At 69.9% G+C, this 55,203-nt stretch carries 60 protein-coding genes (2 of these 60 only partly in view); 40 read left to right on the forward strand and 20 right to left on the reverse strand.

From position 1 onward, the window contains the following. On the forward strand, positions 1-658 hold the 3' portion of the coding sequence (locus BJ984_RS06990) for an MFS transporter (RefSeq protein WP_179547415.1). The gene continues 632 nt to the left of window position 1, outside the view; 658 of the gene's 1,290 nt are visible here — the last part of the coding sequence; the start codon falls outside the window, past its left edge; it ends in the stop codon at positions 656-658. A 109-nt stretch (positions 659-767) separates the two neighbouring features. Here the strand turns inward: BJ984_RS06990 and BJ984_RS06995 are convergent, their stop codons facing one another. Continuing rightward, positions 768-1,268, reverse strand: a complete 501-nt coding sequence (locus tag BJ984_RS06995; RefSeq protein WP_179547416.1) for a MarR family winged helix-turn-helix transcriptional regulator — start codon at positions 1,266-1,268, stop codon at positions 768-770. A gap of 89 nt (positions 1,269-1,357) precedes the next feature. On the opposite strand from BJ984_RS06995, the gene BJ984_RS07000 reads away from it, so the two are divergent. Further along, on the forward strand, positions 1,358-2,290 hold the full coding sequence (locus BJ984_RS07000; RefSeq protein WP_179547417.1) for an NADP-dependent oxidoreductase: 933 nt from the start codon (positions 1,358-1,360) through the stop codon (positions 2,288-2,290). Between the two features lie 122 nt (positions 2,291-2,412). On the opposite strand, the gene dinB is transcribed toward BJ984_RS07000, so the two are convergent. Further along, on the reverse strand, positions 2,413-3,606 hold the full coding sequence (gene dinB / locus BJ984_RS07005) for a DNA polymerase IV (protein WP_179547418.1): 1,194 nt from the start codon (positions 3,604-3,606) through the stop codon (positions 2,413-2,415). Positions 3,607-3,715: 109 nt separating this feature from the next. Beyond that, positions 3,716-4,021 carry a hypothetical protein gene (locus BJ984_RS07010; RefSeq protein ID WP_179547419.1) on the reverse strand — a complete coding sequence of 102 codons (306 nt, stop codon included), beginning with the start codon at positions 4,019-4,021 and terminating at the stop codon, positions 3,716-3,718. A gap of 162 nt (positions 4,022-4,183) precedes the next feature. Here BJ984_RS07010 and rlmC point away from each other — a divergent pair, with 162 nt between their 5' ends. Further along, positions 4,184-5,389, forward strand: coding sequence for a 23S rRNA (uracil(747)-C(5))-methyltransferase RlmC (gene rlmC, locus BJ984_RS07015; protein ID WP_179547420.1), 1,206 nt, complete (start codon positions 4,184-4,186; stop codon positions 5,387-5,389). Here the strand turns inward: rlmC and BJ984_RS07020 are convergent. Next, entirely contained in the window at positions 5,364-6,323 is a 960-nt protein-coding gene (locus BJ984_RS07020; RefSeq protein WP_179547421.1) for an alpha/beta hydrolase, read from the reverse strand. The two genes, rlmC and BJ984_RS07020, sit on opposite strands and share 26 nt — an antisense overlap. A gap of 3 nt (positions 6,324-6,326) precedes the next feature. Then, complete coding sequence (locus tag BJ984_RS07025) at positions 6,327-6,701, reverse strand: VOC family protein (protein ID WP_179547422.1); 375 nt, start codon at positions 6,699-6,701, stop codon at positions 6,327-6,329. Between the two features lie 168 nt (positions 6,702-6,869). On the opposite strand from BJ984_RS07025, the gene BJ984_RS07030 reads away from it, so the two are divergent. The 4 genes from BJ984_RS07030 (at position 6,870) to BJ984_RS07045 (ending at position 10,136) form a co-directional block, all read left to right on the forward strand. Next, the gene (locus BJ984_RS07030) at positions 6,870-8,522 is read left to right on the forward strand and encodes a molybdopterin-dependent oxidoreductase (protein WP_179547423.1); all 1,653 of its coding nucleotides are present in this window, start codon (positions 6,870-6,872) and stop codon (positions 8,520-8,522) included. 158 nt (positions 8,523-8,680) lie between these two features. Beyond that, on the forward strand, positions 8,681-9,151 hold the full coding sequence (gene msrB / locus BJ984_RS07035; protein ID WP_179547424.1) for a peptide-methionine (R)-S-oxide reductase MsrB: 471 nt from the start codon (positions 8,681-8,683) through the stop codon (positions 9,149-9,151). Beyond that, positions 9,148-9,702, forward strand: coding sequence for a peptide-methionine (S)-S-oxide reductase MsrA (gene msrA, locus BJ984_RS07040; RefSeq protein WP_179547425.1), 555 nt, complete (start codon positions 9,148-9,150; stop codon positions 9,700-9,702). Before msrB ends, msrA begins: the two co-directional genes overlap by 4 nt. Positions 9,703-9,878: 176 nt before the next feature. Beyond that, positions 9,879-10,136, forward strand: coding sequence for a hypothetical protein (locus BJ984_RS07045; protein ID WP_179547426.1), 258 nt, complete (start codon positions 9,879-9,881; stop codon positions 10,134-10,136). Positions 10,137-10,181: 45 nt separating this feature from the next. Here BJ984_RS07045 and BJ984_RS07050 read toward each other — a convergent pair whose 3' ends face one another. Beyond that, on the reverse strand, positions 10,182-10,685 hold the full coding sequence (locus tag BJ984_RS07050) for a dihydrofolate reductase (protein ID WP_179547427.1): 504 nt from the start codon (positions 10,683-10,685) through the stop codon (positions 10,182-10,184). Then, on the reverse strand, positions 10,682-11,491 hold the full coding sequence (locus BJ984_RS07055) for a thymidylate synthase (protein WP_179547428.1): 810 nt from the start codon (positions 11,489-11,491) through the stop codon (positions 10,682-10,684). Before BJ984_RS07055 ends, BJ984_RS07050 begins: the two co-directional genes overlap by 4 nt. Positions 11,492-11,564: 73 nt before the next feature. On the opposite strand from BJ984_RS07055, the gene BJ984_RS07060 reads away from it, so the two are divergent. Both BJ984_RS07060 and BJ984_RS07065 read left to right on the forward strand, forming a co-directional pair. After that, the gene (locus tag BJ984_RS07060; RefSeq protein WP_179547429.1) at positions 11,565-11,777 is read left to right on the forward strand and encodes a hypothetical protein; all 213 of its coding nucleotides are present in this window, start codon (positions 11,565-11,567) and stop codon (positions 11,775-11,777) included. Positions 11,778-11,849: 72 nt separating this feature from the next. Continuing rightward, the gene (locus tag BJ984_RS07065) at positions 11,850-12,620 is read left to right on the forward strand and encodes a YqjF family protein (protein WP_179547430.1); all 771 of its coding nucleotides are present in this window, start codon (positions 11,850-11,852) and stop codon (positions 12,618-12,620) included. Here BJ984_RS07065 and BJ984_RS18400 read toward each other — a convergent pair. Further along, complete coding sequence (locus BJ984_RS18400; protein ID WP_218869997.1) at positions 12,543-12,950, reverse strand: hypothetical protein; 408 nt, start codon at positions 12,948-12,950, stop codon at positions 12,543-12,545. The two genes, BJ984_RS07065 and BJ984_RS18400, sit on opposite strands and share 78 nt — an antisense overlap. Positions 12,951-13,032: 82 nt before the next feature. Between BJ984_RS18400 and BJ984_RS07070 the strand changes: the two genes are divergently transcribed. Beyond that, positions 13,033-13,914, forward strand: a complete 882-nt coding sequence (locus BJ984_RS07070; protein ID WP_179547431.1) for a hypothetical protein — start codon at positions 13,033-13,035, stop codon at positions 13,912-13,914. A gap of 64 nt (positions 13,915-13,978) precedes the next feature. Here the strand turns inward: BJ984_RS07070 and BJ984_RS07075 are convergent, their stop codons facing one another. Next, entirely contained in the window at positions 13,979-14,485 is a 507-nt protein-coding gene (locus BJ984_RS07075; protein WP_271206438.1) for an aminoacyl-tRNA deacylase, read from the reverse strand. A 67-nt stretch (positions 14,486-14,552) separates the two neighbouring features. Next, positions 14,553-15,239 (reverse strand): alpha/beta hydrolase, encoded by a 687-nt coding sequence (locus BJ984_RS07080; protein ID WP_179547433.1) that lies wholly within the window; start codon positions 15,237-15,239, stop codon positions 14,553-14,555. 341 nt (positions 15,240-15,580) lie between these two features. On the opposite strand from BJ984_RS07080, the gene BJ984_RS18405 reads away from it, so the two are divergent. Then, a complete protein-coding gene (locus BJ984_RS18405; protein WP_218869999.1) occupies positions 15,581-15,775 on the forward strand; it encodes an MmcQ/YjbR family DNA-binding protein in 195 nt (64 codons plus the stop codon). 40 nt (positions 15,776-15,815) lie between these two features. On the opposite strand, the gene BJ984_RS07090 is transcribed toward BJ984_RS18405, so the two are convergent. Continuing rightward, complete coding sequence (locus BJ984_RS07090) at positions 15,816-16,595, reverse strand: DNA-formamidopyrimidine glycosylase family protein (RefSeq protein ID WP_179547434.1); 780 nt, start codon at positions 16,593-16,595, stop codon at positions 15,816-15,818. Beyond that, on the reverse strand, positions 16,588-21,612 hold the full coding sequence (locus BJ984_RS07095) for an Lhr family ATP-dependent helicase (RefSeq protein ID WP_179547435.1): 5,025 nt from the start codon (positions 21,610-21,612) through the stop codon (positions 16,588-16,590). The genes BJ984_RS07090 and BJ984_RS07095 overlap by 8 nt, the downstream gene beginning before the upstream one ends. A 67-nt stretch (positions 21,613-21,679) precedes the next feature. On the opposite strand from BJ984_RS07095, the gene BJ984_RS07100 reads away from it, so the two are divergent. Together BJ984_RS07100 and BJ984_RS07105 are read left to right on the forward strand one after the other, a co-directional pair. Beyond that, complete coding sequence (locus BJ984_RS07100) at positions 21,680-22,219, forward strand: NUDIX hydrolase family protein (RefSeq protein WP_173183315.1); 540 nt, start codon at positions 21,680-21,682, stop codon at positions 22,217-22,219. Positions 22,220-22,245: 26 nt separating this feature from the next. Further along, positions 22,246-22,824, forward strand: a complete 579-nt coding sequence (locus BJ984_RS07105; protein WP_179547436.1) for a YdeI/OmpD-associated family protein — start codon at positions 22,246-22,248, stop codon at positions 22,822-22,824. 162 nt (positions 22,825-22,986) lie between these two features. Here BJ984_RS07105 and BJ984_RS07110 read toward each other — a convergent pair whose 3' ends face one another. From BJ984_RS07110 to BJ984_RS07120, 3 genes are all read right to left on the reverse strand, one after another. Beyond that, on the reverse strand, positions 22,987-24,618 hold the full coding sequence (locus BJ984_RS07110) for a DEAD/DEAH box helicase (protein WP_246306443.1): 1,632 nt from the start codon (positions 24,616-24,618) through the stop codon (positions 22,987-22,989). Between the two features lie 195 nt (positions 24,619-24,813). Continuing rightward, on the reverse strand, positions 24,814-25,476 hold the full coding sequence (locus BJ984_RS07115) for a DUF1684 domain-containing protein (protein ID WP_179549370.1): 663 nt from the start codon (positions 25,474-25,476) through the stop codon (positions 24,814-24,816). Between the two features lie 41 nt (positions 25,477-25,517). Then, positions 25,518-26,054 carry a hypothetical protein gene (locus BJ984_RS07120; protein WP_179547437.1) on the reverse strand — a complete coding sequence of 179 codons (537 nt, stop codon included), beginning with the start codon at positions 26,052-26,054 and terminating at the stop codon, positions 25,518-25,520. Between the two features lie 106 nt (positions 26,055-26,160). Here BJ984_RS07120 and BJ984_RS07125 point away from each other — a divergent pair, with 106 nt between their 5' ends. Both BJ984_RS07125 and BJ984_RS07130 read left to right on the forward strand, forming a co-directional pair. After that, positions 26,161-26,463 carry a DUF427 domain-containing protein gene (locus BJ984_RS07125; protein WP_173183320.1) on the forward strand — a complete coding sequence of 101 codons (303 nt, stop codon included), beginning with the start codon at positions 26,161-26,163 and terminating at the stop codon, positions 26,461-26,463. Positions 26,464-26,576: 113 nt separating this feature from the next. Beyond that, positions 26,577-27,578 (forward strand): Vgb family protein, encoded by a 1,002-nt coding sequence (locus BJ984_RS07130; protein WP_179547438.1) that lies wholly within the window; start codon positions 26,577-26,579, stop codon positions 27,576-27,578. 7 nt (positions 27,579-27,585) lie between these two features. Here BJ984_RS07130 and BJ984_RS07135 read toward each other — a convergent pair whose 3' ends face one another. From BJ984_RS07135 to BJ984_RS07150, 4 genes are all read right to left on the reverse strand, one after another. Next, positions 27,586-28,074, reverse strand: coding sequence for a SprT-like domain-containing protein (locus tag BJ984_RS07135; protein WP_179547439.1), 489 nt, complete (start codon positions 28,072-28,074; stop codon positions 27,586-27,588). 7 nt (positions 28,075-28,081) lie between these two features. Next, positions 28,082-28,570 (reverse strand): hypothetical protein, encoded by a 489-nt coding sequence (locus BJ984_RS07140; protein ID WP_246306444.1) that lies wholly within the window; start codon positions 28,568-28,570, stop codon positions 28,082-28,084. 181 nt (positions 28,571-28,751) lie between these two features. Beyond that, a complete protein-coding gene (locus BJ984_RS07145; RefSeq protein WP_179547440.1) occupies positions 28,752-29,942 on the reverse strand; it encodes a PQQ-dependent sugar dehydrogenase in 1,191 nt (396 codons plus the stop codon). Between the two features lie 12 nt (positions 29,943-29,954). After that, on the reverse strand, positions 29,955-30,830 hold the full coding sequence (locus tag BJ984_RS07150; RefSeq protein ID WP_271206439.1) for a spermidine synthase: 876 nt from the start codon (positions 30,828-30,830) through the stop codon (positions 29,955-29,957). 262 nt (positions 30,831-31,092) lie between these two features. Here BJ984_RS07150 and rpoB point away from each other — a divergent pair, with 262 nt between their 5' ends. Both rpoB and BJ984_RS07160 read left to right on the forward strand, forming a co-directional pair. Next, complete coding sequence (gene rpoB, locus BJ984_RS07155) at positions 31,093-34,581, forward strand: DNA-directed RNA polymerase subunit beta (protein ID WP_179547441.1); 3,489 nt, start codon at positions 31,093-31,095, stop codon at positions 34,579-34,581. Positions 34,582-34,623: 42 nt separating this feature from the next. Then, entirely contained in the window at positions 34,624-38,502 is a 3,879-nt protein-coding gene (locus BJ984_RS07160) for a DNA-directed RNA polymerase subunit beta' (protein ID WP_179547442.1), read from the forward strand. A gap of 105 nt (positions 38,503-38,607) precedes the next feature. Here the strand turns inward: BJ984_RS07160 and BJ984_RS07165 are convergent, their stop codons facing one another. Further along, the gene (locus BJ984_RS07165) at positions 38,608-39,687 is read right to left on the reverse strand and encodes an NAD(P)-binding domain-containing protein (RefSeq protein ID WP_179549372.1); all 1,080 of its coding nucleotides are present in this window, start codon (positions 39,685-39,687) and stop codon (positions 38,608-38,610) included. 70 nt (positions 39,688-39,757) lie between these two features. Here BJ984_RS07165 and BJ984_RS07170 point away from each other — a divergent pair, with 70 nt between their 5' ends. From BJ984_RS07170 to rpsH, 23 genes are all read left to right on the forward strand, one after another. Continuing rightward, a complete protein-coding gene (locus BJ984_RS07170; RefSeq protein ID WP_179547443.1) occupies positions 39,758-40,936 on the forward strand; it encodes a hypothetical protein in 1,179 nt (392 codons plus the stop codon). Between the two features lie 311 nt (positions 40,937-41,247). Then, positions 41,248-41,622, forward strand: a complete 375-nt coding sequence (rpsL, locus tag BJ984_RS07175) for a 30S ribosomal protein S12 (protein WP_011186743.1) — start codon at positions 41,248-41,250, stop codon at positions 41,620-41,622. Beyond that, positions 41,622-42,092 carry a 30S ribosomal protein S7 gene (gene rpsG / locus BJ984_RS07180; RefSeq protein ID WP_173183329.1) on the forward strand — a complete coding sequence of 157 codons (471 nt, stop codon included), beginning with the start codon at positions 41,622-41,624 and terminating at the stop codon, positions 42,090-42,092. The genes rpsL and rpsG overlap by 1 nt, the downstream gene beginning before the upstream one ends. A 42-nt stretch (positions 42,093-42,134) precedes the next feature. Further along, entirely contained in the window at positions 42,135-44,249 is a 2,115-nt protein-coding gene (gene fusA / locus BJ984_RS07185; RefSeq protein ID WP_179547444.1) for an elongation factor G, read from the forward strand. Positions 44,250-44,362: 113 nt separating this feature from the next. After that, the gene (gene tuf, locus BJ984_RS07190; RefSeq protein WP_173183331.1) at positions 44,363-45,553 is read left to right on the forward strand and encodes an elongation factor Tu; all 1,191 of its coding nucleotides are present in this window, start codon (positions 44,363-44,365) and stop codon (positions 45,551-45,553) included. Between the two features lie 82 nt (positions 45,554-45,635). After that, positions 45,636-45,848, forward strand: a complete 213-nt coding sequence (locus BJ984_RS07195) for an Rv0909 family putative TA system antitoxin (protein ID WP_173183333.1) — start codon at positions 45,636-45,638, stop codon at positions 45,846-45,848. A gap of 15 nt (positions 45,849-45,863) precedes the next feature. Further along, the gene (locus tag BJ984_RS07200; protein ID WP_179547445.1) at positions 45,864-46,832 is read left to right on the forward strand and encodes a DNA topoisomerase IB; all 969 of its coding nucleotides are present in this window, start codon (positions 45,864-45,866) and stop codon (positions 46,830-46,832) included. A 195-nt stretch (positions 46,833-47,027) separates the two neighbouring features. Next, positions 47,028-47,795 carry a fructosamine kinase family protein gene (locus BJ984_RS07205; protein ID WP_179547446.1) on the forward strand — a complete coding sequence of 256 codons (768 nt, stop codon included), beginning with the start codon at positions 47,028-47,030 and terminating at the stop codon, positions 47,793-47,795. 285 nt (positions 47,796-48,080) lie between these two features. After that, on the forward strand, positions 48,081-48,389 hold the full coding sequence (gene rpsJ / locus BJ984_RS07210; RefSeq protein ID WP_022895514.1) for a 30S ribosomal protein S10: 309 nt from the start codon (positions 48,081-48,083) through the stop codon (positions 48,387-48,389). Positions 48,390-48,413: 24 nt separating this feature from the next. Next, a complete protein-coding gene (rplC, locus tag BJ984_RS07215; RefSeq protein ID WP_173183336.1) occupies positions 48,414-49,070 on the forward strand; it encodes a 50S ribosomal protein L3 in 657 nt (218 codons plus the stop codon). A 3-nt stretch (positions 49,071-49,073) separates the two neighbouring features. Then, positions 49,074-49,769 carry a 50S ribosomal protein L4 gene (rplD, locus tag BJ984_RS07220; RefSeq protein ID WP_179547447.1) on the forward strand — a complete coding sequence of 232 codons (696 nt, stop codon included), beginning with the start codon at positions 49,074-49,076 and terminating at the stop codon, positions 49,767-49,769. Next, on the forward strand, positions 49,766-50,071 hold the full coding sequence (gene rplW, locus BJ984_RS07225; protein ID WP_173183338.1) for a 50S ribosomal protein L23: 306 nt from the start codon (positions 49,766-49,768) through the stop codon (positions 50,069-50,071). Before rplD ends, rplW begins: the two co-directional genes overlap by 4 nt. Positions 50,072-50,096: 25 nt before the next feature. Next, positions 50,097-50,936, forward strand: a complete 840-nt coding sequence (gene rplB / locus BJ984_RS07230) for a 50S ribosomal protein L2 (RefSeq protein ID WP_066041181.1) — start codon at positions 50,097-50,099, stop codon at positions 50,934-50,936. A gap of 12 nt (positions 50,937-50,948) precedes the next feature. Beyond that, positions 50,949-51,230: a 30S ribosomal protein S19 gene (gene rpsS / locus BJ984_RS07235; RefSeq protein WP_066041179.1), complete on the forward strand. Its 282-nt coding sequence runs from the start codon at positions 50,949-50,951 to the stop codon at positions 51,228-51,230. Between the two features lie 27 nt (positions 51,231-51,257). Beyond that, complete coding sequence (gene rplV, locus BJ984_RS07240; protein ID WP_179547448.1) at positions 51,258-51,653, forward strand: 50S ribosomal protein L22; 396 nt, start codon at positions 51,258-51,260, stop codon at positions 51,651-51,653. Continuing rightward, positions 51,653-52,417: a 30S ribosomal protein S3 gene (gene rpsC, locus BJ984_RS07245; protein ID WP_173183340.1), complete on the forward strand. Its 765-nt coding sequence runs from the start codon at positions 51,653-51,655 to the stop codon at positions 52,415-52,417. The genes rplV and rpsC overlap by 1 nt, the downstream gene beginning before the upstream one ends. A gap of 2 nt (positions 52,418-52,419) precedes the next feature. Next, positions 52,420-52,839, forward strand: coding sequence for a 50S ribosomal protein L16 (gene rplP, locus BJ984_RS07250; protein ID WP_092547969.1), 420 nt, complete (start codon positions 52,420-52,422; stop codon positions 52,837-52,839). Then, positions 52,839-53,156, forward strand: a complete 318-nt coding sequence (gene rpmC, locus BJ984_RS07255; RefSeq protein WP_173183341.1) for a 50S ribosomal protein L29 — start codon at positions 52,839-52,841, stop codon at positions 53,154-53,156. Before rplP ends, rpmC begins: the two co-directional genes overlap by 1 nt. Beyond that, the gene (gene rpsQ / locus BJ984_RS07260; protein WP_173183342.1) at positions 53,156-53,479 is read left to right on the forward strand and encodes a 30S ribosomal protein S17; all 324 of its coding nucleotides are present in this window, start codon (positions 53,156-53,158) and stop codon (positions 53,477-53,479) included. Before rpmC ends, rpsQ begins: the two co-directional genes overlap by 1 nt. Before the next feature lie 34 nt (positions 53,480-53,513). Continuing rightward, positions 53,514-53,882: a 50S ribosomal protein L14 gene (gene rplN / locus BJ984_RS07265; protein WP_137837171.1), complete on the forward strand. Its 369-nt coding sequence runs from the start codon at positions 53,514-53,516 to the stop codon at positions 53,880-53,882. A gap of 3 nt (positions 53,883-53,885) precedes the next feature. Then, complete coding sequence (gene rplX / locus BJ984_RS07270) at positions 53,886-54,245, forward strand: 50S ribosomal protein L24 (RefSeq protein ID WP_179547449.1); 360 nt, start codon at positions 53,886-53,888, stop codon at positions 54,243-54,245. Next, positions 54,245-54,838, forward strand: coding sequence for a 50S ribosomal protein L5 (rplE, locus tag BJ984_RS07275; RefSeq protein ID WP_179547450.1), 594 nt, complete (start codon positions 54,245-54,247; stop codon positions 54,836-54,838). Before rplX ends, rplE begins: the two co-directional genes overlap by 1 nt. 74 nt (positions 54,839-54,912) lie before the next feature. Then, positions 54,913-55,203 carry the 5' portion of a 30S ribosomal protein S8 gene (gene rpsH, locus BJ984_RS07280; RefSeq protein WP_173183345.1) on the forward strand. The gene runs 108 nt beyond the window's last position, so the window shows 291 of its 399 coding nt (coding positions 1-291); its start codon is at positions 54,913-54,915; its stop codon lies beyond the right edge, outside the window.

The raw sequence follows: 55,203 nt of genomic DNA on the forward strand, positions 1-55,203 counted from the left end.
ACGACGGCCCGGTGCAGAATTCGTCGGCGAGCTGCGCGACGGCATCCGGCACGTCGTGCACGACCGCTACCTGCTCGCGAACGTCGGCTTCTCGGCGCTCTACAACCCGTTCGCGCAGTGGATCGTGGTGCTCTTCACGCTGCACTGCATCCGCGTGCTCGGGCTGGACGCGGGCCAGATCGGGCTCGTCTTCTCGCTGGGCGCGGCGGGGGCGCTCGCCGCGGCGGCGATGACGCCGACCCTGACGCGGCGGTTCCGGGCCGGGCGGGTGCTGCTGTGCTGCGCGGCCGTCGAGTGCGGTGTGCTCATGGTGATCCCGCTGGTCGACGCGAGCTGGGGCACTCCGGCGATCATCGCGGTTCTCGCCGGAGTCTGGGCGCTGAACGGGGCGGGCACCGGTGTCTCGAGCGTGCTGCTGGTGACCATCCGGCAGCTGCGCACCCCGTCGTGGCTGCTCGGGCGCGTTAACGCCTCGATGCGCACCGTGACCTACGGCTCCATCTCGATCGGGGCGCTGGCGGGCGGGCTCGCCGGGGAGTGGCTCGGCACACGCGCCGGGATCGCGTTGGGGGCGGGGCTATGTCTGGTGACGGTGGCGTGGGTGGCGCTGTCGCCGCTCGCCCGCATCCGAAGCGTCGACGAGCTGGCGGTGGTGTAGCCGTCGCCGCCAGAGCCAGAGCCAGAGCCAGAGCCGGAGCCAGAGCCGGAGCCGGAGCCGGAGCCAGAGCCGGAGCCGGAGCCAGAGCCGGAGCCGGCGCAGGCGACCGCTACTGACCCTTCCGCCGCCGCGGCGCCGCCGAGCGGGGCGGATTCGCCCGCAGCTGACCGGCGGCCCGGCCCAGGATGCGCGCCAGCTCCTCGACGTCCGCATCCGTCAGCGCTGAGAACAGCAGCTCCCGCAGCGCCGCGACGTGCCCCGGGAACACCGTGTCGAGCGCGTCCCGTCCGGCCTCGGTGACGGTCACGACGGTGCTCCGCTCGTCCTCGGGTGAGGGCCCGCGCGTGACGAGTCCGCGCTGCTCGAGCAGCTGCGCCTGGTAGGTCAGGCCGCTCCGGCTGTAGACGACGCCATCGGCCAGGTCGGTCATCCTGAGTCGCCCGTCGGGGGCGTCGCCGAGGCGGGCGAGCAGCTGGAACTGCACGTAGCTGAGGTCGCCGGCGTCACGCAGCTGCTTCTCGACGGAGTGGCGCAGCAGGCTGCTCACCTCGGTGAAGGCGAAGTACGCCTCGAGTTCGGTCGCGGTCAGCCCGCGTGATCGTTCGCCCATGGAGGACATTCTATGTGCTTCGACTTCGAAGCAGTGATACCGTCGGGCTATTGCTTCGAACTCGAAGCAGCCGAGGAGGGGATCAGATCATGAAGGCAGTGCGTTTCCACCAGGTCGGTGGCCCCGAGGAGCTCCGCACCGAGGAGATCGAGAAGCCCGAGCCGACGACCGGGCAGGTGCGGCTGCGCGTCGCGGCCTCGGCGTTCAACGCGGCCGATGCCGGCATGCGCGGCGGGTTCCTGCCGATCCCGGTCGTGCTGCCGCACGTGCCGGGCTACGACGTCTCGGGGGTCGTCGACGCGCTCGGCGACGGCGTCGAGGGTGTCGCCGTGGGTGACGCGGTGATCGCGTTCCTCCCCATGGAGCGAGACGGGGGAGCCGCCGACTACGTCATCGCCCCGGCGGAGGCGGTCGTGGCGGCGCCGATGAGCATCCCACTCACCGACGCCGCCGCCCTGCCCTCGGTCGCGCTGACCGCGTGGCAGGCCCTGTTCGACGACGGCCGGCTCGAGGCGGGTCAGCGACTGCTCATCGTGGGCGCCGGAGGAGTGGTGGGCACGTACGCCGTGCAGCTCGCGAAGCGCGCCGGGGTGCACGTCATCGCGACGGCGAGCCCCCGCAGCATCGACGCCGTGCGCGTGGCGGGAGCCGACGAGATCGTCGACCACACCTCCGTCGACCTCCTCGCTGCCGTCGACGGCCAGGTCGACGTGCTGCTGAACCTCGCCCCCATCGATCCCGAGCGCTTCGCCGGGCTCGTGGCGCTCGTGCGCGACGGTGGCGCTGTCGTCAGCACCACGGCGTTCATGGCGACCCCGGGTGACGCCGAGCGCGACGTGCGGGCGGCCACCGTCTTCGTGCTGCCGAACCGGCAGCGGCTCGCCGAGCTCGTCGCCCTCGTCGACTCGGGCGAGCTCACGGTCGAGGTCACGCGACGCATCCCGCTGGCCGAGCTGGCCGCGCTCCACACCGAGGCCGCGGCGGGCCGGGTCGCGGGCAAGGTGATCGTGCTCCCCGAGTGACGGGCGGGCATCCGCCGCTCGGTTCGGGGCGGGCGAGCGGATGCGCGCTGCGCCCCCGCGCGGCCACCGCCCCCTCGCGCGCCGACCCCGCGCAGGCGTCGCGCGGGCCTGGCGCCGTGGCGTCACTCGTGCTCGGGCAGCAGCGGCGCATCCAGCCCCGGATCGCGGTCGAGCTGCACCGCCCTCGACACCGACGCCGCACCGAACCGGTCGCGCACCGCGTCGAGCACGGTGTCCAGGCGCGCCTGGTCGTTCCAGTCGATGGGCAGCTCGGGCGGCAGGCTGTCGGCCCGGCCGAGCTGCGACAGGGAGATGCCGATCAGGGTGATGCCCCGCGCACCGATCTCGGGTCGGGCGGCTGCGAGCAGCTCGCGTGCGACCTCGAGCAGCACCGACGTGCGGTCGGTCGGGCGCACGGTGCGCGATCGGGTGGCCTTCGCGTAGTCGCCGAAGCGGAGGCGGAGCACCACCGTGCGGCAGACCCGGTCGCCGTCACGCAGGCGCCGGGCCAGGCGGTCGACGATCTGGGTGAGGAAGAGGTCGAGCTCTTCGTCGCTACGCGGCTTCGTGCCGAGGGCCCGCTGCGAGCCGATCGACGACCGACGCCGGGTGGTGTCGACGGGCCGCGGGTCGCGCAGCCGCGCCAACGCATGCAGATGGGCACCGGCTGCCCGACCCAGCAGGCGCTCGGCGGTGGCCTCCTCGAGCTCGGCCAGCTGCCCGACCGTGGTGATCCCAAGCCGGTGCAGCTTCTCGGCGGTGACCGCGCCGACGCCCCACAGCCGTTCGACGGGCAGTGGCATGAGGAACTCCCGCTCCCGAGCGGGCTCCACCACGAGCAGCCCGTCGGGCTTGCACACCGCGCTCGCCACCTTCGCGAGGAACTTCGTGCGCGCCACCCCCACCGAGATCGCCAGCCCGGCCTCGACGCGCACCCGCTCGCGCAGCCGCACGGCCACCTGCTCGGGCGAGCCGGCCAGTCGCCGCAGCCCGCCCACTTCGAGGAACGCCTCGTCGATCGACAGGCCCTCCACGAGCGGCGTCGTGTCGCGGAAGATCGCGAACACCGCCTTGCTCGCCGCCGAGTACGCCTCCATGCGCGGATGCACGAACACCGCGTCGGGGCACAGCTCACGCGCCTGGCGGCCGCCCATCGCGGTGCGAACCCCGCGCGCCTTGGCCTCGTAGCTCGCCGCGAGCACGACCCCGCCGCCCACGATCACCGGACGCCCCCGCAGCTCGGGCGCATCCCGCTGCTCGACCGAGGCGTAGAACGCGTCGAGGTCGGCATGCAGCACACTCGCCTCGCCCCGCATCCCGCCTCCCGTCGAGCTCGCTCCCTGCGGAGATCGTCGCACGCACCGGCGACATCGCGTCGGCCGGGTCAGGCGTCAGAGGTCAGGGGCAGAGGCCAGGCGTCAGGGGTCAGGCCAGGGCGCGCTCCAGGAGCGCCGGGAAGGTGGGGGCGTCGAGGCGGGTGACGCGGCCGTCGTGGCGGTAGGCGCGCCAGGCGGAGCCGGCGGCGTCCGCGCCGGGCGCCGAGAGCTCGTGGATGGTGAAGAGCGGCGTGGTCGCGTAACGGGTGACGCGGAAGAGCGTCCAGACCCGCGGGTGCAGCACCGCGAGCGTGAAGCGCTCGCCGTCGAAGGAGAAGTCGAGCGAGCCGCTGAAGGGGGCGGCGGTCGGGAGGGCGGAGGTGTCGACGGTCGGGTTGTCCTGCAACATGTCCATGCCCGAGACGCTACGGACGCGACCCGAACCCGACCCGAACGCGAGCTTAACGCGGGGCGAGAACCCGGTGCAGCCCAGAAGACGAGACGCCCTCGGCCCCGCCCACCGCAACCCCGCCCACCGCAACCGCGCCCACCCCAACCGCGCCTAGACTGGCAGGCCATGCAGTGCTCCTACTTCGACGCCGGCATCTGCCGCTCGTGCACACTGCTCGACCAGCCCTATGCCGAGCAGCTCGCGGGCAAGGAGCGACGGAGCCGCGAACTGCTGGCCGCCTTCCCCGCCGCCGAATGGCTGCCGTCCGCCGCGAGCGCCCAGGAGGGCTTCCGCAACAAGGCGAAGATGGTGGTCGGCGGCACGGTCGATGCGCCGACGCTCGGCATCCTCGACGAGCGCCGACGCGGAGTCGACCTCTCGCGCTGCCCGCTCTGCACCGACGGCATCCTCGCCGCGATGCCCGCACTCACGGCGTTCGTCAGCGCAGCGCGGCTGGAGCCGTACGACGTGCCCGCGCGTCGGGGCGAGCTGAAGTACGTGCTCGTCACCGAGTCACCCGACGGCGAGCTGATGGTGCGCTTCGTGGTGCGCGACGAGCAGGTGCTGCCGCGCATCCGTCGCGAACTGCCCGCCCTGCAGCGCGCCCTGCCGAACGCTGCGGTCGTGTCGGTGAACCTGCAGCCCGAGCACAAGGCGATCGTCGAGGGGGAACGCGAGATCGTGCTGACCGACCGCGAGACGCTGCCGATGCGGCTCGGCGCGGTGACGCTGAGCCTCAGACCGCAGAGCTTCTTCCAGACCAACACGGCCATCGCGATCGAGCTCTACGCCCAGGCCCGCGCCTGGATCGACGAGGTCGACCCCGCCTCGCTCTGGGACCTCTACTGCGGCGTCGGCGGCTTCGCCCTGCACGCGGCGGTGCCGCTGAGGCGCTCGCTGCTGGCGATGGCGACGGATGCGCGCCCCGCCCCGCCCGTTTCGAGCACCTCGGCCACCGACCGCCCGCGCGACGTCACGGGTATCGAGGTCAGCCCGGAGGCGGTCGCCGCCGCCCGCGAGACCGCCGCCGCCCTCGGGCTGGACCGGGTGCGCTTCGAGGCGGCGGACGCCACCGCGTTCGCGCTGGCCGCGACCGAGCCGCCCGAGCTCGTGCTCGTGAACCCGCCCCGGCGCGGCATCGGCGCCGACCTCGCCGCCTGGCTCGAGCGCTCGGGGGTGCGGCACGTCGTCTACTCCAGCTGCAACCCCGTCACCCTCGCATCGGATCTCGCGGTCATGCCGTCCTTCACCGTGCGCCGTGCGCGCCTGTTCGACATGTTCCCGAACACCGCGCACGTCGAGGTGATCACCCTTCTGGAGCGGGTGGCCTGACCGGTCCGCGACGCGCCAGCACGCTCGCCGCGTGACCGAGGGCGCGGCGGGACTCGGGCGTGAACGTCGCCCCGACGAAGTCGTGGACGCCGCCGCGGTAGAGGCGCAGCTCGACCGCCGAGGGGGCCGGACGGGCATCCTGAGCCGGTGGCGGCTGCCGCCTGGCCAGCTGCTCGGCCTTTCGCGCGAACCGCTTCGCGTCGGCCGCGAACACGTCGTGCGTGCCCTGGTACACGAAGGTCGGGGGCAGCTGCTCGAGGGAATCGTTCAGCGGGCTGACCAGGCGGCCCGCGATGTCGCCGCCGCGCGCCCACAGCCGGGCGCAGTGCACCAGGCCGGCGGCGGCGAGCGTGGGGTCGAGCCGCTCGAGCCGTGCCACTGCCGGGTTCGACATCGTCGCGTCGAGCCAGGGCGAGAACAGCAGCAGACCGTCGGGCAGCTCGGCGCCGCGATCGCGCCGCACCAGCGTATGGGCCAGGGCGAGACCCGCGCCGGCGGAGTCGCCGGCGACGAAGACCCCGCGGCCCGCCGCCCGCCGCCGCACCTCGACCATCACCGAGTCGAGGAAGGGCAGGGCCTCGCTCAGCGAGTGCTCGGGGGCCCGCGGATAGAGGGGCACGGTGACGGTGACGCCGCTCAGCGCGATCAGGCGGTCGATGATCCACCAGTGCGCCTTCAGCAGCGGGAAGACGTAGGCGCCGCCGTGCAGGTAGACGAGCTCGGGGGCTCCCGGTCGGCCGCGGCGGGGCGTCAGTGTCACCACCGGCACCCCCAGCACGGTCTCCTCGCTCACCTCGCAGCGGCGGCGGAGCGCGCGCGTGAGAGGAGCCGGCGGCCGGCGGGTCGCGATGGCGGCGTCGATCCGCTCGGCCGAACGGAAGCGGTTCGGCGTGAGACGCAGCAGGGAGCGCGTGAGCAGCATCGACAGCGACATGGGCTACTTCGCCTGTTCGACGCCCAGCACGTTGCCGTCGGGATCGGTGATCCAGGCCACCCAGGCAGAGCCCTGGTCGGCGATGCCGTTCACCGTCGTGATCTCGTCGGTGTCGTACTCCTCGGGCGCGATGCCGCGCTCCTGCAGCCAGGCCACCTCGGCCTCGAGGTCGTCGACCCGCCAGGAGGCCTGGGTCTGGCTGTCCTTCGTGCCGGTCGTGCTCAGCGAGGCCTTGAGGCGGGTGGCGCCGGTCTGGAAGGAGATGGTCGAGTCGTCCTCGTCGACGATCGCGAGCTGGAGCTTCTCGCCGTAGAACTCGCGGGCGTGCTCGAGGTCCTTCACGAGCAGCACGACGTCGATGGGGTGGGTTCCGAGCATGAGGGCCTCCTGGGGATGTGTCGTCTGCTCCAGCCTGTCCCGGTCGGGGCGTCGCGCCAAGCGTTCGGAGGTCGTCGAGCGTGGTCGCCTGCGTGGCTGCGTCGCCGCGCCAAGCGTTCGGTGGTGCGGCTCCGAACACCAGGGGAACACCGAGCTCAGGAGGCCGCCATGGGTGCCGTGCACAGCAACGACACGAAGAAGACCCGCACACGCGTTCCGCGCAAGCGGTTCTGGCTGTATGCGGCGGTCGCCGGCATCGTCAGCGCCGCCGCGCTGCTCGCGGTCGCCGAGGTGATCGCCCTCGTGGTCGCCCGCGACGGCAGCCCCGTGCTCGCTGTCGGGGCGTTCGTGATCGACATCGTGCCCCGCTGGGCCAAGGAGTTCGCGATCGAGACCTTCGGCGCCAACGACAAGATCTTCCTGCTCGGATCGATCGGTCTCGCGGTGGTCGTCGCCGCGGCGCTCGCCGGTGTGCTGCAGCTGGCGAAGCGCCCGCTCGGTCTGGTGCTGTTCGGGCTGGCCGGCGTGCTGGCGATCGCCGCGATCGTCACCCGCACCGGGGCCACCCCCTTCGCGTCGGTGCCGACGATCATCGGAGCCGCCGCCGGCATCGTGCTGCTGCACCTGCTGGTGCGGCGCCTGGCCCGCTGGCGCGACGACGTGCGGGCTGAGGCCGCCGCGACGACGGCTCCGGATGCTCGCGACCACGCTCGTCCGGCCGCCGACGCCGCCCCGGCCCCGCGTGCCGTGGGTGTCGACCGCCGCCGCTTCCTGGTCGGCACCCTCGTGGTCGCCGCCGCCTCGGCCGTGGTCGGAACCGGAGCCCGCCTCGTCTCGGCGGCCACCTCGTCGCTCGCCGGCATCCGGGACTCGCTCTCGCTGCCGACCGCCAAGTCGACGGTGGACGTGCCCGCGGGTGCCGAGCTGGACATCGACGGCATCACCCCGCTGTACACCTCGAACGCCGACTTCTACCGTGTCGACACCGCCCTCACCGTGCCGCAGGTCGACCCCGCGACCTGGAGCCTGAAGATCACGGGCATGGTCGACGAGGAGGTCACGCTGAGCTTCCAGGACCTCGTGAACATGGGGCTCGACGAGTACTCGATCACCATGACCTGCGTCTCGAACGAGGTCGGTGGCGGTCTCGTGGGCACGGCGAAGTGGCTCGGTGTGCCGATCCGCGACGTGCTCGCCATGGCCGGGCCGCAGTCGGGCGCCGACATGGTGCTCTCCAAGAGCGTCGACGGCTACACGGCCAGCACCCCGCTCGAGGCCGTCACCGACGACAACCGCGAGGCGATCTTCGCCGTCGCCATGAACGGCGAGCCGCTGCCGTTCGAGCACGGCTTCCCGGTGCGCATGGTCGTGCCCGGCCTGTACGGCTACGTCTCGGCCACGAAGTGGGTCACCGAGATCAAGGTCACGACCTTCGAGGCCGACGAGGCCTACTGGACGCCGCGCGGCTACGACGCCGAGGCGCCCATCAAGATGTCCTCGCGCATCGACACGCCCCGCGTCGACAAGCAGATCGGTGCCGGCCCAGCGAAGATCGCGGGCGTGGCCTGGGCCCAGACCGTCGGGATCGAGCGCGTCGAGGTCTCGATCGACAACGGCGACTGGCAGGCGGCGACCCTCTCGACGCCGATCAACGCCGACACCTGGGTGCAGTGGTTCGTCGACTGGACGGCCACCACCGGCACCCACTACGTCGCCGTGCGCGCGGTCGACAAGGCCGGCAACACGCAGCTCGAGGAGCGCGCTCCGATCGCGCCGAACGGGTCGGCCGGCTGGCAGCGCACGCTCGTCACGGTCGTGTGAGGTGGGTCGGGCATCCGCTCGCCGACGTGGTTCGCTCTCGTCGTTCGATCACTTCCTGAGAGTCGCCTGATTCCGGATGCTCGGCGGAACGATCGGGGAAGAACACTTGTTCTTCTCTATGACGCCGCAGCCAGCGACGCATGATCCGAGGAGTCCCCGTGACACAGGAGTACAAGGTAACCCCCGAGGCGCTCGCGCGCCTGACCCGGCAGCAGCGCCGGGTCACCCAGGACGACCAGACCGAGCCGGCCTTCCGGAACGAGTACTGGAACGACCACCGCCCCGGCATCTACGTGGACGTCGTCACCGGCGAGCCGCTCTTCGCCTCGACCGACAAGTACGACAGCGGATCGGGCTGGCCGAGCTTCACCGCCCCGATCGACCCCGCCAACGTGGTGACGAAGACCGACCGCAGCTGGGGGATGGCCCGCACCGAGGCGCGTTCGGCGCACGGTGACAGCCACCTCGGGCACGTCTTTCCCGACGGCCCGCGCGAGGCCGGCGGCCTGCGCTACTGCATCAACTCGGCGGCCCTCCGCTTCGTGGCTCTGGACGAGCTCGAGGCGTCGGGGTACGGCGAGTTCGCCGCTCTGTTCAGCACCACCGATTCCGAGGAGATCTCCCGATGACCGACGCTTCTTCCACTACTGCTCCCACCGCCCGGGCCGTCCTCGCCGGCGGCTGTTTCTGGGGCATGGAGGATCTGATCCGCCGCCGCCCCGGAGTGCTCGACACCCGCGTGGGCTACACCGGCGGCGACGTGCCGAACGCCACCTACCGTCGGCACGGCACCCACGCCGAGGCGATCGAGATCACCTACGACCCGACCGTCACCGACTACCGCACGATGCTGGAGTTCTTCTTCCAGATCCACGACCCGTCGACGAAGAACCGCCAGGGCAACGACGTCGGCACCAGCTACCGCTCGGGCATCTACTACCTCGACGAGGAGCAGCGCCGCGTCGCGGAGGACACCATCGCCGACGTGGACGCCTCGGGCATCTGGCCCGGCCCGGTGACCACGGAGCTGGCCGCGGCCGGACCGTTCTGGGAGGCCGAGCCCGAGCACCAGGACTACCTCGAGCGCTACCCGAACGGCTACACCTGCCACTACGTGCGGCCCGGCTGGGTGCTGCCGCGGCGTTCGGCCTCCGCGGCCGGCGCCACCGCCAGGGCCTAGCACGCCGCGCGGCGGGGAGCGTCCGTTCGTCTCGGTCGCTCCCCGCTTCATCGTTCGCTGCTTTTTCGTTCGCCGCTTCATCGTTCGCCGTGCAGGTCGGCCGCCGCTTGGCGTGTCGTGCCTCCTCGCTGCATAGTGGACATTCGAACACATCTTCGAATGTCCCGGAGCGCCTGATGAGTACGATCGACCTGACCGAGTTCGCCACCCTGTGGTTCACCGACGCCGTGCCCGCCCGCATGCTGTGGCAAGGTCGCCGCTGGCGGGTGAGCGACCGGCCCACCGAGCCCGAGGGGCTGTACTGGGGCACGCACGCCCCCGACTTCGCGGCCTGGCGCTTCCAGGCCACCGACGACGCCGGCCTCAGCCGCGTCTTCGACGTCGTCCGCCCGAACGGGGCGCCGCACTGGACCGTCGCGCACGTCTACGACTGACCCAGCCCCGCCGCTCGGGCGGGGCGAGCGGGCGTGGCGGATCGGTCAGCGCCGGTGGTAGGTGACGAAGCGATAGCGGATGCCCGTGCGCGACGTGCGCCAGGCCTCCGTCTCGGCACTCCGCTGCCAGACGGCCCCGTCGATCGCCGGCGCCCGTGTGTCGCCGTCGACCTCGAGGTCGATCTCGGTCACCTCGAGCCGATCCGCCAGCGGCACCGCCTGCTGATAGACCTCACCGCCGCCGATCACCCAGACGTCCTCGGCCCCGCCGCCACCGTTCCCGGTATCGACAGCGGCCTGCACCGATTCGGCGCGCACAGCGCCGTCGGCGGCCCAGTCGTCCTGACGCGTCACGACGACGTTCCGCCGCCCGGGGAGGGGGCGGAAGCGCTCGGGCAGCGAGTCCCAGGTCTTCCGCCCCATCACCACGGTGCTCCCGGCGGTCAGCTCACGGAAGTGCGCCATGTCCTCCGGCACGTGCCACGGGATGCCCCCGCCGTCGCCGATCACCCCGCCCCGGGCCTCGGCCCAGATCAGCGAGACCGTCACACGGCCACCGCCGCGCGGATCGCCGGGTGGTGCTCGTACCCCACCACCTCGAAGTCCTCGTACTCGTAGTCGAAAACGCTCGCCCGCTCGGCCGTGATCCGCAGCGTCGGCGGAGCGAAGGGCTCGCGCGTGAGCTGCTCGCGCACCTGGTCGACGTGGTTGTCGTAGATGTGGCAGTCGCCGCCGGTCCAGACGAAGTCGCCGAGCCCGAGCCCGGTCTGCGCCGCGATCATCTGGGTCAGCAGCGCGTAGCTGGCGATGTTGAAGGGCACCCCGAGGAAGAGGTCGGCACTGCGCTGATAGAGCTGGCACGACAGCTTGCCGTCGGCCACGTAGAACTGGAACAGCGCGTGGCAGGGCGCCAGCGCCATACCGGGGATCTCGGCCACGTTCCACGCCGACACGATCATGCGCCGCGAATCGGGATCGGTGCGGATCGTGTCGATCACCTGCTGGATCTGATCGATCTGCGCACCGTCGGGCGTCGGCCAGGAGCGCCACTGCACCCCGTACACCGGCCCGAGTTCGCCGTCGCCGTCGGCCCACTCGTCCCAGATGCTCACGCCGTGCTCCTGCAGCCAGCGCACGTTGCTCTCGCCGCGCAGGAACCAGAGCAGCTCGTAGGCGATCGACTTGAAGTGCACGCGCTTCGTGGTGATCAGCGGGAAGCCCTCCGCCAGATCGAAGCGCAGCTGCCGGCCGAACACGCTGCGCGTGCCGGTGCCCGTGCGATCGGACTTCGGGGTGCCGTGCTCGAGCGTCTCGCGCAGCAGATCTTCGTACGGAGTGGCGATGGCGGAGGTCACCCTCCGACTTTATCCGCTGGAACCGAGGCGCGGTCCAAGAAGTACGCTGAGCATCGAGGGAAGGACGCACGACGTGAAGCGGATCAACATCCTGTACGCAGGCAAGCAGTACTCCATCTCCGGACGCGACGTCGAGGAGGTCAAGGAGGAGATCCGCTCCGCCGTCGAGACGGCCATCCCGTCCTGGCTCGAGGTGAACGTCGGCGAGGGCCGCTACAAGCGCGCCGACATCCTCCTCTCCCCGGGCATCGACATCACGGTCATCGGCATCGACGCCGACGACTGACCCCGTGCCCACCACGACGATCGCTGTGCAGCGTCGACTGCCGCCCCTGACGACCGCGACGGGGCTTCCGCTGTGAGCGGCGTCGCACCGCAGCCCCTGAGCCGGGCCGCACCTCCGCTGGCCGGGCTCCTGCACGAGCAGGACTGGCAGTCGCTGACGTTCCTGCACTGGCGGGTCGACCCCGCGATCGTGGCGCCGCACCTCCCGCCGGGAACCCGCCCCGACGTCTTCGACGGCTCGGCCTGGGTCGGCCTCATCCCCTTCCGTCTCGCCAACGCCACGGCACCCTGGTTCCACGCTCTCGGCCCGATCCCGTACGCCGGCACCTTCCCCGAGATCAACGTGCGCCTCTACTCCGTCGGCGACGACGGCCGCCGCGGTGTCGTGTTCTCCTCCCTCGAATCGTCCCGCCTGGCCTCGGTCACGGCCGCGCACGCGCTCTTCGGCCTGCCCTACCGCTGGGCCCGCATGTCGATCACCACGGCAGAGGATCGCACCATCAGCTACCGCTCCGAACGCCTCGGCGCGAACGGCTTCGGAGGCCGCCCCGGCCCGCACTCCCGCATCGACGCCCGCCCCGGAACCGCCGACCGCTCCGCCGACCCCCTCGCCGTCTTCCTCACGGCCCGCTGGGGACTCCACATCGCCCGCGGCGGCCGCACCCTCTTCATCCCGAACGAGCACCCGCCCTGGCCGCTCGTGGACGCCGAGCTGACCTTCCTCGACGACGAGCTTCTCGCCACCGCCGGGTTCCCCGAGCTCGCCTCACGCCCGCCCGACTCGGTGCTCTTCTCGCCCGGCATCCACACCGCCTTCGGCCGCGCCCTCCCGTCCCCTTCGTGAGCCCACCCGCCCCACCGCTCTGAAGCTTCGCGCCCCAACGCCGACGCCGCCGACGTCAGCATCCAGACCGGCGTCCACGCCCAGACCGGCGCTCACGCCCAGACCCGCGCCCATCCCCAGACCGGCGCTCATGCCCAGACCGGCGCTCATGCCCAGACCGGCGCTCATGCCCAGACCGGCGCTCATGCCCAGACCGGCGCTCATGCCCAGACCGGCGCTCATGCCCAGACCGGCGCTCACGCCCAGACCGGCGCTCACGCCCAGACCGGCGCTCACGCCCAGACCGGCGCTCACGCCCAGACCGGCGCTCACGCCCAGACCGGCGCCCATGCCCAGACCGGCGTCAACGCCATCGGGAGCGGGCCCGCGGTCGGCGGCGGGCCGCGCATCCGGAGCCCGGGATAATGGTCGGGTGACCCTTGAGACCCCCGCCCTCGGCCTGCTGCTCGACGTCGACGGGCCGATCGCCGACCCCGTCACGCGCACCATCGCCATCCCGTCGATCGCCGCCGACCTGGTGGCGCTCGCGAACGCCGGTATTCCGATCGCGTTCAACACCGGGCGCTCGGACGGCTTCCTCAAGGGCGAGGTCGTCGGGCCCCTGGTCGACGGCGGTCTGAACCGCGACGCGCGCGTGTTCGGCGTCTGCGAGAAGGGCGCGGTCTGGTTCGCGATCACGCCCGACGGCGCGGGGGAGTTGTTCATGGCGGAGAGCCTCGTTCCGACGAAGGAGTTCTCGACCGCGGTCGAGCGGATGGTCGACGAGCGCTTCGCGGAGTGGATGTTCTTCGACCACACCAAGCGCGCATCCCTCGCCGTCGAGCAGCGCACCGACGTCGAGTCCACCGACTATCTCGCGGTGCAGGACGACTTCTGCCGTGCCGCCGTCGATCTGTGCAAAGAATTCGACTACGGCGTGATGTGGAGGACCGACTCGTTCCCCGCCTCAGACGGCAGCGTCACGAAGCGCATCGACCCCACGATCATCTCGGTGGACATCGAGTCGATCGTCGTCGGCAAGGACTACGGCGCCGAACGCGCCATCGCCCTGATCGAGGCGACCGGCCCGGTTCCCCGCCGCTGGCACACGGTCGGCGACTCCCGCACCGACTACGCGATGGCCGACTGGCTGCACGCCCACGACTTCGACGTCGAGCACGTCGACGTGCGCCCGGCCGACGGCCTGCTCGAGAAGCCCTACCCCGTCCTCACCGCGGCCGACCCCGCGCAGACGAACGACGCGGCCGGCGCCGCATTCCTCCGCACCTGGGCCACTGACCTCCTCGGCGCCTGACGTCCTGGGAGCCTGACTTCCTGCGAGCCTGACGTCCTGGGCGCCTGACCCCCGCCCTCGCCCTTCAACCGCGCCGGATCCGCGCGACCCGCCCCCGAACCGCCGCCACGAGATCGAGCGGCGCCAGCTCGATGTCGAACCCCCGCCGCCCACCCGACACGAAGATCCTCGGGAACTCCAGCGCCGCGTCGTCGAGCACCGTGTCGAGCGGCGTCTTCTGCCCGATCGGCGAGATCCCGCCGACGACGTATCCGCTCTTCCGCTCCGCGACGGCCCTGTCGGCCATCGACGCCTTCTTCGCCCCGAGCGTCCCGGCCAGCGCCTTCAGATCGAGCTGATCGCGCACCGACACGATCCCGATCCCGAACCCGGTGTCGGTCGCGACCATCAGGGTCTTGAACACCCGCGCCGCCACCACGCCGAGCTCGCGCGCGGCCTCGGCCCCGAAGTCCGTGGCCGCGGCATCGTGCTCGTACACGTGCGGCACGAAGCGGATGCCCGCCCGCACCAGCCCCTGCGTCGCCGCCGTCGTGGGACCGGCCCCCGCGGCGCCGCCCTTCTTCCTCACCACCGTGCACGAACCCCCGTGCGACCGCATCGGTGCCCGAAGGCACCGGGCCGCCACCGCACGCCGGCGCTCACGCCATGCCCTCGAGCCCGAGCGTCACCCGCAGGAACGCCGACACGTCGTCCAGCTCCTCCCGCGAGATGGAGTGCGCGATGCCCGGGTACAGCCGCTCCACCACGCGGAACCGCGACGGCACGAACGCAGCCGTCCGGGCGATCGCATCCGGCGCGATGATCGGGTCGCCGACGTCACGCCCCCAGAACAGCGGCGGTCGCACGGTCGCCAGCTCGTCATCGGACTCGAGGGTGCCCGGCGCGCTGGCCCCCGAGAGGTTCACGGCCGCGGCGAAGCGGTGCACGCGCATCCTGAGCAGCTGGATCGACATCATGCCGCCCTGCGAGAACCCCATCGCGGCGATGGCGCGCGGCGCTCCGTACTCGGCGTCGACGCGGTCGAGCCAGCCGAGCACCGCGGTGGCGGCCTCGGTCGCGGCCTCGGAGCTGACGCCCGGGGCGTCGAGCGGGAACCAGCTCCACCCGCCCATGCGCCACGGCTCCCCGGAGATGGGTGCCCTGAGGAAGGCGTACACGGCGTCGGCCGGCAGCATCGGCAGCAGCTGGGCGAGGTCGTTCTCGTGCGAACCGCGGCCGTGCATGACGATCACCAGGGGCGCGTCGACCAGCCGCTCGGACAGTTCCTCTCGCGGCACCGACCACACCACCGCGCTGTCGTCGATCCGAAGCTCCGTGTCGCTCATGCTCCGAATCTACCGCCCCGGCAGCAGGTCGAGCTCTCGTGCGACGGGAGGCGGGCAGGGGGTTGCGGGCAGCTCTATCGCGCTGCGCGTGGCCGGCGTAGCATGCCGGGCATGGAGCATCCGCGGCTGTTCGACCCCGACGATGCGATGGTCGCGCGGCTCCGCGAGCTCTGCCTGCGCTACCCCGAGTCGGCCGAGGTCGAGGCGTGGGGGAGACCGACGTTCCGGGCGGGCAAGAAGCTTTTCGCGATCGCGGGCGCGTCGATGCACCGGCCGCAGAGCGTCGTGTTCAAACCGGCGAGGGATGAGCATCCGCCCTCTCTGAGCTCGACGACGTCTTCGTGCCGCCCTACTTCGGCCCCGCGGGCTGGCTCGCCATCGACCTCGGCCCCCGCACGGACTGGGCCTTCGTGGCCGAGCTCCTCGACACCTCCTACCGCCAGGTCGCCCTGAAGCGTCACCTCGCGGCCCTCGCCCTGTCAGGCCTCACGCCGAACCCGGCGACTGCCGTCTCCGCCGACGGTCGCCGGGACTGACACCCTCGGCGGGGCTTCGGGCCCGCTCCGAACCCGCGCCCTACGTCTGGCAGTGCGGGCACCAGTACGTCTCCCGCAGTGCGAGCTCCGACGCCCCCAGCTGCCCGTGCCGGATGCGCGTGCCGCACCGCCGGCACGGCTTGTTGTCGCGCCCGTACACCCACACCTGCTTGCCCGGCCGCAGATCGCCGGTGGTCGTGCGCTCGACGCGGTCGCGGTTCACCGTGATGAGCTTCTTCGCGAGCGCCACCACCGCCGGCAGATCGGGCACCTCTGCCACCGGCCGCTGCGGCCGCACTCCGCGCAGGAAGCACAGCTCGTTCGCGTAGACGTTGCCGAGCCCCGCGAGGTTGCGCTGGTCGAGCAGCGCCACGTCGATCTCGCGCGCCCCGTCGGCGGCCAGTCGTCGCACGGCCTCATCGGCATCCCAGTCGGGCCCGAGAAGGTCGGGCCCGAGGTACCCGACGACCTCGTCCTCCCTGTCGCGCGGCACGATCTCGACCGTGCCGAGGTCGAACCCCACCGTCACCCAGTCCGCGTTCTCGAGGATGATGCGCGCCTGGTGCGTCGGCCGCCGCCACGCGGTGCCGTGCCGGTAGATGTGCCACGACCCCTCCATCTTCAGGTGGGTGTGGATGCTCGCCGCCCCCACCCGCGTCAGGAGATGTTTGCCGCGGGCGACCACGCCCTCGACCAGCTGCCCCGTGAAGTCGACCGCGGCGTGCTGCGGCACCCGGATGTCGCAGCGGGTGAGCACCCTGCCCGCCAGCGCCTCGTCGAGGTGCACCGCGGTGCGGTAGACGGTGTCTCCCTCAGGCACGGAGCCTCAGTCCCCGCGGCGTTCCGGTGAAACCCGCAGCCTCGAGCGCGCCGCCCACCGTCGTGCCGAGCACGAAGTCGCCGTTCACCCGCTCGACCGCCAGCTTGTCGACGCGTCCGGTCGTGACCGCGTGGGCGAGCGAGCGGGTGGCGACCGCCAGCACCTCCTCGGAGTCGCTGAACGCCAGCGCCGTCTTGCCACCGCGCTCGAGGTAGAGCGTGAGGGCGCCGTCGACGAGCACGACCAGGGCGCCCGCCTTGCGCCCGGGCTTGTGCCCCTCGACCGTCGGCCAGGGCAGTGCTGCCCCGAACGGATTGGCCGGATCGGTCGCCGCCAGGGTCATCGCCTCGGGCGGCCGGTCGCGGCCGCTGTCGCGCCCCACCGCGTCGGGGGCGAAGCCGCGCAGGCGGTCGATCGTGCCGCCGGTCGCGAACTGGGCGGCGCCGAGGGTCTCGACGAAGTACCCGCGCCGGCACCGCCCCGACTCCTCGAACTGGCTGAGCACGCGGTAGACCAGGGCGAAGCCGCCCGGCACCCGCTCGTTCATCACGGAGCCGCGCGTGACCAGGCCATAGCGGTCGAGCAGCATCTCGGCGGTGCCGTGAGCGCGCAGCGTGGCGTCGCCGACGGGCTCGGGCAGCAGCGACCATCGACCACCCGCCGTCGGTGGGCCGACGCGGGTCTGCATGGAGGCCCGCGCGAGACCGCGCCCGCGGTACATGCGCGACCGTGCCGCGGGCCGCTTGGTGGCGTGCGCCGCCTTGCCCGAGCCGGTGAGGGTGCGCAGCGGCGCGACGGTGTCGTTCGTGACGAGGCCGGCCCACACCAGATCCCAGATGGCGTCGACGACGGCCTGGTCGGTGGGCGGCACGACGAGCGCTGACGCGGACGAACCCGCGGCCCCGGCCGAGCCGACCTCCCCCGCGGAGCCACCCACCCCGGCCGAGCCCGCCGCCGACCCGTCGTCGGGGACAGCGCCCCTCAGGATCGCCGCCCCCACCTCGTCGGCCAGCGACCGGAAGAAGTACGCGCCACCCCGCGCCAGCGCAGCCAGCACCGCCGCGTGCACGGGCGTCTCGTCGAACGGCTCGGGTGGCGTGGCCGAGAGCGGCAGCGTGTCGAGCGTGTGGAACGCGACCCACCCGTCACTGCCCGGCAGCGACCCCCGCCCCGACCAGACGACCTCGCCCGACGCCGTGAGCTCGTCGAGCATCGCCGGGCTGTAGTCCCGCACCCGGGCGGGCAGCACGAGGTTCTCCCAGGCCGAGGCCGGCACGGGCACCCCGGCGAGCTGCTCGATCACGGTCAGCACGCCGTCGACGCCGCGGAGCGAACCGCCGACGTGCTGCCACGACGGCAGGAAGCGAGCGAGCGTCTGCGTGCCGACCGGCTCGACCTCATGGCGGAGCGCCGCGAGCGAACGGCTCCGCAGCCGTCGCAGCACCTCGGCGTCGCACCACTCGGTGCCCCCGGCCTGCCCGAGCGCCGGCAGCGCCGAGGGCAGCGGCTCGCCGTCGAGCACCGCGATGGCCGTCCCGTCTCCGGACGGATCCTCGGACGACGCTTCAGAGGAAGCCGACGCAGAGACCGGCCCCGACCCGGTAGGCCTGAACTCCCCTTCGACCACACGTCGGTCGGCCGAAAGCCGCCGCAGCGCATCCGTCACCACCGCCACGCCCAGCCCGAACCGCGCCGCGACCTCGTGCGCGAGGAACGGCCCGTGCGTGCGCGCGTAGCGGCTGACGAGGTCGATCACCGGATGCTCGACCGGCGCGATGAAGGCATCGGGGACGCCGAAGGGAATCGGCACCCCGAGCGCGTCACGGAGCCGCCCTGCGTCTTCGATGCTCGCCCACTGCGGACGCCCGGCGAACGTCACCGGCAGCGCCCGCTTCGCCGCCACCAGTTCGGACAGGGCGGCGGCGACGTCGAACTCCTGCGACCGGGCCTGCACCTCGGCGGTGGTGAGCGGCCCGAGCATCCGCAGCAGATCGGCCACGCCCTCGATGTCGCGAGCGCGACGATCGGGGGCCAGACGCTGCAGCTCGCGCTCGGTGTCGTCGATGACCGAGGGGTCGAGCAGCTCGCGCAGCTCGGCGCGCCCGAGCAGCTCGGAGAGCAGGCTCGGGTCGAGCGCCAGCGCGGCCGCCCGGCGCTCGGCCAGCGGGCTGTCGCCCTCGTAGACGAAAGAGGCGACGTAGCCGAACAGCAGCGAGCGGGCGAACGGCGACGGCTCTCCCGACTCGACCTCGACCACGCGGATGCGCCGCGCATCCAGATCGCGCGCCAGGGCGAGCAGCGAGGGCAGGTCGTAGACGTCTTGAAGGCACTCACGCACCGTCTCGAGGATGATCGGGAACGACGGGTACTTGCGCGCCACCTCGAGCAGCTGCGCCGAGCGCTGCCGCTGCTGCCAGAGCGGCGACCGCTTGCCCGGGTTCTGGCGGGGGAGCAGCAGCGCCCGGGCCGCGTTCTCGCGGAACCGCGACGCGAAGAGCGCCGAGCCGCCGACCTCTTCGGTGACGAGCTGCTCGAGCTCGGCCGGGTCGAACAGGAACAGCTCGGCCGAGGGCGGCTCGCTCTCGGTGTCGGGCAGCCGCACGACGATGCCGTCGTCGCTCGCCACCGCGTTCGCGTCGATGCCGAAGCGCTCCCGGATGCGCGCGTTGATCGCGAGCGCCCACGGCGAGTGCACCTGCATGCCGTATGGGGAATGCAGCACCACACGCCAGTCGCCGAGCTCGTCCCGGAACCGCTCGACCACCATCGTGCGGTCGCTCGGCACGTGCCCGGTGGCCTCGCGCTGCTCGGTGATGAAGGCCACGAGGTTGGCCGCGGCCCACTCGTCGAGGCCGGCCCGCTCGGACAGCGTGCGCGCGCCCTCCTCGTCGGCCGCCACGACGGAGCGGGTGAACTCGCCGATCGCCCGGCCGAGCTCGGCGGGGCGCCCGATTCCCTCGCCGCGCCAGAACGGCAGCCGCCCGGGCTGCCCGAACGCGGGCGTCACGAGCACGCGGTCGTGGGTGATCTCGTGGATGCGCCAGCTCGTCGCCCCGAGCGCGAACACGTCGCCGACCCGGGACTCGTAGACCATCTCCTCGTCGAGCTCGCCCACCCTTCGGCCCGGTGCGGAGCGGGCCGACCCGGTCGCCGGATCGGCATCCGTCGGCTCGCCGCCCACCATGAAGACGCCGAAGAGCCCCCGGTCGGGGATGGTGCCGCCGCTCGTGACCGCGAGGCGCTGGGCGCCGGGGCGGCCGGTGAGGGTGCCGGCGTCGCGGTCCCACACCAGGCGCGGCCTCAGCTCGGCGAACTCGTCGGAGGGATAGAGGCCCGAGAGCAGGTCGAGCGTGGCCTCGTACGCCGAGCGGGGCAGGTTCGTGAAGGAGGCGCTGCGGCGCATCACGTCGAACCACTCCTCCACGTCGATCGCCTCGAGCGCGCAGGCCGCGACCGTCTGCTGGGCGAGGATGTCGAGCGGGTTCGCGGGCACCGAGAGCGTCTCGATCAGGCCCTCGCTCATGCGCAGCGAGACGACCGCCGAGTGGATCAGGTCGGCCCGGTGCTTCGGGTACAGCAGACCCTTCGACACCTCGCCGACCTGGTGCCCTGCGCGGCCGACGCGCTGCAGCCCGCTCGCGACCGACGGCGGAGCCTCGACCTGCACCACGAGGTCGACGGCGCCCATGTCGATGCCGAGCTCGAGGCTCGACGTGGCGACGACGCAGCGCAGCCGACCCGACTTCAGGTCGTCCTCGATGATGGCCCGCTGCTCCTTCGAGACCGAGCCGTGGTGGGCGCGGGCGAGCACGAGCTCGGCACCCTCGGTCTGGCCGGCCTGCCCCATCAGCTGCGCCGGCGAAGCGGATGCGCGTGCCGCCCCGCCCGGCCCGGCCGCCGCAGCTCCAGCCGAACCCGACCGGCCCGTCTCGGCCCTGTCGGTGTCCGACCCCTCCATCGGCGGCATCGACCCCTCGACCGGCGGCAGCGACACGGTGGCCCCCGCCTCACGCAGCAGCCGCTCCACGCCCTCCTCGAGCATCGCCTCGACCCCGCGTTCGAGCTCCTGCGCCGTGGCGAGCCGCTCGCTGTAGATCTCGTTCAGTCGCGCGGTCAGCCGCTCGGCCAGGCGCCGGGAGTTCGCGAACACGATCGACGAGCGATGCTCGAGGATGCGGTCGACGATGTCCTCCTCGACGTGCGGCCAGATCGACCCCTGCTCGGGCGCGCTCGCGGCGGCGGCCGAGCCTTCGAGCGCCGACCGGTTCTCGGCGGGCGGGATCTGCGACATGTCCTCGACCGGCACCACGACCCGCAGGTCGAACTTCTTCGTCGACGGCGGCGCCACGATCGTCACCGGCCGCCCACCGGCGAGGAACCGTGCCACCTCCTCCCGCGGACGCACCGTCGCCGAGAGGCCGATGCGCTGCGCCGGTTGCGGCAGGAGCGTGTCGAGCCGGTCGAGGCTCACCGCGAGGTGCGCGCCCCGCTTGGTGGCCGCCACCGCGTGCACCTCGTCGATGATCACCGTCGTGACCTCGGCGAGCGACTCACGGGCGCTCGAGGTGAGCATGAGGAAGAGCGACTCGGGCGTCGTGATGAGGATGTCGGGCGGGTTCTTGGCGAGCCCCCGCCGATCGGCCGCCGGGGTGTCGCCCGAGCGCACGCCCACCGTGATGATCGGAGGCTTCGCGCCCAGACGCTTCGCCGTCTGCGTGATGCCCACGAGCGGGGAGCGCAGGTTGCGCTCGACGTCGACCGCCAGGGCCTTCAGTGGCGAGACGTAGAGTACGGACGTCTTGCGCGGCTTGTCGTCGCTCAGCGTGGTCGCCAGCCGGTCGATCGCCCAGAGGAACGACGCCAGCGTCTTGCCCGAGCCGGTCGGCGCCACGACGAGCGCGTGCGCCCCGCTGGAGACCGCGGTCCACGCGCCCTCCTGCGCCGCGGTCGGCCCGGAGAAGGCGCCACGGAACCACTCGCGGGTCGCGGGGGAGAACTGGTCGAGCACGTCGCTCATCCCCTCATCCTGTCCCACACCACCGACATCGGCGCGGACGCGGGTGGGCATCGGGTAAGAATGGGGTATGAGCGTTCGCACCCCCGACCCGAACTCCGGCTGGCTGAGCGACGGCGAGCTCGCCGAGATCAGGCGCCGTCTGCCGCTGCTCTACGTCGAGGCCGTGCCCGTGCGGGTCGACGGTCTGGGCCAGGTCGTCGAGGTCGGCGTGCTGCTCCGGGTCGGGCCGAGCGGCACCATCGCGCGCACCCTGGTCTCGGGTCGCGTGATGTACGGCGAGACCCTGCGCGACGCGCTCTTCCGCCACCTCGAGAAGGACCTCGGGCCGATGGCGTTCCCGCAGCTGCCGGCGAGCCCGGTGCCGTTCCAGGTCGCCGAGTACTTCCCGCTGCCCGGTGTCTCGCCCTTCTACGACGAGCGTCAGCACGCGGTCTCGCTCGCCTACGTCGTGCCGGTCACGGGCACCTGTGAGCCCCGTCAGGACGCCCTCGAGCTCACCTGGATGACCCCGCAGGAGGCCGCGTCGAACGCGGTCGCCGACGACATGGAGGGCGGCCGCGGCGGCCTCCTCCGCTCGGCCCTCGCCTCGGTCGGCCGCCTGCTCTAGCGTTCGGTCTCGCGAAGGAGCCCGCCGTGCCCGCCGACTATCCGCACCACCGGTTCGACGACGCCGCGGCCTTCGACGCCTTCCTCGCCGAGCACGGCGCGAGCGAGCCCGGCGTGCGCCTCCGCATCGCCAAGAAGGGCAGTGAGCACGTCACGGTCAGCCACTCCGACGCGATCGACGTGGCGCTCTGCCACGGCTGGATCGACGGCATCCGCAACGCCCTCGACGCCGACTTCTTCCTGCAGACCTTCACACCGCGCCGCCCGCGCAGCCTCTGGTCGAAGGTCAACCGCCTGCGCGTCGAGGCCCTGATCGACGCCGGGCGGATGCGCCCGGCCGGGCTCGCCGAGATCGATCTGGCGAAGCGCGACGGCCGGTGGGAGGCCGCCTACGACTCGCAGCGCACCATCGAGGTGCAGCCCGACCTCGCCGCCGCCCTCGACGCGAACCCCGGGGCGAAAGCCTTCTTCGCCACCCTGTCGAGCCAGAACCGCTACGCGATCCTGTTCCGCCTGCACAACCTCAAGCGCGCCGAGACGCGGGCCCGCCGCATCGAGGAGTTCGTGGCGATGCTCGCGCGGCACGAGACGGTGTACCCGCAGTAGCCGTAAGGGGCGCGCCGGCCGCGCATCCGCTCGCCTGGGGGGCGAGAACGACCGCTCGTCGGGTCGTGCCGTCGAGTATCTGCTCGCCTGACTACGACAGCGCAGACGGCGAACGGCCCGCCTCACGAGGAGACGGGCCGTTCGATGGTTCAGGATGCTCGATCAGCGCGAGCGGCGACGACCGCCGGCCGAGTTGGCCGAGAACGAGGCTGCCGACTGACGGGGCCGGTCGGCTCCGCCGCCCTGCCCGCCGCGACGGCCGCCCTCGCCGGAGCCGGACGCCGAGCCGTGGCTCGAGGAGCCCGCGCCGGAGCCGCCGGAGGAGGTGCTGTAGAACGAACGGCTGCCGCCGCCGACGCCGCCACCGGCGGAACCGCCGCGACGACCGCGACCGGCGCCGCCGTTGCCGCCGGCACCGCCCGAGCGCGAACCCGCGCCGACACCTTCACCGGAGCCGGAGCCGCCCGCAGCACCGGCGCCACCGCGCCCGTTGCGCTTGCGCTGCGCATTGGCACCGGTCGAGGTGCCGCCGTTGCGACCGCGCGAGACGCCGTCGTTGCCGGTGCGGCGCTGACCCGAGTCGGGCAGCGGGGTCAGCACGGGCTTGACGTACGCGGCGACCACGCCGACGAGGGCGTTGACCGACGCGGAGTCGGCCGTGACGACCTCGGGGGTGACCTGGATGGCCGCCTTGCGGAGGAGGTCCTTCACGTCCTTGCGCTGCGCGGGCAGCATGATCGTGACGACGTCGCCCGCCGAGCCGGCGCGGGCGGTGCGACCCGAGCGGTGCAGGTACGCCTTGTGCTCCTCCGGCGGGTCGACGTGGATGACGAGCTCGATGTCGTCGACGTGCACACCACGGGCGGCGACGTCGGTGGCGACGAGCACCTTGACGGTGCCGGCGCTGAACGCCGCGAGGTTGCGGTCACGGGCGACCTGCGAGAGGTTGCCGTGCAGGTCGACGGCCGGGATGCCCGACGCGGTGAGCTGCTTCGCCAGCTTCTTGGCGTGGTGCTTCGTGCGCATGAAGAGGATGCGGCGGCCGGTGCCCGAGGCGAGTTTCTCGACGAGAACCCGCTTGGACTCGACCGACTCGGTCTCGAACACGTGGTGGGTCATGGCGGCGACGGGCGAGTTGGCCTCGTCGACCGAGTGCAGCACCTCGTTGTGGAGGAAGCGGCGCACCAGCTTGTCCACGCCGTTGTCGAGCGTGGCCGAGAACAGCAGGCGCTGCCCGTTCGAGGGGGTCTTGTCCAGGATGCGCGTGACGACGGGCAGGAAGCCCAGGTCGGCCATGTGGTCGGCCTCGTCGAGCACGGTGATCTCGACGGCGTCGAGCGAGACGAAGCCCTGCTTCATCAGGTCTTCGAGGCGGCCGGGGCAGGCCACGACGATGTCGACGCCGGCCTTGAGGGCAGCGACCTGGCGGGACTGCGAGACGCCGCCGAAGATGGTGGTGGTGGTCATGCCGTAGGCCTTGGCCATGGGGGCCAGCACGGCGTCGATCTGGGTGGCGAGCTCGCGGGTCGGGGCCAGCACGAGGCCGACGGGGCGGCCGGGGCGGCGCTTGCCGCCGGCGAGGGTGCCGCCGAGGCGGGCGACCATCGGGATGGAGAAGGCCAGGGTCTTGCCCGAGCCGGTCTTGCCGCGGCCGAGCACGTCGCGGCCGTTCAGGGTGTCGGGGAGCGTGTCGACCTGGATCGGGAACGGCTCGGTGATGCCGCCCGCGGTGAGCGTGGCCACCAGGGGAGCGGGGACGCCGAGCGCGGCGAAGGAGGTGGGGGTCTGGGACAAAGGTGACTGCCTTTCAGGCATTCGTCCGGACACGCCGCAATCCCGCAGCCCATCCGGAGTGATGGCGAACGCACCGACGGTGCATCCGTTCGCCGCAAGAAGTATCTGCAAATGGGGCGGCACACGAGGCCACGCCCAGAGAAGAGGGAGCGTTCTTTCGACGCACGGGGCTCGCTATCGAGCCCTCGAGTGACTTCAGTCTAGCGCATCGGCCGCCGAGCCCGGCTCGAGCGGCGCGTCGCCGTAGCTCTCACCCACCGGGATCGGCACCGCCACGCGGTTGCCGGGCTGCGCCAGGGGGCAGGCCCAGGCCGGGTCGTAGGCGCACGAGGGGTTGTAGGCGAAGTTGAAGTCGAGCACGAGCCGGGCGCCGTCGGCCTGGTCGGCGCCGGGTGCGAGGGCGGGGTTCAGCGAGGAGCCCTTGATCGTGTCGATCAGGTAGCGGCCGCCGCCATAGGTGCCGCCGGGTCTGCCGGCCAGGGCGTCCTTCACGGGCACGAAGAGGCCGCCGCCGTAGGAGGCGAGGCGCCAGACGTCGAGCTCGCCGACACCGTCGATGCGCGCGACGCCGAGCAGCTCGAACGGCACCACGCCGTCGGTGCCCGTGGCGAACTCGAACGAGCGCGGGCGCGGGTCGTCGGCATCGGGCTCGTCGATCGTCACCTCGAAGCGCCAGGCCGGGTCGTAGGGGGCCACGGGCAGGCCGCTGAAGCCCTCCCGGTCCTCGGGCAGCAGCGGGGTCGCCGGATGCGCGGCGAAGAGCCCGTCGCGTTCGTCGCGCCAGAATGCGTGGGCGTCGGACGCCTGCCCGGCGGCGGTGAGGCGGCGCACCTCCTCGTAGATGCCGAACACGCGCATCCGCCAGTCTGCTGTTTCGAGTGCGGTGACCGCGCGGGCGTTCACGCGCCGGCCGCCTCGGCGCCGACCTCGGGCGCTTCTTCGTCGGCCTGAGGCAGGTCGTACGCCCACGTCGGAGCCAGCTGCTGCAGCTTGCGCCCGCGCCACTGCCAGAACGCCCACAGGCTGTACCAGGCGAAGGGCGTGAGCACGCCCGCGCCGATCCTCAGCTGGTCGCGGTAGAGCGTCTTGCCCGTGCCGGCGGGGTCGGGGGCGATGGCCATCTGGTGATCCCACAGCTTGATGGTGCTGACCGCTCCCGTCACGCCCTGGCCCGAGTCGTGCACGATGCGCACGTCGCCGTGCTGCCGGGTCTCGAAATTGAGGCGGATGATCTGCTTGCCCATCGGGATGACCCCGCCGCCGCGCATCTCGACCGGGTGCTGCCCCGGCTCCCACACCGTCGGGAACCCGTCGGCCGCCAGCGACTCGATCTCGACCAGCGGGCTCGACACCTCCCGGAACACCGCGGGGGAGCGGATGGCCCGCCAGGCGGCATCGGGATCGCAGTCGAGGACGAGCTTCAGGAGTACGCGCATGATCACAGTGTGGTCGGCGCCTCCGACATCGCCTAGCAGGCGCCTCACAGACAGGCTCGAAGGCGCGGGCTCGAAGGCGTAGCGTGAGATCGACATTGGAGGTCACATGAAAGCTGTCCTGAACGGCACCGTCATCGCCGAAGCCCCGAAAGACGACCTGATCGCGATCGAGGGCAACTGGTACTTCCCGCCCGCGAGCGTCAACTCCGAGTACCTCGAGAAGAGCCCGACGCCCTACACCTGCCCCTGGAAGGGCGAGTGCCAGTACTTCAGCGTGAAGGACGGCGACGAGCTCCTGAAGGACCGCGCCTGGAGCTACCCGCACCCCTACGAGGGCGCCTTCGACCGCGTCGGCAAGGACTTCTCCGACTACGTCGCCTTCTGGAAGGAAGTCCAGGTCACCGACTGACCCGGCCTTCTCGCCGCCTCGTTGAGCACAAACTGCTCAGGATGCCCGGCAGCACTCCTCGCTTAGCGTGATCGGTCGACGCCCACCCGGCGCCGACCGATCCGAGGAGCCCCATGTCCGCACCCGTCCGCCGGCGCACCGTTGCGCTCGCCGCCGTCCTCGTCGCCCTGGCGGTCCCCGTTGCTACCGCTGCCGGGCCGGCGGGGGCGTGGGAGCTGCCGCCGCGGGACTACGCGACGTGGCACGAGTACGGGGCGGCGACGGCGGGCGGCAGCCCCGGGCCCGTGGTCGTGGCGCCGGGAGACATCGTCTGGTACGCCGACACGCTCGAGAACGAGATCGTGAAGGTGCCGGCCGCCGTGCCCGCCGCGGTCGAGCACTTCCGGCTGGGGGCGCTCGCGCCGGGCATCTCCGATCTGGCCGCGGCGAGCGACGGCACGATCTGGTTCGGCGACTTCCTCAACGCGGCGATCGGGCGGCTCGACCCGGCGACGGGCGACGTGACGGAGTATCCGCTCGGCGGCGCCTTCGACACCGCGACCTCGTTGACGAACGGCCCCGACGGCGCCCTCTGGTTCGGTGACCCGTCGAACGGCGGGATCGGACGCATCGCGCTCGACGGCAGCATCACCCGCGTGCCCGACCCGGCCGGCGCCGGCGTGTACGGCATCGCCGCCGCCTACGACGGGCGGCTCTGGTACACCCGCGACGGCCTCGGCTCGCTCGGCGCCTACGACCCGGTGACGCGTGATCTCGACATCGTGCCGGTCGGCGTGAGCGGCTTCACCGGCCTGACCGCGGCGGCCTCGGGAGGCGTCTGGGTGGGCGGCATCGACACCGTGGTGAAGGTCGCGACCGACGGCACCGTGGCCAAGCGCATCACCATCCCGGCGCCGCCGTTCGGCCCCGTGGTTCCGCGCCACCTCGTCTCGGCCGACGACGTCGACCTCGCCTTCACCGACGGCGACCGCGGCCTCGGCCGCGTCGACCTCTGGGGCACCGTCTCGTTCTCCCGCCCGCCCTTCGCGGGATCCGAGCCCGACCGCCTCGGCGTCACCTCCTACGGCTCGCTCTGGTACAGCGACCGAGGCCGCCAGACCCTCGGCAACGTCTGAACGCCGGCTAGGCCGAGCGGGGGGTGGCGCGGCGAGCCGCCGTGACGTCGCGGCGCGTCCACGCGATGAGGTGCGCCGGCGAGAAGCCCCGCGCGCACTGACTGCACGAGAGCCGCGCCGCCGGCTTCCGGTGCCGGTAGTAGGAGTGCCCCGCCGGGCAGACCCCGACCCACGGCGCCAGCTCGTCGGCCCGCGTGCCGTCGTGCAGCCGCGACCCCTCGTACCCGAGAGATCGGGCGATCGACACCCACGCCGGGCCGTGACCCGCGGCCGCCCCGGCCAGCGCGTGCGCCACCTCGTGCAGCAGGATCTGGTGGATCTCGTCGTCGTCGTACCGGGCCGCCAGATACCGCGACACCGTGATGCGGTGCGCCGTGTAGTTGCACTGCCCCGCCCGGGTCTTCGCGTTGTCGAAGCCGAAGCTCCAGACCGCGGGGTCGAGGTGCATCCTGATCAGGGCGTTCGCCCAGGTCGTGACGCGCGAGAGTTCGGCCATGCGGGGACTATGCCGCGAGCAGCGACTCGGTCACGGCGACCGCCACGAGGGCGCTCTCCAGCTGATCGATCGAGGCGCCCTGGCGCTCCATCAGGAACACGGCCGCCTTGAAGTCCACCAGGGCCGCGTCGTAGTCCTGCGTCTCGAAGTGCACCTTGCCGCGGCTGAGCGTGGCGATCGCCTCGAGGGCGCCCCACTCGTGCGTCTGCGCCTCCTCGACGCAGAGCCCGAGCTCCTGCAGCGCCGCCGGGTACTTGCCCTGGTACTGCTGCACCTGCGCCCGACGGATGCGCGCACCGAGGGCCATCTCCCGGTCGCCCGAGAAGCGCGCCTGCCGCACCGCCTCGTTCGCGATCACGAAGGCGTCGTCGAGCTTGCCGAGCAGGCGCAGCAGCACGACCTTCTCGTTCAGCGCGCTGAGGCTGCGCAGCAGGCCGAGCTCGTTCAGGCGCTCCGTCGCGGCCTGCACGTCGACCTTCTCGCGCAAGGTGGTCATGTCGTAACCCGTGATGATGCTCAGTTCGTGCTCCTGGTGCTCGAGATCCCTCGACAAGCGTACCCAGGACGAGGGACATCCCCGGGCGCGACACCGGCGAACACCGGCAAGACCGAGCGCCGACACCGAGCGCCGACACCGAGCGCCGACACCGAGCCCGAGCGAACACCCGCGAACTAGTTCACCCCGCCGGAACCAGTTCCACCCGATACAGCACGTCGTCCCCCGCCCGAGGCTCGCCTCGCCCGTCGGTGTTGTTCGTCAGCAGGTACAGCGACGCCCCCGGCCCCCGCACCACATCCCGGATCCGCCCGAACTGCCCCGTGTAGTGCTCCTGAGCCGACCCGTCGAAGCGGATGCTCCACAGCCGCTCCCCGCCGAGCCCCGCCATGAACACGGTGTCTCCGACCACGGCGATCCCCGAGGGGCTGGCGTCGTCGGTCGCCCACTGCTGCACCGGATCCACGAGGCCCGCCGACCCGGTGACCCCCTCCGAAAGCGGCCACCCGTAGTTGGCGCCCGGCGTGATCCGGTTGATCTCGTCCCAGGTGTTCTGTCCGAACTCCGCCGCCCACATCGTCCCGTCGGACGCCCACGCGATCCCCTGCGGGTTGCGGTGCCCCAGCGACCACACCGGCGACCCCGGGAACGGGTTGTCGCCCGGCACCTGTCCCTCCGCCGTCACCCGCAGGATCTTCCCGCCCAGCGAGTCCAGCGTCTGCGCGTTCGCCCCGTCGCTGGCGTCTCCCGCGGTCACGTAGAGCATCCCGTCCGGCCCGAACTTGATCCGCCCGCCGTTGTGGTTCGACGCTTTGGGCAGCCCGGTGAGCACCTCGGTGACGGCGCCCGCCGACCGCGCGCCCGGTGCGCCCGACAGCGGCATCCGCACCACCCGGTTGTCGTCGGCCCCGGTGAACATCGCGTACAGCCAGGTTCCGGATGCCCCCTCCGTCGTCGTGATGCCGAGCAGCCCTCCCTCGCCGAGCGCCGACACCCCGGGCACCGTCGTCACGGGCACGGCCCGACCCTCCACGATCTCCACCACGGCCCCCGTGTCCCGCTCCGAGACGAACAGCGACCCGTCGCCGAGCGTCGCGATCGACCACGGCGCCGGGAGCCCCGACGCCACCACCGTCGGAGACCCCGACGGCACCAGGGGCCCGAGGTCCTCCGCGGGAGCCGAGGACGCGGAAGGAGAAGGAGAGGGCGACGCAGACGCAGCTTCAGACGGAGACGACGCTGACGGAGACGGCATCGCCGTCGAGGCCGCCGTCGGCCCCCGCGTCACCGAGGGCTCCGCCGAGCATCCGGCCAGCACCACGGCGGTCAGGGCCAGAACACCGGCACCCGCGAACGACTTCGATCGGCTCATGACGACCTCCCTCTAGTCGTCCATCCTCTTCCGGTCGACCTGGAAAATGCTCCGAGCCGGCGCCGGCGACCTCACCGCCGTCTGGTCGGTGGCCACCGCGGCCCCCGCGGTGAACTGCCGCAGCTCGCTGCCGGTGACCATCTTCGCGGGCACCGGGTCGCTCGCGACCAGCCGGGGCATCCGATCGAAGGGCAGGGACGAGTTCGAGGCGAACGCGACGACGTTGCCGAACCGGCGCGCCTTCAGCATCTGCGGGTCGGCCACGATCGCGACGTCGGCGAAGACCTGCCCGAGGGTCGCGGCCTGGCTGCGCGCGAACGCGAGCCCCGCCCCGTCGGCGACGTTCACGGCCACGAGGCCCGTGGGGGAGAGCACTGCTGCGACCGCGGTGTAGAACTGAACGCTCGTCACGTGCGCCGGCGTGCGCGCCCCGGCGAAGACGTCGACGACCACCACGTCGGTCGTGCCGCGCAGCCCGGGCGGCAGCTTCTCGAGAACCGCACGGGCGTCGCCGTGACGAACCCGGATGCTCGCCCCCTTCGGCAGGGGAAGGTGCTCCCGCACGAAGCCGACGAGCTCGCTATCGATCTCGACGACCTGCTGGCGCGAACCCGGTCGCGTCGCCTCGACGTAGCGGGGGAGCGTGAAGGCGCCGCCGCCCAGGTGCACCGCCGTGATGGGAGCACCGGGAGCCGCCACGAGGTCGATGCCGTGCCCGATGCGCCGCACGTACTCGAAGGAGAGGTAGCGCGGGTCGTCGAGGTCGACGTGCGACTGCGGCGTGCCGTCGACGATCAGCACCTGGGAGCCGGGCCGGAACCTGTCCTCCTCGAGCGTCGCCAACAGGCCGTCGGCCAGTCGGGCGCGGGGAATCTCTCGATCTTTCACGCGTTATACCTGAGAAACCCAAACTGGTCAAGAATTCGACTGGACAGGCGTGTCGAAAGCGCCTATTGTGGTTCTTTGCGCTCCCAGAACACTCATGCCTTCATATTGTGGTCGGCAGCTGCCTGGTGACGGTCTTCTAATCGTCCCGTGCAGCAACACTCTAGAACCAGATGGCGGGTTCGGACCATATCTCGGGAGTTCTCGACACCACATCGACCGTAAGTAACGCAAGGGCCCGACGGGGTCCACGGAGGTTATTTCCTTGGCTGCTGCGCGCAACGCAACCACCACTTCACCCAAGAACGGCCGGGCCGCATCGCGGCTCTCGTTCGCCAAGATCACCGACACCCTGACCGTTCCGGATCTGCTCGCACTGCAGACCGAGAGCTTCGACTGGCTGGTCGGCAACGACGTGTGGAAGGCACGCGTCGCGGAGGCCAAGGAGGCCGGCCGGCAAGACCTGCCGGGCCGTTCAGGCCTCGAGGAGATCTTCGAGGAGATCTCTCCCATCGAAGACCTCGGTGAGACCATGCAGCTCAGCTTCACGAGCCCGTTCCTCGAGCCCGAGAAGTACACCATCGACGAGTGCAAGGAGCGCGGCAAGACCTACGCCGCCCCGCTGTACGTCGAGGCCGAGTTCATGAACCACCAGACCGGTGAGATCAAGACGCAGACCGTCTTCATGGGCGACTTCCCGCTCATGACCGAGCGCGGCACGTTCATCATCAACGGCACCGAGCGCGTCGTCGTGTCGCAGCTCGTCCGCAGCCCCGGCGTGTACTTCGAGCGCACCCCCGAGAAGACCTCCGACAAGGACATCTACTCGGCGCGCGTCATCCCGAGCCGCGGTGCCTGGCTCGAGTTCGAGATCGACAAGCGCGACCAGGTCGGCGTGCGCATCGACCGCAAGCGCAAGCAGTCGGTCACCGTGTTCCTGAAGGCCCTCGGCCTGACCTCCGAGGAGATCCTCGAGGAGTTCAAGGGCTACGCGTCGATCGAGGCCACCCTGGAGAAGGACTCGATCCTCACCAAGGAAGAGGCCCTGAAGGACATCTACCGCAAGCTGCGCCCGGGCGAGCAGGTCGCCGCCGAGGCCGCGCGTGCGCTGCTCGACAACTTCTACTTCAACTCCAAGCGGTACGACCTGGCGAAGGTCGGTCGTTACAAGATCAACCGCAAGCTCGGCATCGACGCGCCGCTGTCCGACTCCGTGCTCACCACGCAGGACATCATCGCGACGATCAAGTACCTGGTCGCCCTGCACGACAACCGCACCACCCTCCCCGGTGTGCGCGACAGCAAGCCGGTCGACATCCGTCTCGACGTGGACGACATCGACCACTTCGGCAACCGTCGCATCCGCGCCGTCGGCGAGCTCATCCAGAACCAGGTCCGCACCGGTCTGTCCCGCATGGAGCGCGTCGTCCGCGAGCGCATGACCACGCAGGACATCGAGGCGATCACCCCGCAGACCCTGATCAACGTGCGCCCCGTCGTCGCCGCGATCAAGGAGTTCTTCGGAACCTCGCAGCTCTCGCAGTTCATGGACCAGAACAACCCGCTCGCGGGCCTGACCCACAAGCGCCGCCTGAGCGCCCTGGGCCCGGGTGGTCTGAGCCGTGAGCGCGCCGGTGTCGAGGTGCGCGACGTGCACCCCAGCCACTACGGCCGTATGTGCCCCATCGAGACCCCGGAAGGCCCGAACATCGGCCTGATCGGCTCGCTGGCGTCGTTCGCCCGCATCAACTCGTTCGGTTTCATCGAGACCCCGTACCGTCGCGTCGTCGACGGCGTGGTCACGGCGAACATCGACTACCTCACCGCGTCCGAGGAGGACGAGTACATCGTCGCCCAGGCGAACGCGCCGCTGACCGGCGACGCCAAGTTCGCCGAGGCCCGCGTGCTCGCCCGCAAGAAGGGCGGCGAGGTCGACCTGTTCCCGGCCGAAGACATCGGCTACATGGATGTCTCGCCGCGCCAGATGGTGTCGGTCGCGACCTCGCTCATCCCGTTCCTCGAGCACGACGACGCGAACCGCGCCCTCATGGGTGCGAACATGCAGCGCCAGGCCGTGCCGCTGCTCCGCTCGGAGTCGCCGCTGGTCGGAACCGGTATGGAGGGCTTCGCGGCCATCGACGCCGGCGACGTGGTCACCACGACGAACGCCGGTGTCGTGCAGGAGGTGTCGGCCGACGCCGTCACCGTCCAGCTCGACGAGGGCGGAACCGACACGTACTACCTGCGCAAGTTCGACCGCTCGAACCAGGGCACGTCGTACAACCACCGCGTCATCGTCTCCGAGGGTGAGCGCGTCGAGGTCGGTCAGGTCATCGCGGATGGCCCGGCCACCGAGAACGGTGAGCTGGCGCTCGGCAAGAACCTCCTCGTGGCGTTCATGCCGTGGGAGGGTCACAACTTCGAGGACGCCATCATCCTGAGCCAGAACCTGGTGAAGGACGACGTGCTCTCGTCGATCCACATCGAGGAGTACGAGGTCGACGCCCGCGACACCAAGCTCGGCAAGGAGGAGATCACCCGTGACCTCCCCAACGTCAGCCCGGAGCTGCTGGCCGACCTCGACGAGCGCGGCATCATCCGCATCGGTGCCGAGGTTCGCCCCGGTGACATCCTCGTCGGCAAGGTGACGCCCAAGGGCGAGACCGAGCTCTCCGCCGAGGAGCGCCTGCTGCGCGCCATCTTCAACGAGAAGTCCCGCGAGGTCCGTGACACGAGCCTCAAGGTGCCCCACGGTGAAGAGGGCACGATTATCGCCGTCAAGGAGTTCTCGGCCGAGAACGACGACGAGCTCGGCTCGGGCGTCAACCAGCGCGTCGTGGTCTACATCGCCCAGAAGCGCAAGATCACCGCGGGTGACAAGCTCGCCGGCCGTCACGGCAACAAGGGCGTCATCTCGAAGATCCTCCCGGTTGAGGACATGCCGTTCCTCGCCGACGGGACTCCGGTCGACATCGTCCTGAACCCGATGGGCATCCCGGGCCGCATGAACTTCGGCCAGGTGCTGGAGACACACCTCGGGTGGATCGCCAAGCAGGGCTGGGAGGTCGACGGCAAGCCGAAGTGGGCCGCGAACCTGCCCGAGCAGGCGCGTTCCGCTGCTCCCGGCACGAAGGTCGCGACCCCCGTGTTCGACGGCGCCTCCGAGGAGGAGATCGCGGGTCTGCTCGACTCGACGACCCCCACTCGCGACGGCGAGCGCCTGATCGGCTCCTCCGGAAAGACCCGTCTGTTCGACGGCCGTTCCGGCGAGCCGTACCCGGAGCCCGTCTCGGTCGGCTACATGTACATCCTGAAGCTGCACCACCTCGTCGACGACAAGATCCACGCTCGTTCGACCGGCCCGTACTCGATGATCACGCAGCAGCCGCTGGGTGGTAAGGCGCAGTTCGGTGGCCAGCGCTTCGGTGAGATGGAGGTGTGGGCCCTCGAGGCCTACGGTGCCGCGTACGCGCTGCAGGAGCTCCTGACGATCAAGTCCGACGACATCCTCGGCCGCGTGAAGGTCTACGAGGCGATCGTCAAGGGCGAGAACATCCAGGAGCCCGGCATCCCCGAGTCCTTCAAGGTGCTCATCAAGGAGATGCAGTCCCTGTGCCTGAACGTCGAGGTGCTCTCGGCCGACGGCACGGCGGTCAGCCTCCGCGACACCGACGACGAGGTGTTCCGCGCCGCGGAAGAGCTCGGCATCAACATCTCCAGCCGCTTCGAGTCGTCGTCCATCGACGACATCTGAGCCGGCAGCCACTAGAAGACTTTTTCCAGGAGAGAAGGAAAATTGCTCGACGTAACAACTTTTGATGAGCTGCGGATCGGCCTCGCAACGGCCGACGACATCCGCAAGTGGTCGCACGGTGAGGTCAAGAAGCCCGAGACCATCAACTACCGCACGCTGAAGCCCGAGAAGGATGGCCTCTTCGGAGAGCAGATCTTCGGGCCGAGCCGTGACTGGGAGTGTTCCTGCGGCAAGTACAAGCGGGTGCGCTTCAAGGGCATCGTCTGCGAGCGCTGCGGTGTCGAGGTCACGAAGTCGTCGGTGCGCCGTGAGCGCATGGGCCACATCGAGCTCGCCGCCCCGGTCACGCACATCTGGTACTTCAAGGGTGTGCCCAGCCGCCTCGGCTACCTGCTCGACATGGCGCCGAAAGACCTCGAGAAGGTCATCTACTTCGCCGCCTACATGATCATCTCGGTCGACGAAGACGGCCGTCACGATGACATGCCCGGCCTCGAGAACGAGCTGCGCCTCGAGATCAAGACGCTGTCCGACCAGCGCGATGCCCGCATCGCCGACCGTCTGCAGCGCCTCGAGACCGACCTCGCCGAGCTCGAGAACGAGGGCGCGAAGGCCGACCAGAAGCGCCGCACGAAGGATGGCGCCGAGAAGGAGATGTCGCAGACCCGCAAGGCCTACGACGACCAGATCGCCCAGCTCGAGCGTGTCTGGGAGGACTTCCGCAACCTCAAGGTCGGTGAGCTCAAGCCGGAGGACGCGATCTTCCACGAGCTCCAGGACCGCTACGGCATGTACTTCGAGGCCTACATGGGCGCCGAGGCCATCAAGAAGCGGCTCGAGGCGTTCGACCTCGAGACCGAGGGCGAGAACCTCCGCCTGCAGATCGCCGAGGGCAAGGGTCAGAAGAAGATCCGCGCCATCAAGCGCCTGCGCGTGGTGAGCTCCTTCCTCGCGACCGGCAACTCGCCGGCCGCGATGGTGCTCGACGTCGTCCCGGTCATCCCGCCGGAGCTGCGCCCGATGGTGCAGCTCGACGGTGGCCGCTTCGCGACCTCCGACCTCAACGACCTCTACCGTCGTGTGATCAACCGCAACAACCGCCTCCGTCGTCTGCTCGATCTCGGTGCCCCCGAGATCATCGTGAACAACGAGAAGCGCATGCTGCAGGAGGCCGTCGACGCCCTGTTCGACAACGGCCGCCGTGGTCGCCCCGTCACCGGTACCGGCAACCGCGCCCTGAAGTCCCTGAGCGACATGCTCAAGGGAAAGCAGGGTCGTTTCCGCCAGAACCTGCTGGGCAAGCGCGTCGACTACTCGGGCCGTTCGGTCATCATCGTCGGTCCGCAGCTGAAGCTGCACCAGTGCGGTCTGCCCAAGCAGATGGCCCTGGAGCTGTTCAAGCCCTTCGTGATCAAGCGCCTGATCGACCTGAGTCACGCTCAGAACATCAAGGCCGCGAAGCGCATGGTCGAGCGCAGCCGTCCCCAGGTGTGGGACGTGCTGGAGGAGATCATCCGCGAGCGCCCCGTGCTGCTGAACCGTGCGCCCACGCTGCACCGTCTCGGCATCCAGGCGTTCGAGCCCCAGCTCGTCGAGGGCAAGGCGATCCAGTTGCACCCGCTCGTCTGCGCCGCGTTCAACGCGGACTTCGACGGCGACCAGATGGCCGTCCACCTGCCGCTGTCCGTCGAGGCCCAGGCCGAGGCCCGCATCCTGATGCTGGCGTCGAACAACATCCTGAAGCCGTCCGACGGCCGCCCGGTCACCCTGCCCACGCAGGACATGATCATCGGTCTGCACCACCTCACCACGGTGAAGGAGGGGGCGATCGGCGAAGGCCGTGCGTTCTCCGGTGTGTCCGAGGCGATCCTCGCGAAGGACCAGGGTTCGCTCGACCTCAACGCGGTTGTGAAGATCCGGATGCACGACGTGCACTTCGCCGAGGGCGACGGCCCCGAGGGCTACGAAGGCGGCCCCGTGCTGCTGGAGACCACCCTCGGCCGCGCGCTGTTCAACGAGGCGCTGCCGGACGACTACCCGTACATGCAGCAGGTCGCCGACAAGGGCGCCATCTCGGCGATCGTCAACGACCTCGCCGAGCGGTACCCGAAGGTGGAGGTCGCCGCGTCGCTCGACCGCATCAAGGACGCGGGCTTCTACTGGGCCACGCGCTCCGGTGTGACCGTCGCGCTCTCCGACATCCTGACCCCTCCCACCAAGCGGGAGATCGTCCAGGGCTACGAGAAGCAGGCCGCCAAGGTGCAGGCGCAGTTCGAGAAGGGTCTGACCACCGACCTCGAGCGTCGCCAGGAGCTCATCCAGATCTGGACGAAGGCCACCGACGAGGTCGCCGCAGCCATGCGCGCGAACTTCCCGGTCGACAACACGATCAACCGCATGGTCACCTCGGGTGCTCGTGGTAACTGGCTGCAGGTGCGCAACATCGCCGGCATGCGAGGCCTCGTGAACAACCCGAAGGGTGAGATCATCCCTCGCCCGATCATCTCCTCGTACCGCGAGGGGCTGTCGGTGGCGGAGTACTTCATCGCGACCCACGGTGCTCGTAAGGGCCTGGCCGACACGGCTCTCCGTACGGCCGACTCGGGCTACCTGACGCGTCGACTCGTCGACGTGTCGCAGGACGTCATCATCCGCGAGCCCGACTGCGGCACCAACCGCGGGCTCGACCTGCCGATCGCGAACGAGGGCGCCGACGGCGTCTGGACCCGCGACGACAACGTCGAGAACTCGGTCTACGCCCGCTCGCTGGCCGCTGACGCGGTGAACGAGAAGGGCGAGGTCGTGGCCTCGGCCGGAGACGACGTCGGAGACGTGCTGATCGACAAGCTGGTCGCCGCGGGCGTGCGCAACATCAAGGTGCGCTCCGTGCTGACCTGCGAGTCGGCCGTCGGTGTCTGCGCGGCCTGCTACGGCCGTTCGCTCGCCACGGGCAAGCTCGTCGACATCGGCGAGGCCGTCGGCATCATCGCGGCCCAGTCGATCGGTGAGCCCGGCACCCAGCTCACGATGCGCACCTTCCACACCGGTGGTTCGGCCTCGGCCGACGACATCACGCAGGGTCTGCCCCGCGTGCAGGAGCTCTTCGAGGCCCGTACCCCCAAGGGTGCGTCGCCCATCGTCGAGGCCGCCGGCCGCGTCACGATCGAAGACACCGACCGCAGCCGCAAGGTGATCCTCACGCCCGACAACGGCGACGAGCCGATCGCCTACCCGGTGCTGAAGCGCGCGACCCTCCTCATCGAGGACGGGCAGCACGTGGAGCTCGGTCAGCAGCTCATCGTCGGCGCCGTCGACCCGAAGGAAGTCCTTCGCGTCAAGGGTGTCCGCGAGGTGCAGAAGCACCTCGTGGGCGGTGTGCAGGGCGTCTACCGCTCGCAGGGTGTGCCGATCCACGACAAGCACATCGAGGTCATCGTGCGCCAGATGCTGCGCAAGGTCACCGTCGTCGAGCACAGCGACACCGACCTGCTCCCCGGCGAGCTCGTCGACCGGTCGCGCTACACCGAGGTGAACCGCGCCGCGGTCGCCGAGGGCAAGCGTCCGGCCTCGGCCCGTCAGGAGGTCATGGGTATCACCAAGGCGTCGCTGGCGACCGAGTCGTGGCTGTCGGCCGCGTCGTTCCAGGAGACCACGCGTGTTCTCACGCAGGCCGCCATGGAGGGCAAGTCCGACCCGCTGGTGGGCCTGAAGGAGAACGTGATCATCGGAAAGCTGATCCCGGCCGGAACCGGTCTCCAGCGCTACCGCAACGTCACCGTCGAGGCGACCGAAGAGGCCAAGGCCGAGCGCTACCCGAACCGCATCTTCACGGATGACTCGGTGTTCTCGGAGGCCGACCTCTCGTTCGTCGACTTCGACAGCTTCTCGAGCGACGACTACACGCCGGGCACCTACAACTAAGGTCCCGACGAACGCCGAAGGGCCCCTCACCATCCGTGGTGGGGGGCCCTTCGCGTTCCCGTCGTCGGAGCGGCGCGGCGCGGCGCGGTGCGGAGCGGAGGCGGCTCAGGCGAGCTGCGCGAGCACCTGGTTCGCGACGATCCGGCCGGCGCGGTTGGCACCGATCGTGGAGGCCTGGGGGCCGTAGCCGGCGAGGAAGATCCGCGGGTCGCGCAGCACGCGGCCCTTCTCGACCGCGATGCCGCCCCCGTGCTCCCTGAGGTGCAGGGGAGCGAGGTGCCCGAGCTCGGCCCGGAACCCCGTCGCCCAGACGATGTCGTCGGCCGGCTCGAACGATCCGTCGGCGAAGCGCACCCCCTCGGGCTCGATCGAGGTGAACATCGGATGCGCGACCAGCACCCCGCGCTCCACCGCCGCCTTCACGGCCGGCGTGGCCACCAGCCCCGTGCCGCTGACGATGCTCGGCAGCGCCCGGCCCTCCCGCGCGGCCCGATCCTGGACGGCGACCGCCGCCGCCCCGGCCTCCGCCGCCAGCCCGTCGCCCTCGACGAACTCCGGCGGCCGCCGTGTCACCCACGTCGTTGCCTCGGCCACGCCCTCCAGCTCGAGCAGGATGTTCGTGGCCGACGTGCCGCCGCCCACGACGACCACCCGGCGCCCGCGGAAGTCTTCGGCGCTGCGATAGTCGACCGTGGTCCACTGACGCCCCAGGAAGGCCTCCTCGCCCCGCACGTGGGGCTTGAAGGGGCTCCCCCAGGTGCCGCCCGCATTCACGACGACCTCGGCGGTCAGCGAGCCGTGGTCGGTGTCCAGGCGGAGCAGGGGCTCCTCGTCGCGCACGGCGGACACGGTCACGGGGCGCCGCACCTGCAGCCCGTAGGCGTCCTCGTAGCGGCGGTAGTACTCGGTGACGACGTCGCGGGCGGCCCGGCTGCGGTCGGCCGTGTCGAAGCTCAGTCCGAGCTCGGCCATGCCGGGCAGGTCGTTCACGCGGTGCGCCGAGCCGAGCCGCAGGGCCTCCCAGCGGTGCTGCCAGGCCCCGCCCGCATCCGGGCCCCGGTCGAGCACGAGGAAGCCCTCACCGGCCACGAGCCCGCGACGCTGCAGGTGGTGGGCGACCGACAGCCCGGCCTGACCGGCGCCGATCACGGCGACGCGGGTGCGGGCGGGCAGCGGGAGGGTCATCTGCACTGGAACAGCGAACGCGCCCGATCCCTTCCCTCGCAAGGCCCTGGCGCGGGTTTAGAGTGACGCCATGAGCACCGACGATCGTCAGGACCAGCTGCCCGAGTTCCCGGGCTGGCAGGCCCCCGGCGCCGACGACGCATCGGCTGACGGAGCCGCCGCCGACGAGGTCCCCGCCGCGCAGCCGGCGCCGCCGCTGCCCGTCGCCGAGCCGGCCTCCGCGCCGGCCGCCGAGAGCGCCCCGCGTCCCGTCGAGATCCCGGAGCCCATCGAGATGCCGACGGCCGAGCATCCCGAGCCCGTGCCTGCCGCTGAGCCCGTGCCCGCCGCTGAGCCCGTGCTCGCCGCCGAGCCGGCGCGCGACCCCGAGCCCATCGCCGAACCCGAGACCGTCGCCGAGCACGCCCCCGTCGCCGCGCAGGCCACCGCGGCCTACGACCGCCAGCCCATCGGCGGCCCGTACGTCACGGCCTCCGAGCCCGAGCCGGCCCCGGCCCGCGAGCAGCAGTCCGTCCAGGATGCTCCGACCGACCGCACCCCGTACCCCGCCGCCGCGTTCGCGCCGGCTGCCGCGACGACCGCCGCCGTGCAGGGCGGCTCCGCTCCGGCGCCCGTCTCCGAGAACCCCCCGCCCTACCAGCCCGTCCCCCAGCCGGTGCAGGCGCCCCGCCCGCCGGAGCCCAAGGGCAACCGCGGCGCGGGCAGCCTGATCGCCCTGCTCGGCACGGCCGTGTTCGCCCTGCTGTTCGCCGCGGTGTCGTTCTTCGTGATCGGCGCGAACCTCACGGGGGAGGCGGCGATCACCGCGTTCCTCGACTTCCTGCGCAGCGCCGCGTTCATCGTGCCGGTCGTCGCGTTCGCGTTGTCGCTCATCCTGATCGTGCTGATCGTGAACCGCGCGGGCTGGTGGGCGTACGTGCTCGGCGGCTTCCTCGTCGCCGTGCTGGTCTACTTCGCCGGCATCGCGGGAGCCCTGGTGCACGTACGGGCCTGGGAGTGGCAGCCGCAGGAGCAGTACGACTTCGTGCGCTCGCTCACCATGGATCCGCTCACCCTCGGCGGTGCGATCGTCGCCCGCGAGGTGTCCATCTGGACGGGAGCGCTGATCGCGCTCCGCGGCCGGCGCCTCAAGGCCCGCAATGCGGCGGCCCGCGAGGAGTGGGACCGCGCGCAGGCGGAGGAACGCGCATCCGCCGACCGCATCGACCAGACGCCGGGCGAGGCCCCCGCTCCCATCACGACCTGGTAGGATCCCTAGGTCCGCGTTGCCGGTCGTCGAGCTCAGGTTCGGCGGCATTTGACCCGTCAGGGTCAAGAGGCTAGAATTTTCCGGGTGTGTGCATACTTGCATGCCCAGATTTTCGAGCGAAGCAGGGCTGAGATGCCCCCACTGCTCTTCCAACCAGCGATACCAGAGCCATTTCGTACCGCCGGTGGATCAAGACGAACCCGACACACCAGTACTGGTGCGTGCAGGGGCGTGAACGAACGGGTGCGGGAGTCCGTGCCCGACACCCAGTGAGAACTGACACCGAGCGTTACGAATACAAGGAGTAAGTAGTGCCAACCATTCAGCAGTTGGTCCGCAAGGGTCGCACCCCGAAGGTCACCAAGACCAAGGCGCCCGCCCTCAAGGCCAACCCCCAGCAGCGCGGCGTGTGCACCCGTGTGTACACCACCACCCCCAAGAAGCCGAACTCCGCGCTTCGCAAGGTCGCCCGCGTCAAGCTGTCGAACGGCACCGAGGTCACCGCTTACATCCCCGGTGAGGGCCACAACCTGCAGGAGCACTCGATGGTGCTCGTGCGCGGCGGTCGTGTGAAAGACCTCCCCGGCGTCCGTTACAAGATCGTCCGCGGCGCGCTCGACACGCAGGCCGTGAAGAACCGCAAGCAGGCTCGCAGCCGTTACGGCGCGAAGATGGAGAAGAAGTAATGCCTCGCAAGGGTCCCGCCCCGAAGCGTCCCGTTGTCGCCGACCCCGTCTACGGTGCCCCGGTCGTCAGCCAGCTCGTCAACAAGATCCTCCTCGACGGCAAGAAGGCCATCGCCGAGCGCATCGTGTACGACGCCCTCGAGGGTGTCGCGGCGAAGAACGGCCAGGACGCCGTCGTCACGCTGAAGAAGGCGCTCGACAACGTGCGCCCCACGCTCGAGGTCCGCAGCCGCCGTGTCGGTGGCTCGACCTACCAGGTGCCGGTCGAGGTCAAGCCTCACCGCGCCAACACCCTCGCGCTGCGCTGGCTCACCACCTACGCCAAGGGCCGCCGCGAGAAGACGATGACCGAGCGTCTCCAGAACGAGATCCTCGACGCGTCGAACGGTCTGGGCGCCGCTGTCAAGCGTCGCGAAGACACCCACAAGATGGCCGAGTCGAACAAGGCCTTCGCCCACTACCGCTGGTAGTCGTTCGACCCACCTTCCCTTTTCTACCTTTCGGAGGAATCCGTGGCACAGGACGTGCTCACCGACCTGAACAAGGTCCGCAACATCGGCATCATGGCGCACATCGATGCCGGCAAGACCACCACCACCGAGCGCATCCTGTTCTACACGGGCATCACCCACAAGATCGGTGAGGTGCACGACGGCGCCGCCACGATGGACTGGATGGCTCAGGAGCAGGAGCGTGGCATCACGATCACCTCTGCCGCCACGACGTGCTTCTGGAACAAGAACCAGATCAACATCATCGACACCCCCGGTCACGTCGACTTCACCGTCGAGGTGGAGCGTTCGCTCCGCGTCCTCGACGGCGCGGTCGCCGTGTTCGACGGCAAGGAGGGCGTCGAGCCCCAGTCCGAGACCGTGTGGCGTCAGGCCGACAAGTACAACGTGCCCCGCATCTGCTTCGTCAACAAGATGGACAAGCTGGGTGCCGACTTCTACTTCACCGTCGACACGATCATCAACCGCCTCGGTGCCAAGCCGTTGGTGCTGCAGCTCCCGATCGGTGCGGAGTCCTCGTTCGAGGGCGTCGTCGACCTGGTCGAGATGCGCGCACTGACCTGGCGCGGAGACGCCAAGGGTGACGTGCAGATGGGTGCCAAGTACGAGATCGAGGAGATCCCGGCCGACCTCAAGGAGAAGGCCGACGAGTACCGTCAGTTGCTCCTCGAGACCGTCGCCGAGACCGACGACGCGCTGCTCGAGAAGTACTTCGGCGGCGACGAGCTGACCGTCCCCGAGATCAAGGCGGCGATCCGCAAGCTCACCGTCAACTCGGAGATCTATCCGGTGCTCTGCGGCTCGGCGTTCAAGAACCGCGGCGTGCAGCCGATGCTCGATGCGGTCGTCGACTACCTGCCGTCGCCGCTCGACGTCCCCGCCACCGAGGGCCACGACATCCGCGACGAGGAGAAGGTCGTCGAGCGTCACCCCGACCCGAAGGACCCCTTCGCCGCGCTGGCGTTCAAGGTCGCCGTGCACCCGTTCTTCGGGCGCCTGACCTACATCCGCGTGTACTCGGGTCACCTCGACTCCGGCGGCCAGGTCATGAACTCGACCAAGGGCAAGAAGGAGCGCATCGGCAAGATCTTCCAGATGCACTCCAACAAGGAGAACCCGGTCGACTCGGTCACCGCCGGTCACATCTACGCGGTCATCGGCCTGAAGGACACCACCACCGGTGACACCCTGTCCGACCCGTCGAACCAGATCGTGCTCGAGTCGATGACCTTCCCGGAGCCCGTGATCGAGGTCGCGATCGAGCCGAAGACGAAGGCCGACCAGGAGAAGCTGGGTGTCGCCATCCAGAAGCTCGCTGAAGAAGACCCGACCTTCCGCACGGAGCAGAACCAGGAGACCGGTCAGACGGTCATCAAGGGAATGGGCGAGCTCCACCTCGACATCCTGGTCGACCGCATGAAGCGCGAGTTCAACGTCGAGGCCAACGTGGGCAAGCCCCAGGTGGCCTACCGCGAGACGATCCGCAAGACCGTCGAGCGTCACGACTACACGCACAAGAAGCAGACCGGTGGTTCGGGTCAGTTCGCGAAGATCCAGATCGCGATCGCGCCCCTCGAGGTCACGGCCGACACGGTCTACGAGTTCGAGAACAAGGTCACCGGTGGCCGCGTGCCCCGTGAGTACATCCCGTCGGTCGATGCCGGTATCCAGGATGCGCTGCAGGTCGGCGTGCTCGCCGGCTACCCGATGGTGGGCGTCAAGGCGACCCTCCTCGACGGCGCGTCGCACGACGTCGACTCCTCGGAGATGGCGTTCAAGATCGCCGGGTCGATGGCGTTCAAGGAGGCTGCCCGCAAGGCCAGCCCCGTGCTGCTCGAGCCGCTGATGGCCGTCGAGGTGCGCACCCCCGAGGAGTACATGGGCGACGTCATCGGCGACCTGAACTCCCGTCGTGGACAGATCCAGTCCATGGAGGACGCCCAGGGCGTCAAGGTGGTCCGTGCCCACGTGCCGCTGTCGGAGATGTTCGGCTACATCGGTGACCTGCGTTCCAAGACGTCAGGCCGTGCCGTGTACTCGATGACCTTCGAGAGCTACGCCGAGGTCCCGAAGGCTGTGGCCGACGAGATCATCCAGAAGAACAAGGGCGAGTAACACCTGAGTTCGGCGGGCCTCGTAGGTTCGCGTAAAATATCAACAAACCCCCGCCTGGTTCCGGATGCAATCCAGCATCCGGACGAGGGCATGAGAGTCCTGAGGAGGACCTAGTGGCTAAGGCCAAGTTCGAGCGGACCAAGCCGCACGTCAACATCGGAACGATCGGTCACGTTGACCACGGTAAGACCACCCTTACCGCTGCCATCTCGAAGGTCCTGGCGGACAAGTTCCCGTCGGCGACCAACGTTCAGCGCGACTTCGCGTCGATCGACTCCGCTCCTGAGGAGCGCCAGCGCGGCATCACGATCAACATCTCGCACGTCGAGTACGAGACGCCCAAGCGTCACTACGCTCACGTCGACGCCCCCGGTCACGCCGACTACATCAAGAACATGATCACCGGTGCGGCCCAGATGGACGGCGCGATCCTCGTGGTCGCCGCCACCGACGGCCCGATGGCCCAGACCCGTGAGCACGTGCTGCTCGCCAAGCAGGTCGGCGTGCCCTACCTGCTCGTCGCGCTGAACAAGGCCGACATGGTCGACGACGAGGAGATCCTGGAGCTCGTCGAGCTCGAGGTCCGCGAGCTGCTCGCCGGCCAGAACTTCGACGAGGACGCACCGGTCGTGCGCGTCTCCGGCCTCAAGGCCCTCGAGGGCGACGAGAAGTGGACCCAGTCCATCCTCGACCTCATGGACGCTGTGGACGAGTCGATCCCCGACCCGATCCGCGACAAGGACAAGCCGTTCCTGATGCCGATCGAGGACGTCTTCACGATCACCGGTCGTGGAACCGTCGTCACCGGCCGCGCCGAGCGTGGCACCCTCGCCATCAACTCCGAGGTCGAGATCGTCGGCATCCGCCCGACGCAGAAGACCACGGTCACCGGTATCGAGATGTTCCACAAGCAGCTCGACGAGGCCTGGGCCGGCGAGAACTGCGGTCTGCTCCTCCGCGGCACCAAGCGCGAGGACGTCGAGCGCGGCCAGGTCGTCGTGAAGCCCGGTTCGGTCACGCCGCACACCGAGTTCGAAGGGACCGCCTACATCCTGTCGAAGGATGAGGGTGGCCGTCACAACCCCTTCTACACGAACTACCGCCCGCAGTTCTACTTCCGCACCACCGACGTCACCGGCGTCATCACGCTGCCCGAGGGCACCGAGATGGTCATGCCCGGCGACACCACCGACATCTCGGTCGCGCTGATCCAGCCGATCGCGATGGAAGAGGGCCTCGGCTTCGCGATCCGTGAGGGTGGCCGCACCGTCGGTGCCGGCACCGTCACCAAGATCAACAAGTAGTAGATCCCACACAGAAGGGCCGCGCCTCCGGGCGCGGCCCTTTTGCGTTGCCCCCGGAGGCCGGGGGGTGCAAGCTGGGGGCATGGCTGGATTCGACGACATCACGCGCAAGGCGAAGGCATTCCTCGACGAGGAGAAGGTGCAGCAGGCACTGAAGAGCGAGAAGGCCGAGGAGGTCAGCGACAAGCTCCTCGAGGGGCTCGCGGGTGCCGCCAAGAAGGTCACCGGCGGCAAGCACGACGACAAGATCGACGAAGCCCGCCGCAAGGCCGATGGGGCGGTCGGTGACCGTTAGGGGTTAGCTGAGGAGATGGCACGGCTCCGACGCTCCGACTCCTCGGGCCGGGGGATCCATCGGCTGAAGGCCGGGCGCGGGTTCACCTACCGCGACCACTCCGGTGCGACGGTCACCGACCCCGAGCTCCGCGCCCGCATCGAGCATCTCGCGATCCCGCCCGCCTGGACGGACGTGTGGATCGCGCCGTACGCCAACGGCCACATCCAGGCCACGGGCGTCGACGGTGCCGGTCGCCGCCAGTACATCTACCACCCCACGTGGCGCGAGCAGAAGGACCGGATCAAGTACGACCGGGCCCTCGCCCTCGCCGAGTCGCTCCCGGCCGCCCGTCGCCGCGTCACCATCGACCTGCGGCGCGACGGCTACCCCGAGGAGCGCGCGCTGGCCGCCGGCTTCAGGATGCTCGACACGGGCTCCCTGCGCGTCGGGAGCGAACGCTACGCGGCCAAGCACGGCAGCCACGGGCTGACCACGCTGCTCTGCGCCCACGCCACCACCAAGGGCGACCGCGTCCACCTCTCCTTCCCGGCCAAGAGCGGTCAGGAGTGGGACTCCGAGATCACCGACGCCGACCTCGCCTCGTTCGTGCGCTCGATGAAGCGCCGTGGAGCGAACGCGCGGCTGATCGCCTGGAAGGACGGCTCGCGCTGGCACCCGGTGACCGCCGAGGAGATCAACGCCTACGTCCGTGAGCAGACAGGCGGGGAGTTCACCGCGAAGGACTTCCGCACCCTGCACGGCACCGCCGCCGCAGCCGTCAGCCTCGCCCGGTCGGGCCCGCAGCCGTCGAAGACCGCGCGCTCCAAGTCGATCGCCCAGGCCATGCGTGATGCGTCGGCCGTGCTCGGCAACACCCCTTCGATCGCGAAGGCGAGCTACGTCGATCCGCGCGTGGTCGACCACTTCCGCAACGGCACCACGATCGACCGCACCCGCCTCGCATCCGTCGAGAGCGAGCTCCGCGCACTCCTGTTCGACTGAGAAGTCAAGTCTTGTGCTCGCGCGGGAGAAGCGCAGAATAGGGGCACTCGTTCTCACGGGTCCCCGCCGCCAGACGGTGCGAACAGAGCTCGGCCGCGAGTGGTCAGCGTAGTGATACGTCTGGGCCCCGGGTGACCCGTGAGAACGTTCCCTCCGCGACATCCGTCTGAAATCTTCCGGGCCTAGCGTTGAAGGGTGTTCACCAAAAGCGATCCCCGGGCGCCCGAGGGCTTCTTCGAGGCCGAGGCGGCCGGGCTGGCGTGGCTGGCGGATGCGCGGGGAGCCCCGTGCGTGAGGGTGCAGTCCGTGCATCCGGGGGTCATCGAGCTCGAGGAGCTGCGGCCCGCGCGACCGAGCCGGGAGGCCGCCAGCCGCTTCGGCGAGCAGCTCGCCCGGACGCACCACGCCGGAGCCGCGGCCTTCGGTGCGCCGCCCGAGGGCTGGACCGGACCCTGCTTCATCGGCCGACGCGCCATGAGCACGGGGGAGTGGGCCACGTGGAGCGAGTTCTACCCGTCGCAGCGGGTGATGCCGTACGCGGAGCAGGCGGTCGCGCGCGGGAACCTCTCGGCCGACGGGTTCCGCCTCGTGAAGCGCGCCAGCGAACTGATCGCGACCGGCATCTTCGAGGACGGCGAGGCGCCGGCCCGGTTGCACGGCGACCTGTGGTCGGGCAACGTGCTCTGGACGCCGACGGGCGTGGTGCTGATCGACCCGGCGGCGCACGGCGGGCACCGCGAGACCGATCTGGCCATGCTGCGGCTGTTCGGGGCGCCGTTCATCGACGACATCCTGTGGGGCTACGAGGAGGTCGCCCCTCTCGCGGAGGGCTGGCGCGAACGCCTGCCGCTGCACCAGCTGTTCCCCCTCGCCGTGCACGCGGTGGGCCACGGGCCCTCCTACGGAGCGGAGCTGGAGCGGGCGGCCGCGGCCGTGCTGCAGCTGGGCACCGGTTCGGCGTGATTCCGCGCGACACGCCCGGGTTGCATGTGCGCCCAGGATGTGGCAAACTCGTCTAGTTCAACATTTTGGGCCACTGTGCGTGTGCCCGAATCACTGTCTTGGCAGTGCACAGCTTCCGAAGCTGGGCCGCAGGCAGCAGAACAGAGCTTAATCGCAAACACCCCCCTCACCCAGGTGAAGACTGTGCTGATTTCAGTGCGGGGGTGCGCGCGGTGCTTGATAGCAAAACAGAGGGCGTCCAATGCAGTCGAGGCTGTAAGACGCGAGACAGAGAGAGAGTCACACATGGCGGGACAGAAGATCCGCATTCGACTTAAGTCGTATGACCACGAGGTCATCGACACCTCGGCGCGCAAGATCGTCGACACGGTCACCCGCGCAGGAGCCACCGTCGTCGGCCCCGTGCCGCTGCCCACCGAGAAGAACGTGGTGGCGGTCATCCGCTCGCCCCACAAGTACAAGGACAGCCGCGAGCACTTCGAGATGCGCACCCACAAGCGCCTCATCGACATCATCGACCCGACGCCGAAGGCCGTCGACTCGCTCATGCGTCTCGACCTCCCCGCCGACGTCAACATCGAGATCAAGCTCTGAGCGGGAAGGAACCAGTAGATCATCATGGCAACCACCGCTAAGACCTCCAAGGGCCTGCTCGGCAAGAAGCTCGGCATGACCCAGGTGTGGGACGAGAACAACCGTCTCATCCCCGTCACCGTCGTCGAGATCACCCCGAACGTCGTCACCCAGATCCGCACCCCCGAGAAGGACGGCTACTCGGCCGTTCAGATCGCCGGCGGTCAGATCGACCCGCGCAAGGTCAACAAGCCCTCCGCCGGTCACTTCGAGGCAGCCGGCGTCACGCCGCGCCGCCACATCACCGAGGTCCGCACCGCGGACGCCGCGGAGTACACCGTCGGCCAGGAGCTCACCGCCGAGGGCACGTTCGTGGCCGGCCAGAAGGTCGACGTCATGGGCACCTCGAAGGGCAAGGGCTTCGCCGGCGTCATGAAGCGCCACAACTTCAAGGGCGTCTCCGCCTCGCACGGTTCGCACCGCAACCACCGCAAGCCCGGCTCGATCGGTGCGTCCTCGACGCCCAGCCGAGTCTTCAAGGGCATGCGCATGGCCGGCCGCATGGGTGGCGAGCGCGTCACCGTGCTCAACCTGGTCGTGCACTCGGTCGACGCCGAGAAGAACCTCGTGCTCGTCAAGGGCGCGGTTCCCGGTGCCAAGGGCCGTCTCGTTTTCGTTCGCAACGCAGTGAAGGGGGCGTAGTTCATGGCTACCGCAACTAACACGCTCGATGTCCTCGACGTCACCGGCAAGAAGTCCGGCACCGTCGAGCTGCCCGCCGAGATCTTCGACGTGCAGACCAACATCCCGCTGATCCACCAGGTCGTCGTCGCCCAGCTCGCCGCCGCCCGCCAGGGCACGCACAAGACCAAGGGTCGTGGCGAGGTCTCCGGTGCCGGCCGCAAGCCGTTCAAGCAGAAGGGAACCGGTCGCGCTCGTCAGGGCTCGATCCGCGCCCCTCAGATGACCGGTGGTGGCATCGTCCACGGACCGGTGCCCCGCAGCTACGCCCAGCGCACCCCCAAGAAGATGATCGCCGCGGCTCTGCTCGGCGCCCTCTCCGACCGGGCCCGCGGCGGCCGCCTGCACATCGTCGAGTCGCTCTCGCAGGGTGAGACCCCCTCGACCAAGGCCGTGAACGAGTTCCTCGCCACGATCGCCTCGTCGAAGCACGTCCTCATCGTGCTCGAGCGCGACGACGTGCTGAGCCTCCGCAGCGTGCGCAACATCCCGACCGTTCACGTGCTGCCCGCAGACCAGCTGAACGCCTACGACGTCCTCGTCTCCGACGACATCGTCTTCACCAAGGGCTCGTTCGATTCGTTCGTCGCGGCCAAGGCCGCGACGAAGCAGGAAAGCGCAGCCGTCGCTTCTGACAGCAAAGTAGAGGTTTCCGCATGAGCAACGCCGCGTTCAACAAGGACCCGCGCGACATCATCCTGGCGCCGGTCGTCTCCGAGAAGAGCTACGGCCTGATCGACGAGGGCAAGTACACGTTCGTCGTCGACCCGCGCTCGAACAAGACCGAGATCAAGCTCGCGATCGAGAAGATCTTCGGTGTGCAGGTCGCCTCGATCAACACGCTGAACCGCACGGGCAAGACCCGTCGCACCAAGTTCGGCCAGGGCAAGCGCAAGGACACCAAGCGCGCGATCGTGACGCTCAAGTCCGGCTCCATCGACATCTTCACGGCCGTCGGCTAGGCCCGGAAGCTAGAGGAAAAGACACATGGCTATTCGCAAGTACAAGCCGACGACCCCCGGTCGTCGCGGTTCCTCGGTCTCGGACTTCGCCGAGATCACCCGTTCGACCCCCGAGAAGTCGCTGCTCCGCCCGCTCTCCAAGACCGGTGGCCGCAACAACCAGGGTCGCATCACGACCCGTCACATCGGTGGTGGCCACAAGCGCCAGTACCGCGTCATCGACTTCCGTCGCAATGACAAGGACGGCGTGAACGCCAAGGTCGCTCACATCGAGTACGACCCCAACCGCACCGCGCGCATCGCGCTGCTCCACTTCGTGGACGGCACGAAGCGCTACATCCTGGCTCCCAACAAGCTCGCCCAGGGCGACATCGTGGAGTCGGGCGCCGGCGCCGACATCAAGCCCGGCAACAACCTGCCGCTGCGCAACATCCCCACCGGTACCGTCATCCACGCCATCGAGCTCAAGCCCGGCGGCGGCGCGAAGATGGCCCGCTCCGCGGGCGCATCCGTGCGCCTCGTGGCGAAGGACGGCCCCTACGCCCAGCTGCGTCTGCCCTCGGGCGAGATCCGCAACGTCGACGCGCGCTGCCGCGCGACCATCGGCGAGGTCGGCAACGCCGAGCAGTCGAACATCAACTGGGGCAAGGCCGGCCGCAACCGCTGGAAGGGCATCCGCCCGACCGTCCGTGGTGTCGCCATGAACCCGGTCGACCACCCGCACGGTGGTGGTGAGGGCAAGACGTCCGGTGGACGTCACCCCGTCAGCCCCTGGGGTCAGGCCGAAGGCCGCACCCGTCACCCCAACAAGGAAAGCGACAAGCTCATCGTGCGTCGTCGGACCGTCGGCAAGAAGCGTAAGTAGGAGTTGTAGAAGATGCCACGCAGTCTCAAGAAGGGCCCCTTCGTTGACGACCACCTGTACCGCAAGGTCGTCACGCAGAACGAAGCCGGCAGCAAGAACGTCATCAAGACCTGGTCGCGCCGATCGATGATCATCCCGGACTTCCTGGGTCACACCATCGCCGTGCACGACGGTCGCAAGCACATCCCGGTGTTCATCACCGAGACCATGGTGGGTCACAAGCTGGGCGAGTTCGCCCCGACCCGCACCTTCCGTGGACACGTGAAGGACGACAAGAAGGGCCGTCGCCGCTAACCGCGGCGACGTGAAGGAGGAAGAGAAATGGTGGAGTCGATCGCACGCGTGCGTCACATCCGCGTCACCCCCCAGAAGGCCCGTCGTGTCGTCAACCTGATCCGCGGCCGTCAGGCCGTGGAGGCACTGGCCATCCTGAAGTTCGCCCCGCAGGGCGCTTCGGAGCCGGTGTACAAGCTGGTCGCCTCGGCGATCGCGAACGCCCGGGTCAAGGCAGACGCCTCGAACAGCTACCTCGACGAGCAGGACCTCTTCATCGCGAAGGCGTTCGTCGACGAGGGAACCACGCTCAAGCGCTTCCAGCCCCGTGCTCAGGGACGCGCGTTCCGCATCAACAAGCGCACCAGCCACATCACGATCGTGCTCGCAACCCCTGACGAGGCTGCGACGATCGAGGGCGCGAGCAAGAAGGCGAGCAAGTAATGGGCCAGAAAGTCAATCCGTACGGCTTCCGTCTCGGAATCACCACCGACCACGTGTCGCGCTGGTTCTCCGACAGCACGAAGAAGGGTCAGCGCTACAGCGACTACGTCGCTGAGGACGTCAAGATCCGCAACCTGCTGAAGACCTCCCTCGACCGCGCCGGCGTGGCGAAGATCGAGATCGAGCGCACCCGTGACCGCGTCCGCGTCGACATCCACACCGCCCGTCCGGGCATCGTGATCGGTCGTCGTGGCGCCGAGGCCGAGCGCATCCGCTCCGACCTCGAGAAGCTCACGGGCAAGCAGATCCAGCTGAACATCCTCGAGGTCAAGAACCCCGAGGCCGAGGCTCAGCTCGTCGCCCAGGGCATCGCCGAGCAGCTGACCGCCCGTGTGGCGTTCCGCCGTGCGATGCGCAAGGGCCTCCAGGGCGCTCAGCGCGCCGGCGCCAAGGGTGTCCGCATCCAGGTGTCGGGCCGTCTCGGCGGCGCCGAGATGAGCCGCTCGGAGTTCTACCGTGAGGGTCGCGTTCCGCTGCACACCCTGCGCGCCAACATCGACTACGGCTTCTACGAGGCCAAGACGACGTTCGGCCGCATCGGCGTGAAGGTCTGGATCTACAAGGGCGACATCACCAACAAGGAGCTCGCCCGCGAGCAGGCCAACCAGAAGTCCTCGCGCCCCGAGCGCGGCGACCGTGACCGTCCGCGCCGTAACTCCGCCCCCAAGGCGGACGCACCGGTCGCAGCAGGAGTTGAGGCGTAATCATGCTTATCCCCCGTCGAGTCAAGCACCGCAAGCAGCACCACCCGGGCCGCAGTGGCCACGCCACCGGTGGCACCAAGGTGAGCTTCGGTGAGTACGGCATCCAGGCCATCACCCCCGCGTACGTGACCAACCGTCAGATCGAGTCCGCGCGTATCGCCATGACGCGTCACATCAAGCGCGGTGGAAAGGTGTGGATCAACATCTACCCCGACCGTCCGCTCACGAAGAAGCCTGCCGAGACCCGCATGGGTTCCGGTAAGGGTTCGCCCGAGTGGTGGGTCGCGAACGTCAAGCCGGGTCGCGTGCTCTTCGAGCTGAGCGGGGTCAACGAGACCGTCGCTCGCGAGGCACTCACCCGTGCAATCCACAAGCTGCCTCTCAAGGCACGCATCATCAAGCGCGAGGAGGGCGACGCGTAATGGCGATCGGTTCTAAGGAGCTCGCCCCGGCGGAGCTCGACACGTTCGAAGATTCTCGACTTCTCGAGGAGCTTCGCAAGGCCAAGGAAGAGCTGTTCAACCTGCGCTTCCAGTCGGCGACCGGGCAGCTCGAAAGCCACGGCCGACTCCGTGCCGTGAAGCGCGACATCTCGCGCATCTACACGATCATCCGCGAGCGGGAGCTCGGCATCCGTGCCACCCCCGCCCCCGTCGAGGCCCCGGCCAAGACGACCAAGAAGTCCAAGAAGGCAGCAGAGGCCGAGGCCCCCGCTGCAGATGCTGAGGAGGCGAAGTAATGGCCAAGACCGAAGAGAAGGTCGTCGCGGCCGGCCACGAGTCGTCCTCGCACGATGTCAAGGACGAGGCTGCCCGCGGGTACCGCAAGTCCCGCCGCGGCTACGTCGTCAGCGACAAGATGGAGAAGACCATCGTCGTCGAGGTCGAGGACCGCGTGAAGCACCCCCTGTACGGCAAGGTCATCCGCCGTACCTCCAAGGTGAAGGTGCACGACGAGGCGAACGGCGCCGGCATCGGCGACCTCGTGCTCATCAGCGAGACCCGTCCGCTGTCCGCGACCAAGCGGTGGCGCCTGGTCGAGATCCTCGAGAAGGCCAAGTAGGCCTCGGCTTACTTAGTTCAGGAAGAGTAGAAGAATGCTTCAGCAAGAATCACGAGTGAAGGTCGCCGACAACACCGGCGCCAAGGAGCTCCTGACGATTCGTGTTCTCGGAGGATCCGGCCGTCGCTACGCGGGACTCGGCGATGTCATCGTCGCGACCGTGAAGGACGCCATCCCCGGTGGCAACGTCAAGAAGGGCGACGTGGTCAAGGCCGTCATCGTCCGCACCGTCAAGTCGACCCGTCGTCCCGACGGCTCGTACATCAAGTTCGACGAGAACGCCGCAGTGATCCTGAAGAACGACGGCGACCCTCGCGGTACCCGCATCTTCGGACCGGTCGGCCGTGAGCTCCGTGACAAGAAGTTCATGAAGATCATCTCGCTGGCACCGGAGGTTATCTAAGTCATGGCAAACATCAAGAAGGGTGACCTCGTGCAGGTCATCTCGGGCGCGACCCAGGCCCGCGGCGGCGACCGCGGCAAGCAGGGTCGTGTCATCGAGGTGCTCGTCGAGCGCAACCGTGTCGTCGTCGAGGGCGTGAACCTCGTCACCAAGCACGTGCGTGTCGGCCAGACGCAGCGCGGCACCAAGACCGGCGGCATCGAGACCATGGAGGCGCCGATCCACGTGTCGAACGTCGCCCTGGTCGACCCCGAGACCAAGACGCCGACCCGTGTCGGCCACCGCAACGAAGAAGTCACGAAGGACGGCGTCACCAAGACGGTCCGCGTTCGTTACGCGAAGAAGTCAGGAAAAGACCTCTGATGAGCACCGAGACTGCCGCGCCCGCTGGCAAAATCCAGCCGCGCCTGAAGCAGAAGTACAAGAACGAGATCGTCGACCAGCTGACGAAGGACTTCGCCTTCACCAACGTGCACCAGGTGCCCGGGCTCGTGAAGATCGTCGTCAACACCGGCGTCGGCGAGGCCGCGCGCGATGGCAAGGTCATCGACGGTGCGGTCAAGGACCTCACCGCGATCACCGGCCAGAAGCCGCAGGTCACGAAGGCCCGCAAGTCGATCGCGCAGTTCAAGCTGCGCGAGGGCCAGCCCATCGGCGCCCACGTCACCCTCCGCGGTGACCGCGCCTGGGAGTTCCTGGATCGCCTGCTCTCGCTGGCGCTTCCCCGCATCCGCGACTTCCGCGGTCTGTCCGACCAGCAGTTCGACGGTCGCGGCAACTACACGTTCGGTCTCCAGGAGCAGTCGATGTTCCACGAGATCGACCAGGACAAGATCGACCGCGTGCGCGGTTTCGACATCACCGTCGTGACCACCGCGAAGACGGACGACGAGGGCCGCGCGCTGCTCAAGGCGCTGGGCTTCCCGTTCCGGTCGAACGACTCCAGCTCCAACTAGGCACCATCCACCCACGACGACCCAGGTCGGCATCCTCGTAAAGGGTGTCGAAACCAGGCGCGAAAGGCTACACAATGACAATGACAGATCCGGTCGCAGACATGCTGACCAGACTGCGCAACGCGAACTCGGCACACCACGACACCGTGTCGATGCCGCACTCGAAGCTGAAGTCGCACATCGCCGAGATCCTCAAGACCGAGGGCTACATCTCCGGCTGGGAGGTCGCCGACGCCAAGGTCGGTCAGACCCTGACCCTGAGCCTGAAGTTCGGCCCGAACCGTGAGCGCTCGATCGCGGGCATCAAGCGCGTGTCGAAGCCCGGCCTCCGGGTCTACGCGAAGTCGACCGAGATCCCCACCGTC

The sequence above is a fragment of the Herbiconiux flava genome (assembly GCF_013409865.1).
GTDB classification, from domain to species: Bacteria; Actinomycetota; Actinomycetes; order Actinomycetales; family Microbacteriaceae; genus Herbiconiux; species Herbiconiux flava.

What these genes read in the sequence shown, in the direction of transcription:
- rpsJ (WP_022895514.1), top strand. Translation starts at nt 48,081, where the DNA reads ATGGCGGGACAGAAGATCCGCATTCGACTTAAGTCGTATGACCACGAG.
- BJ984_RS18400 (WP_218869997.1), bottom strand. Translation starts at nt 12,950, where the DNA reads ATGGGCGCCGGTCTGGGCGTGAGCGCCGGTCTGGGCGTGAGCGCCGGT.
- BJ984_RS07145 (WP_179547440.1), bottom strand. Translation starts at nt 29,942, where the DNA reads ATGAGCCGATCGAAGTCGTTCGCGGGTGCCGGTGTTCTGGCCCTGACC.
- rplC (WP_173183336.1), top strand. Translation starts at nt 48,414, where the DNA reads ATGGCAACCACCGCTAAGACCTCCAAGGGCCTGCTCGGCAAGAAGCTC.
- BJ984_RS07080 (WP_179547433.1), bottom strand. Translation starts at nt 15,239, where the DNA reads ATGAGCGACACGGAGCTTCGGATCGACGACAGCGCGGTGGTGTGGTCG.
- BJ984_RS07120 (WP_179547437.1), bottom strand. Translation starts at nt 26,054, where the DNA reads ATGCGCGTACTCCTGAAGCTCGTCCTCGACTGCGATCCCGATGCCGCC.
- rpsC (WP_173183340.1), top strand. Translation starts at nt 51,653, where the DNA reads ATGGGCCAGAAAGTCAATCCGTACGGCTTCCGTCTCGGAATCACCACC.
- BJ984_RS07020 (WP_179547421.1), bottom strand. Translation starts at nt 6,323, where the DNA reads ATGTCGCTGTCGATGCTGCTCACGCGCTCCCTGCTGCGTCTCACGCCG.
- rpsS (WP_066041179.1), top strand. Translation starts at nt 50,949, where the DNA reads ATGCCACGCAGTCTCAAGAAGGGCCCCTTCGTTGACGACCACCTGTAC.
- rpmC (WP_173183341.1), top strand. Translation starts at nt 52,839, where the DNA reads ATGGCGATCGGTTCTAAGGAGCTCGCCCCGGCGGAGCTCGACACGTTC.
- BJ984_RS07170 (WP_179547443.1), top strand. Translation starts at nt 39,758, where the DNA reads ATGAGCACCGACGATCGTCAGGACCAGCTGCCCGAGTTCCCGGGCTGG.
- BJ984_RS07125 (WP_173183320.1), top strand. Translation starts at nt 26,161, where the DNA reads ATGAAAGCTGTCCTGAACGGCACCGTCATCGCCGAAGCCCCGAAAGAC.
- rplN (WP_137837171.1), top strand. Translation starts at nt 53,514, where the DNA reads ATGCTTCAGCAAGAATCACGAGTGAAGGTCGCCGACAACACCGGCGCC.
- msrA (WP_179547425.1), top strand. Translation starts at nt 9,148, where the DNA reads ATGACCGACGCTTCTTCCACTACTGCTCCCACCGCCCGGGCCGTCCTC.
- BJ984_RS07045 (WP_179547426.1), top strand. Translation starts at nt 9,879, where the DNA reads ATGAGTACGATCGACCTGACCGAGTTCGCCACCCTGTGGTTCACCGAC.
- BJ984_RS07130 (WP_179547438.1), top strand. Translation starts at nt 26,577, where the DNA reads ATGTCCGCACCCGTCCGCCGGCGCACCGTTGCGCTCGCCGCCGTCCTC.
- rpsG (WP_173183329.1), top strand. Translation starts at nt 41,622, where the DNA reads ATGCCTCGCAAGGGTCCCGCCCCGAAGCGTCCCGTTGTCGCCGACCCC.
- BJ984_RS07030 (WP_179547423.1), top strand. Translation starts at nt 6,870, where the DNA reads ATGGGTGCCGTGCACAGCAACGACACGAAGAAGACCCGCACACGCGTT.
- rplD (WP_179547447.1), top strand. Translation starts at nt 49,074, where the DNA reads ATGGCTACCGCAACTAACACGCTCGATGTCCTCGACGTCACCGGCAAG.
- rplV (WP_179547448.1), top strand. Translation starts at nt 51,258, where the DNA reads ATGGTGGAGTCGATCGCACGCGTGCGTCACATCCGCGTCACCCCCCAG.
- BJ984_RS07010 (WP_179547419.1), bottom strand. Translation starts at nt 4,021, where the DNA reads ATGGACATGTTGCAGGACAACCCGACCGTCGACACCTCCGCCCTCCCG.
- rplB (WP_066041181.1), top strand. Translation starts at nt 50,097, where the DNA reads ATGGCTATTCGCAAGTACAAGCCGACGACCCCCGGTCGTCGCGGTTCC.
- BJ984_RS07100 (WP_173183315.1), top strand. Translation starts at nt 21,680, where the DNA reads ATGAGCGTTCGCACCCCCGACCCGAACTCCGGCTGGCTGAGCGACGGC.
- BJ984_RS07115 (WP_179549370.1), bottom strand. Translation starts at nt 25,476, where the DNA reads ATGCGCGTGTTCGGCATCTACGAGGAGGTGCGCCGCCTCACCGCCGCC.
- BJ984_RS07200 (WP_179547445.1), top strand. Translation starts at nt 45,864, where the DNA reads ATGGCACGGCTCCGACGCTCCGACTCCTCGGGCCGGGGGATCCATCGG.
- BJ984_RS07000 (WP_179547417.1), top strand. Translation starts at nt 1,358, where the DNA reads ATGAAGGCAGTGCGTTTCCACCAGGTCGGTGGCCCCGAGGAGCTCCGC.
- rplP (WP_092547969.1), top strand. Translation starts at nt 52,420, where the DNA reads ATGCTTATCCCCCGTCGAGTCAAGCACCGCAAGCAGCACCACCCGGGC.
- rpsQ (WP_173183342.1), top strand. Translation starts at nt 53,156, where the DNA reads ATGGCCAAGACCGAAGAGAAGGTCGTCGCGGCCGGCCACGAGTCGTCC.
- BJ984_RS07025 (WP_179547422.1), bottom strand. Translation starts at nt 6,701, where the DNA reads ATGCTCGGAACCCACCCCATCGACGTCGTGCTGCTCGTGAAGGACCTC.
- BJ984_RS07135 (WP_179547439.1), bottom strand. Translation starts at nt 28,074, where the DNA reads ATGGCCGAACTCTCGCGCGTCACGACCTGGGCGAACGCCCTGATCAGG.
- rplW (WP_173183338.1), top strand. Translation starts at nt 49,766, where the DNA reads ATGAGCAACGCCGCGTTCAACAAGGACCCGCGCGACATCATCCTGGCG.
- rplE (WP_179547450.1), top strand. Translation starts at nt 54,245, where the DNA reads ATGAGCACCGAGACTGCCGCGCCCGCTGGCAAAATCCAGCCGCGCCTG.
- BJ984_RS07140 (WP_246306444.1), bottom strand. Translation starts at nt 28,570, where the DNA reads ATGACCACCTTGCGCGAGAAGGTCGACGTGCAGGCCGCGACGGAGCGC.
- rplX (WP_179547449.1), top strand. Translation starts at nt 53,886, where the DNA reads ATGGCAAACATCAAGAAGGGTGACCTCGTGCAGGTCATCTCGGGCGCG.
- BJ984_RS07195 (WP_173183333.1), top strand. Translation starts at nt 45,636, where the DNA reads ATGGCTGGATTCGACGACATCACGCGCAAGGCGAAGGCATTCCTCGAC.
- rlmC (WP_179547420.1), top strand. Translation starts at nt 4,184, where the DNA reads ATGCAGTGCTCCTACTTCGACGCCGGCATCTGCCGCTCGTGCACACTG.
- BJ984_RS07165 (WP_179549372.1), bottom strand. Translation starts at nt 39,687, where the DNA reads ATGACCCTCCCGCTGCCCGCCCGCACCCGCGTCGCCGTGATCGGCGCC.
- dinB (WP_179547418.1), bottom strand. Translation starts at nt 3,606, where the DNA reads ATGCGGGGCGAGGCGAGTGTGCTGCATGCCGACCTCGACGCGTTCTAC.
- BJ984_RS07095 (WP_179547435.1), bottom strand. Translation starts at nt 21,612, where the DNA reads ATGAGCGACGTGCTCGACCAGTTCTCCCCCGCGACCCGCGAGTGGTTC.
- BJ984_RS06995 (WP_179547416.1), bottom strand. Translation starts at nt 1,268, where the DNA reads ATGGGCGAACGATCACGCGGGCTGACCGCGACCGAACTCGAGGCGTAC.